General features: G+C 37.9%; 58 protein-coding genes and 1 riboswitch (1 of these 59 running past the window's edge). Of the genes, 47 read left to right on the top strand and 11 right to left on the bottom strand.

The genetic code is table 11. The features are described from left to right. Nucleotides 1-435, bottom strand: partial view of a GNAT family N-acetyltransferase gene (locus BALCAV_RS03465; RefSeq protein WP_003324659.1) — the 5' portion only. It extends 138 nt beyond the left edge of the window; 435 of the gene's 573 nt are visible here — the first part of the coding sequence; it begins with the start codon at nt 433-435; the stop codon falls past the left edge of the window. A gap of 37 nt (nt 436-472) precedes the next feature. Continuing rightward, a complete protein-coding gene (locus BALCAV_RS03460) occupies nt 473-844 on the bottom strand; it encodes an iron chaperone (protein WP_003324660.1) in 372 nt (123 codons plus the stop codon). A gap of 259 nt (nt 845-1,103) precedes the next feature. Between BALCAV_RS03460 and BALCAV_RS03455 the strand changes: the two genes are divergently transcribed. Then, entirely contained in the window at nt 1,104-1,553 is a 450-nt protein-coding gene (locus tag BALCAV_RS03455) for a DUF2512 family protein (RefSeq protein WP_003324661.1), read from the top strand. 62 nt (nt 1,554-1,615) lie between these two features. On the opposite strand, the gene BALCAV_RS03450 is transcribed toward BALCAV_RS03455, so the two are convergent. After that, the gene (locus BALCAV_RS03450) at nt 1,616-2,485 is read right to left on the bottom strand and encodes a LysR family transcriptional regulator (protein WP_003324662.1); all 870 of its coding nucleotides are present in this window, start codon (nt 2,483-2,485) and stop codon (nt 1,616-1,618) included. A 381-nt stretch (nt 2,486-2,866) separates the two neighbouring features. Here BALCAV_RS03450 and mmgD point away from each other — a divergent pair, with 381 nt between their 5' ends. From mmgD to prpB, 3 genes are read left to right on the top strand one after another with little or no spacing between them, the layout of a single operon-like run. Further along, a complete protein-coding gene (gene mmgD / locus BALCAV_RS22525) occupies nt 2,867-3,970 on the top strand; it encodes a citrate synthase (RefSeq protein WP_003324632.1) in 1,104 nt (367 codons plus the stop codon). Nucleotides 3,971-3,988: 18 nt separating this feature from the next. Further along, on the top strand, nt 3,989-5,425 hold the full coding sequence (locus BALCAV_RS22520; protein WP_003324630.1) for a bifunctional 2-methylcitrate dehydratase/aconitate hydratase: 1,437 nt from the start codon (nt 3,989-3,991) through the stop codon (nt 5,423-5,425). Nucleotides 5,426-5,436: 11 nt separating this feature from the next. After that, on the top strand, nt 5,437-6,351 hold the full coding sequence (gene prpB, locus BALCAV_RS03435) for a methylisocitrate lyase (RefSeq protein ID WP_003324629.1): 915 nt from the start codon (nt 5,437-5,439) through the stop codon (nt 6,349-6,351). A gap of 238 nt (nt 6,352-6,589) precedes the next feature. Here prpB and BALCAV_RS03430 read toward each other — a convergent pair whose 3' ends face one another. From BALCAV_RS03430 to BALCAV_RS03420, 3 genes are read right to left on the bottom strand one after another with little or no spacing between them, the layout of a single operon-like run. After that, nucleotides 6,590-7,279, bottom strand: coding sequence for an ABC transporter ATP-binding protein (locus tag BALCAV_RS03430; protein WP_003324628.1), 690 nt, complete (start codon nt 7,277-7,279; stop codon nt 6,590-6,592). Beyond that, a complete protein-coding gene (locus tag BALCAV_RS03425; protein ID WP_003324627.1) occupies nt 7,276-7,659 on the bottom strand; it encodes a GntR family transcriptional regulator in 384 nt (127 codons plus the stop codon). The genes BALCAV_RS03430 and BALCAV_RS03425 overlap by 4 nt, the downstream gene beginning before the upstream one ends. A 3-nt stretch (nt 7,660-7,662) precedes the next feature. Continuing rightward, the gene (locus BALCAV_RS03420; protein ID WP_040323499.1) at nt 7,663-8,457 is read right to left on the bottom strand and encodes a hypothetical protein; all 795 of its coding nucleotides are present in this window, start codon (nt 8,455-8,457) and stop codon (nt 7,663-7,665) included. 185 nt (nt 8,458-8,642) lie between these two features. Between BALCAV_RS03420 and BALCAV_RS03415 the strand changes: the two genes are divergently transcribed. The 8 genes from BALCAV_RS03415 to BALCAV_RS03380 all read left to right on the top strand — a co-directional run bounded on the left by BALCAV_RS03415 (nt 8,643) and on the right by BALCAV_RS03380 (nt 17,191). Beyond that, nucleotides 8,643-9,161 carry a small multi-drug export protein gene (locus BALCAV_RS03415; RefSeq protein ID WP_003324388.1) on the top strand — a complete coding sequence of 173 codons (519 nt, stop codon included), beginning with the start codon at nt 8,643-8,645 and terminating at the stop codon, nt 9,159-9,161. 252 nt (nt 9,162-9,413) lie between these two features. After that, complete coding sequence (locus tag BALCAV_RS03410; protein ID WP_003324389.1) at nt 9,414-11,123, top strand: ABC transporter ATP-binding protein; 1,710 nt, start codon at nt 9,414-9,416, stop codon at nt 11,121-11,123. A gap of 226 nt (nt 11,124-11,349) precedes the next feature. Continuing rightward, complete coding sequence (locus BALCAV_RS03405) at nt 11,350-11,994, top strand: SIMPL domain-containing protein (RefSeq protein ID WP_003323903.1); 645 nt, start codon at nt 11,350-11,352, stop codon at nt 11,992-11,994. A gap of 118 nt (nt 11,995-12,112) precedes the next feature. Further along, nucleotides 12,113-13,114: a permease gene (locus tag BALCAV_RS03400; protein ID WP_003323905.1), complete on the top strand. Its 1,002-nt coding sequence runs from the start codon at nt 12,113-12,115 to the stop codon at nt 13,112-13,114. Further along, nucleotides 13,114-13,932: a TIGR03943 family putative permease subunit gene (locus BALCAV_RS03395; RefSeq protein WP_003323906.1), complete on the top strand. Its 819-nt coding sequence runs from the start codon at nt 13,114-13,116 to the stop codon at nt 13,930-13,932. The genes BALCAV_RS03400 and BALCAV_RS03395 overlap by 1 nt, the downstream gene beginning before the upstream one ends. Before the next feature lie 86 nt (nt 13,933-14,018). Next, entirely contained in the window at nt 14,019-15,716 is a 1,698-nt protein-coding gene (locus tag BALCAV_RS03390; RefSeq protein WP_003323907.1) for a M3 family oligoendopeptidase, read from the top strand. 16 nt (nt 15,717-15,732) lie between these two features. Next, nucleotides 15,733-16,704 (top strand): AEC family transporter, encoded by a 972-nt coding sequence (locus tag BALCAV_RS03385; protein WP_003323908.1) that lies wholly within the window; start codon nt 15,733-15,735, stop codon nt 16,702-16,704. 19 nt (nt 16,705-16,723) lie between these two features. Further along, nucleotides 16,724-17,191 (top strand): SMI1/KNR4 family protein, encoded by a 468-nt coding sequence (locus BALCAV_RS03380; protein WP_003323909.1) that lies wholly within the window; start codon nt 16,724-16,726, stop codon nt 17,189-17,191. A gap of 66 nt (nt 17,192-17,257) precedes the next feature. Here BALCAV_RS03380 and BALCAV_RS21965 read toward each other — a convergent pair whose 3' ends face one another. Next, a complete protein-coding gene (locus tag BALCAV_RS21965; RefSeq protein ID WP_152563029.1) occupies nt 17,258-17,557 on the bottom strand; it encodes a hypothetical protein in 300 nt (99 codons plus the stop codon). A 298-nt stretch (nt 17,558-17,855) separates the two neighbouring features. On the opposite strand from BALCAV_RS21965, the gene BALCAV_RS03375 reads away from it, so the two are divergent. From BALCAV_RS03375 to ribH, 14 genes are all read left to right on the top strand, one after another. Next, nucleotides 17,856-18,995 carry an acyl-CoA dehydrogenase gene (locus BALCAV_RS03375; RefSeq protein WP_003323910.1) on the top strand — a complete coding sequence of 380 codons (1,140 nt, stop codon included), beginning with the start codon at nt 17,856-17,858 and terminating at the stop codon, nt 18,993-18,995. A gap of 43 nt (nt 18,996-19,038) precedes the next feature. Further along, complete coding sequence (locus BALCAV_RS03370; protein ID WP_003323911.1) at nt 19,039-20,382, top strand: acetyl-CoA carboxylase biotin carboxylase subunit; 1,344 nt, start codon at nt 19,039-19,041, stop codon at nt 20,380-20,382. 21 nt (nt 20,383-20,403) lie between these two features. Next, nucleotides 20,404-20,616, top strand: a complete 213-nt coding sequence (locus tag BALCAV_RS03365; RefSeq protein ID WP_003323912.1) for an acetyl-CoA carboxylase biotin carboxyl carrier protein subunit — start codon at nt 20,404-20,406, stop codon at nt 20,614-20,616. A 23-nt stretch (nt 20,617-20,639) separates the two neighbouring features. After that, entirely contained in the window at nt 20,640-21,533 is an 894-nt protein-coding gene (locus tag BALCAV_RS03360) for a hydroxymethylglutaryl-CoA lyase (RefSeq protein WP_003323913.1), read from the top strand. A gap of 43 nt (nt 21,534-21,576) precedes the next feature. Beyond that, nucleotides 21,577-23,121 (top strand): acyl-CoA carboxylase subunit beta, encoded by a 1,545-nt coding sequence (locus BALCAV_RS03355; protein ID WP_003323915.1) that lies wholly within the window; start codon nt 21,577-21,579, stop codon nt 23,119-23,121. A gap of 31 nt (nt 23,122-23,152) precedes the next feature. Beyond that, nucleotides 23,153-24,331, top strand: a complete 1,179-nt coding sequence (locus BALCAV_RS03350; protein ID WP_003323916.1) for an acetyl-CoA C-acetyltransferase — start codon at nt 23,153-23,155, stop codon at nt 24,329-24,331. 472 nt (nt 24,332-24,803) lie between these two features. Continuing rightward, nucleotides 24,804-26,087 carry an isocitrate lyase gene (gene aceA / locus BALCAV_RS03345; RefSeq protein ID WP_003323917.1) on the top strand — a complete coding sequence of 428 codons (1,284 nt, stop codon included), beginning with the start codon at nt 24,804-24,806 and terminating at the stop codon, nt 26,085-26,087. 159 nt (nt 26,088-26,246) lie between these two features. Continuing rightward, nucleotides 26,247-26,369 (top strand): hypothetical protein, encoded by a 123-nt coding sequence (locus BALCAV_RS23030; RefSeq protein ID WP_003323918.1) that lies wholly within the window; start codon nt 26,247-26,249, stop codon nt 26,367-26,369. Between the two features lie 150 nt (nt 26,370-26,519). After that, the gene (locus BALCAV_RS03340; protein WP_003323919.1) at nt 26,520-28,703 is read left to right on the top strand and encodes a malate synthase G; all 2,184 of its coding nucleotides are present in this window, start codon (nt 26,520-26,522) and stop codon (nt 28,701-28,703) included. Nucleotides 28,704-28,941: 238 nt separating this feature from the next. Beyond that, entirely contained in the window at nt 28,942-29,403 is a 462-nt protein-coding gene (gene tnpA / locus BALCAV_RS03335) for an IS200/IS605 family transposase (protein WP_040323512.1), read from the top strand. A 326-nt stretch (nt 29,404-29,729) separates the two neighbouring features. After that, a riboswitch (FMN riboswitch) is annotated at nt 29,730-29,882 on the top strand. Nucleotides 29,883-30,076: 194 nt separating this feature from the next. Then, nucleotides 30,077-31,156 carry a bifunctional diaminohydroxyphosphoribosylaminopyrimidine deaminase/5-amino-6-(5-phosphoribosylamino)uracil reductase RibD gene (ribD, locus tag BALCAV_RS03330; RefSeq protein WP_040323496.1) on the top strand — a complete coding sequence of 360 codons (1,080 nt, stop codon included), beginning with the start codon at nt 30,077-30,079 and terminating at the stop codon, nt 31,154-31,156. A 2-nt stretch (nt 31,157-31,158) separates the two neighbouring features. Then, nucleotides 31,159-31,812, top strand: coding sequence for a riboflavin synthase (gene ribE / locus BALCAV_RS03325; RefSeq protein WP_003324545.1), 654 nt, complete (start codon nt 31,159-31,161; stop codon nt 31,810-31,812). A gap of 28 nt (nt 31,813-31,840) precedes the next feature. Continuing rightward, nucleotides 31,841-33,052 carry a bifunctional 3,4-dihydroxy-2-butanone-4-phosphate synthase/GTP cyclohydrolase II gene (locus BALCAV_RS03320; protein WP_040323510.1) on the top strand — a complete coding sequence of 404 codons (1,212 nt, stop codon included), beginning with the start codon at nt 31,841-31,843 and terminating at the stop codon, nt 33,050-33,052. 16 nt (nt 33,053-33,068) lie between these two features. Further along, nucleotides 33,069-33,536, top strand: a complete 468-nt coding sequence (ribH, locus tag BALCAV_RS03315; protein WP_003324543.1) for a 6,7-dimethyl-8-ribityllumazine synthase — start codon at nt 33,069-33,071, stop codon at nt 33,534-33,536. Between the two features lie 140 nt (nt 33,537-33,676). Here the strand turns inward: ribH and BALCAV_RS03310 are convergent, their stop codons facing one another. Further along, nucleotides 33,677-34,207, bottom strand: a complete 531-nt coding sequence (locus BALCAV_RS03310) for a DUF309 domain-containing protein (protein WP_003324542.1) — start codon at nt 34,205-34,207, stop codon at nt 33,677-33,679. A 1,070-nt stretch (nt 34,208-35,277) separates the two neighbouring features. Between BALCAV_RS03310 and BALCAV_RS03300 the strand changes: the two genes are divergently transcribed. The 3 genes from BALCAV_RS03300 to BALCAV_RS03290 all read left to right on the top strand — a co-directional run bounded on the left by BALCAV_RS03300 (nt 35,278) and on the right by BALCAV_RS03290 (nt 37,590). Further along, the gene (locus BALCAV_RS03300; protein WP_004428358.1) at nt 35,278-36,045 is read left to right on the top strand and encodes a segregation/condensation protein A; all 768 of its coding nucleotides are present in this window, start codon (nt 35,278-35,280) and stop codon (nt 36,043-36,045) included. After that, nucleotides 36,038-36,625 (top strand): SMC-Scp complex subunit ScpB, encoded by a 588-nt coding sequence (gene scpB / locus BALCAV_RS03295; RefSeq protein WP_004428357.1) that lies wholly within the window; start codon nt 36,038-36,040, stop codon nt 36,623-36,625. The genes BALCAV_RS03300 and scpB overlap by 8 nt, the downstream gene beginning before the upstream one ends. A gap of 86 nt (nt 36,626-36,711) precedes the next feature. After that, nucleotides 36,712-37,590 (top strand): superoxide dismutase, encoded by an 879-nt coding sequence (locus tag BALCAV_RS03290; protein ID WP_004428356.1) that lies wholly within the window; start codon nt 36,712-36,714, stop codon nt 37,588-37,590. A gap of 82 nt (nt 37,591-37,672) precedes the next feature. Here BALCAV_RS03290 and cls read toward each other — a convergent pair whose 3' ends face one another. Further along, on the bottom strand, nt 37,673-39,127 hold the full coding sequence (cls, locus tag BALCAV_RS03285; protein ID WP_004428355.1) for a cardiolipin synthase: 1,455 nt from the start codon (nt 39,125-39,127) through the stop codon (nt 37,673-37,675). A gap of 134 nt (nt 39,128-39,261) precedes the next feature. Continuing rightward, complete coding sequence (locus BALCAV_RS03280) at nt 39,262-39,942, bottom strand: DUF421 domain-containing protein (protein ID WP_004428354.1); 681 nt, start codon at nt 39,940-39,942, stop codon at nt 39,262-39,264. Between the two features lie 206 nt (nt 39,943-40,148). Here BALCAV_RS03280 and BALCAV_RS03275 point away from each other — a divergent pair, with 206 nt between their 5' ends. From BALCAV_RS03275 to BALCAV_RS03245, 7 genes are all read left to right on the top strand, one after another. Continuing rightward, nucleotides 40,149-40,352: a DUF1657 domain-containing protein gene (locus tag BALCAV_RS03275; RefSeq protein ID WP_004428353.1), complete on the top strand. Its 204-nt coding sequence runs from the start codon at nt 40,149-40,151 to the stop codon at nt 40,350-40,352. A gap of 64 nt (nt 40,353-40,416) precedes the next feature. After that, on the top strand, nt 40,417-40,851 hold the full coding sequence (locus BALCAV_RS03270) for a hypothetical protein (RefSeq protein WP_040323509.1): 435 nt from the start codon (nt 40,417-40,419) through the stop codon (nt 40,849-40,851). Nucleotides 40,852-40,862: 11 nt separating this feature from the next. Further along, nucleotides 40,863-41,342, top strand: coding sequence for a stage V sporulation protein AC (spoVAC, locus tag BALCAV_RS03265; protein WP_004428351.1), 480 nt, complete (start codon nt 40,863-40,865; stop codon nt 41,340-41,342). Between the two features lies 1 nt (nt 41,343). Further along, complete coding sequence (gene spoVAD / locus BALCAV_RS03260; protein ID WP_004428349.1) at nt 41,344-42,360, top strand: stage V sporulation protein AD; 1,017 nt, start codon at nt 41,344-41,346, stop codon at nt 42,358-42,360. Then, nucleotides 42,357-42,707 carry a stage V sporulation protein AE gene (gene spoVAE / locus BALCAV_RS03255; protein ID WP_004428347.1) on the top strand — a complete coding sequence of 117 codons (351 nt, stop codon included), beginning with the start codon at nt 42,357-42,359 and terminating at the stop codon, nt 42,705-42,707. Before spoVAD ends, spoVAE begins: the two co-directional genes overlap by 4 nt. A gap of 8 nt (nt 42,708-42,715) precedes the next feature. Next, on the top strand, nt 42,716-42,922 hold the full coding sequence (locus tag BALCAV_RS03250; RefSeq protein WP_004428345.1) for a DUF1657 domain-containing protein: 207 nt from the start codon (nt 42,716-42,718) through the stop codon (nt 42,920-42,922). Nucleotides 42,923-42,939: 17 nt separating this feature from the next. Continuing rightward, complete coding sequence (locus tag BALCAV_RS03245) at nt 42,940-43,788, top strand: DUF421 domain-containing protein (RefSeq protein ID WP_004428343.1); 849 nt, start codon at nt 42,940-42,942, stop codon at nt 43,786-43,788. 10 nt (nt 43,789-43,798) lie between these two features. Here the strand turns inward: BALCAV_RS03245 and BALCAV_RS03240 are convergent, their stop codons facing one another. After that, entirely contained in the window at nt 43,799-44,515 is a 717-nt protein-coding gene (locus BALCAV_RS03240) for a DUF421 domain-containing protein (RefSeq protein WP_004428341.1), read from the bottom strand. A 206-nt stretch (nt 44,516-44,721) separates the two neighbouring features. Between BALCAV_RS03240 and BALCAV_RS03235 the strand changes: the two genes are divergently transcribed. The 11 genes from BALCAV_RS03235 (at nt 44,722) to BALCAV_RS03185 (ending at nt 57,272) form a co-directional block, all read left to right on the top strand. Then, nucleotides 44,722-45,870 carry a D-alanyl-D-alanine carboxypeptidase family protein gene (locus BALCAV_RS03235; protein WP_004428340.1) on the top strand — a complete coding sequence of 383 codons (1,149 nt, stop codon included), beginning with the start codon at nt 44,722-44,724 and terminating at the stop codon, nt 45,868-45,870. After that, nucleotides 45,863-46,456 carry a nucleoside recognition domain-containing protein gene (locus tag BALCAV_RS03230; protein ID WP_004428338.1) on the top strand — a complete coding sequence of 198 codons (594 nt, stop codon included), beginning with the start codon at nt 45,863-45,865 and terminating at the stop codon, nt 46,454-46,456. Before BALCAV_RS03235 ends, BALCAV_RS03230 begins: the two co-directional genes overlap by 8 nt. Further along, on the top strand, nt 46,457-46,987 hold the full coding sequence (locus BALCAV_RS03225; protein ID WP_004428336.1) for a spore maturation protein: 531 nt from the start codon (nt 46,457-46,459) through the stop codon (nt 46,985-46,987). A 557-nt stretch (nt 46,988-47,544) separates the two neighbouring features. Then, on the top strand, nt 47,545-48,273 hold the full coding sequence (locus BALCAV_RS03220) for a pseudouridine synthase (protein ID WP_003324496.1): 729 nt from the start codon (nt 47,545-47,547) through the stop codon (nt 48,271-48,273). Nucleotides 48,274-48,510: 237 nt separating this feature from the next. Next, on the top strand, nt 48,511-49,038 hold the full coding sequence (gene resA, locus BALCAV_RS03215; RefSeq protein ID WP_003324495.1) for a thiol-disulfide oxidoreductase ResA: 528 nt from the start codon (nt 48,511-48,513) through the stop codon (nt 49,036-49,038). Nucleotides 49,039-49,051: 13 nt separating this feature from the next. Continuing rightward, entirely contained in the window at nt 49,052-50,731 is a 1,680-nt protein-coding gene (resB, locus tag BALCAV_RS03210) for a cytochrome c biogenesis protein ResB (protein WP_003324494.1), read from the top strand. A 2-nt stretch (nt 50,732-50,733) separates the two neighbouring features. Further along, nucleotides 50,734-51,924 (top strand): c-type cytochrome biogenesis protein CcsB, encoded by a 1,191-nt coding sequence (ccsB, locus tag BALCAV_RS03205; protein ID WP_003324493.1) that lies wholly within the window; start codon nt 50,734-50,736, stop codon nt 51,922-51,924. Nucleotides 51,925-52,131: 207 nt separating this feature from the next. Then, entirely contained in the window at nt 52,132-52,848 is a 717-nt protein-coding gene (locus BALCAV_RS03200; RefSeq protein WP_003324492.1) for a response regulator, read from the top strand. After that, complete coding sequence (locus BALCAV_RS03195) at nt 52,848-54,614, top strand: ATP-binding protein (protein ID WP_003324490.1); 1,767 nt, start codon at nt 52,848-52,850, stop codon at nt 54,612-54,614. Before BALCAV_RS03200 ends, BALCAV_RS03195 begins: the two co-directional genes overlap by 1 nt. Before the next feature lie 248 nt (nt 54,615-54,862). Continuing rightward, on the top strand, nt 54,863-55,921 hold the full coding sequence (locus BALCAV_RS03190) for a FecCD family ABC transporter permease (protein ID WP_003324489.1): 1,059 nt from the start codon (nt 54,863-54,865) through the stop codon (nt 55,919-55,921). A gap of 13 nt (nt 55,922-55,934) precedes the next feature. Continuing rightward, a complete protein-coding gene (locus BALCAV_RS03185; protein WP_003324488.1) occupies nt 55,935-57,272 on the top strand; it encodes a heme ABC transporter ATP-binding protein in 1,338 nt (445 codons plus the stop codon). Nucleotides 57,273-57,671 lie beyond the last annotated feature (399 nt).

Below are 57,671 nucleotides of genomic sequence, written 5' to 3'. Positions count from 1 at the left end.
TTTATTTTCTACAAAACATCTTGCTTGAATACGAATCAATTCCATTTGATGAAAGCCAAATTTAATTAATTCATTTGCTGCTTCTGTCGTAATCCCTTGTCCCCAATAATCTGGAGAAATGACATAGCCTAATTCTGCTATACGATGTTTGACTTGCCACGAAACAAAATCAATCGTACCGATTAATTTTCCGTTTGCTTTAAACACAATTCCCCAAAGGCCGATTTTGTTCTTTTCATATTGGGTTAGGACAAATTCAACAAACTCTTTAGTATCAGCTAATGTCTTGTGTGTTTCCCAAGTAACGTATGTAGATACTTCACCCTTAGAACAATAATCATACATATCTTGTATATCATCTAAAGTTATTTTTCTTAAGATAAGACGTTCTGTTTCTAATATAGGTAAATGGCCGAATATATTCTCTATCTCCATAAAGTCACCTCTGAATTTCTAATGGTTATCCTATTTTTTATTTCCGCCAAAAAGTGGTGCAGTCTGCTTTATCGATTATATTAAATTCGATCATTTTCTTAAGTAAAGAGAAATCTATTGGACGATTCCACTTCATACGAACTAACTCTTTCGTATGATCAAAGCCAGCCTCGATAATTTCATCAGAAAAATGATCAATCCCTGCCTTTTCTGGGGCAACGGCTAAATGTTGTTTAGATACGCTAAAACCGATAATATATGTGTCATGATCGGTAAACATTGGCTGATTCCAGGCAATTTTAGGCACTAAGTTTGGAAATTCCTTCGTTACCCAAGTTAAAACTTCTTCCGTTCGCTCTCGATGATCTGGATTATCAATTTTTGTTAAATATTCTGTAAAAACATCCATGTTGTTTCCTCCTAAAATAAATATGGGAACTTTTAGAGTACTTACTTCGACGCATGAGTCGATTAATCCCCCTCATAGACTTGCTTAGACATGTTCTCAACTATAGATTTTATCATTTTCATGACCTTATGAGGACTTATGATATGAAAGTTTTTTTCAAAAGTGAATCTATTCTTTATTCGCTAGAGTCCGTTGAATCTGCGATCGGTGAATAGTTCATTTTGGTTGAAACATACTATGAGTGAAAGGAGTCAAAAAAATGCAGTATTTCAAAGCGTTATTACTTAAATGGGTGATCTCTTTTGCCTTTTTGTTTATCATTTTTGGTTTATTTTATCATGTATCAATCGGCAATGTGTTTGTTCTGTCTTTAGTAGTAAGTGTTGTTTCTTATTTAGGTGATTTATTTATTATGCCGCGAATCAGTAATACAGTCGCAACGATCACTGATTTTGGTTTAGCCCTTTTCCTTATTTGGTTCGTTAGTCAAAGTTTAACATATGGAGCGAATTTATTTTTCCCATCGTTACTAGCGGCAACAGGTTTAGCAATCTTTGAGTATTACTATCACCAATACTTACTGATGTATGTACTAAATAATGGTGAAAAGTTAGAAAAAAGAACAGCTCCTTATCGTTATCAAACAGAAGCCTCAGAAGAAATTGCTCCAAATAAAGAAGAAATAAAACGAGATGATGACCCTAAATAAGTGAAAGTACCTGAGTAAAGGAAATTGCTTAGGTACTTTTTATCGGTCAGTGTTGTTTCTGTTTAAAGGGCTTTGACGTCTATTTTTTTAATGAACTCGACAAAAGAACGAACTAGGTTTAGTTGTAAGGTGGATTCGTGATAATACATCCAAGTATGGCGTGTTAATTTTTCACCAGATGGAAGTACTAACGGTTTTGTAATTAGCTCTGGATAAGGCCTGACAACTAAATTTGCCAATATACCATAGCCTAATCCATTAATAATCATTTCCTTACAAGTTTCCACTTGATTCACTTGAATATTAATATTTGGTGGTTGCTGGTAGAGCGTATACCACCATCGTTCGGTAAGATTTCTCATATTTTCATCGGTATGATAATCAATTCTCGGTAAAGTAGGTAGCTCTTCCCAGTTGAATTCCCAAGGGGAGGCGACACAAATTTCTTCTTCGTAAAGTAAGTCCTTTTTCCCCTTCCAAGCAAAATCGCCTTTAATAAAACTAATATGGACGTCTTGATTTAAGATGAGGCGATACATATCACTACTCCAGCCTGTCACGACTTGAAATTCAACATTTGGGTAAACTTGTTTAAATAGTCTTAGGAGTTTGGGCATTTTATGGGTTGCAAAAAAGTTGGATACGCCGACTCGTAATGTTCCTGAAACTTGGTTTTTCATATTATCAATCGTTTCTTCGATTTTTCGTAGTTCACCTAACATTTTTTTTGCATGTAAGACTAATTTCTCTCCTTCTGGTGTAAACATCACTCCGCGTTGTTTTCGAATAATTAATGGAACACCGTAATATTCTTCTAACTTTTGTAACCTCGACGTAAGGGTTGGTTGTGATACAAATAGTTTTTCAGCAGCTAAAGTTATGTTTTCTGTATGAAATAAAGTAACGAGCATTTCCCAATCCTGTTTTTTCAAAAGTGAACACTCCGATCTCAGATATAGAAAAAATCTATCGTTATTAATAAAAATTATATATTTTTCTAATTGTTTGATCAATTTTATAATAAAGACAGATAACGAATTGTTGTTATTTTTTGATTTTATTTGAAGGTATGAAAGGGTTTACAAAGAAATGATTATGAAGGAAATAAAAATGAGGTAAAGGAGGTAGTATCGTTTATTGATTAAGGTGATCGAACTGTATAACAATCTAAAAATATCAATCTAGCTGCGTCCGTTAGAAGCTCGAGAAAAATCGCCCATCTGAATGAAGACAAAAAGCGTCTTCATCAGCTGTTCTAATTTTTTCTCGCTTCTGAGCAAATGGACTCCGCTTTATACTTAAGGAGGATGTTTATGAGCTTAAAAGAATATGGTCCTGGTTTAGAAGGAGTTATCGCTGCAGAAACAGAGCTTTCATTTTTAGATACAGAAAAAGAGAAGATTGTCATTCGAGGCTATGATTTAATCGAACTTTCCAAAACAAACGATTATCTCGATATTGTCCATTTATTATTGGAAGGCGAGCTACCTAAAGAGAAGGAGAAGGAAAAGACCGTTGAAAAATTAAAAGAGAATTATGATCTTCCAATGGAGATTTTTTCAATCATGAAGTTACTACCGAAAAATACGCATCCAATGGACGGGCTACGTACAGGTCTTTCTGCCTTAGCTGGTTATGATACAGATATTGAAAACCGTCATTTGGACATCAATAAGGAACGTGGCTACCGGCTACTTGGCCAATTGCCAACGGTTACGGTTAATGCTCATCGGATTCTGAACGGAAAAGAGGCGATTTTGCCAAATCCCCTATTAACTTATAGTGCGAACTTTTTATACATGATAACGGGAGAGGTTCCAGAGGACTGGCAAACGGAGATTTTTGATCGCTCTTTACTTTTATATAGTGAGCACGAGATGCCAAACTCAACGTTTGCGGCAAGGGTTATCGCCTCAACAAATTCGGATATGTATGGGGCCTTAACGGGAGCGGTCGCCTCTTTAAAAGGGCATTTGCACGGTGGAGCAAACGAAGCGGTAATGTATATGTTAAATGATGCATCCACGGTTGCTGATTTTGAAGAGCAATTATATCAAAAGCTTGTCAAAAAAGAAAAGGTAATGGGATTTGGACATCGTGTTTATATGAAAAAGATGGATCCAAGAGCATTAATTATGAAGGAATCGTTAAAACAATTAAGTGAAAAAGACGGTGATTTCTTATTATTAGAGATGTGTGAAGCGGGTGAAAAAGTGATGCGAGAAGAGAAGGGACTATATCCTAACCTCGATTATTACGCGGCACCAGTTTATTGGAAGCTCGGAATTCCAATTGAACTATATACACCGATCTTTTTTAGTGCGAGGACAGTTGGACTCGCCGCACATGTGGTAGAGCAGCATTCAAATAACCGCCTATTCCGCCCACGTGTTCGTTATATTGGCAAAGATTATTAATTGAAGGGAAGATAGTTGATGATTAAAACGAATGAAAACCAGAAAACCGATCTTTTATTAGAGCAAATAGCCGATTATGTGTTAAATGAAGAGATTACGAGTGAAGAGGCTTTTTCGACTGCACACTATGTGCTCATTGATACACTCGGCTGTGGCATTCTTGCCTTAAATTATCCAGAATGTACAAAGCTGCTCGGACCAGTAGTACCAGGAACGATCGTCCCAAGTGGTGTTCGAGTCCCAGGTACGTCACATGTGCTCGATCCAATTCAAGGAGCTTTTAATATTGGGACGATGATTCGTTGGTTGGATTATAATGACACTTGGTTAGCAGCGGAATGGGGTCACCCTTCTGATAATTTAGGCGGTATTTTGGCAGTCGCTGATTTTGTTAGTCAAGAAAGATTAAAAAAAGGTCAAGAGCCAATGAAAATGTTGGAAGTTTTAGAAATGATGATTAAAGCTCATGAAATCCAAGGGGTGCTTGCTTTAGAAAATAGTTTAAATCGAGTCGGACTAGATCATGTTCTTTATGTCAAGATTGCGACAACAGCGGTCGTAACAAAAATGCTTGGTGGTAGTCGTGAGGAAATCATTAATGCTCTTTCTAATGCTTGGATCGATAATTCAAGCTTAAGAACGTATCGTCATGCACCAAATACTGGCTCTCGTAAATCTTGGGCAGCAGGAGATGCGACGAGTCGAGCGGTTAGACTTGCTTTAATGGCGGTCAAAGGTGAAATGGGCTATCAAACGGCTTTAAGTGCACCGGGATGGGGCTTCCAAGATGTTCTTTTTAATAAAAAAGAATTGGTGTTAAGCCAACCACTTAAGAGTTATGTTATGGAAAACGTCTTATTTAAAGTCTCTTATCCAGCTGAATTTCATGCACAAACGGCAGCTGAAGCGGGAGTTGCTCTTCATCCGCAAGTGATCAACCGTTTAGATGAAATCGATAAAATTGTCATTACAACCCATGAATCGGCTATACGGATTATTGATAAAAGGGGTCCATTAAATAATCCAGCTGACCGTGATCATTGTTTACAATATATTACGGCAATCGCTTTATTAAAAGGCAATATTGTAGCAGAGGATTATGAGGATGATGTCGCTGTTGATCCTAGAATTGATCAATTGAGAGCAAAAATGGTCATTAATGAGAATCCGCGTTATACGGCTGACTATCTCGACCCAGAAAAACGCTCCATCGCTAATGCCGTTCAAGTTTATTTTAAGGATGGACATTACACAGAGGAAGTCGAATGTGAATATCCACTTGGTCACAGGTTCCGCCGTGATGAAGCGAAACCAAAAATCACGGAAAAATATCATCATAATTTGTTAACTCATTATTCCAAAAAGCAATTAAAAGAAATAGAAGCAATCAGTTATGATTATGCAAAACTTTCGACGATGAATGTCGATGACTTTGTAGAATTATTTGTGAAGTAAGGAGGGGAAGTATGGCTTGGATTATTGAACAACCAATATCGCAAGAAGAATTAGCGAGTCAGTTTAAGCAACTCATCGAAAAAAAAGAGATTTTACAAATGCCTGGAGCACATGATGCGATGGCTGGATTAGTTGCGAAAAAGGCAGGCTTTGCCTCATTATATTTATCGGGAGCCGCTTATACCGCTAGTAAAGGGTTACCTGACTTAGGGATTATTACGTCGACAGAAGTGGCCGAACGAGCTCGTGAAATTATTCGAGCAACCAACTTGCCACTACTTGTTGATATCGATACAGGTTTTGGTGGCGTGTTAAACGTGGCGAGGACGGCCCAAGAAATGTATGAAGCTCATGTCGCAGCTGTTCAAATTGAAGACCAACAATTGCCAAAAAAATGTGGGCATTTAAACGGAAAAGAGCTTGTGACAACAGAGGAAATGGTCCAAAAAATTCAAGCGATTAAAAAGACTGCACCATCTCTTATCATCGTGGCGAGAACCGATGCTCGGGCAAATGAAGGATTAGCGGCGGCGATTGAGCGTGCCAAAGCATATGTTGAAGCTGGAGCAGATGCGATCTTCCCAGAAGCCTTACAATCAGAGGAGGAATTTCAGCAATTTGTCGAACATATCAAAGTCCCTTTATTAGCGAATATGACCGAATTCGGGAAAACGCCTTATTTAACAGCGGAGGAATTTGAGAAATTAGGTTATCAAATCGTTATTTATCCTGTTACGTCCTTACGAGTAGCTGCGAAAGCTTATGAACGTGTGTTCCAACTGATTAAAAAGGAAGGTACACAGGTCGGGGCTCTTGAAGATATGCAAACAAGGAAGGAATTGTATGAAACGATTTCATATGATGACTTTGAAGAGCTTGATGAGAAGATCGCTAAAACGATTTTAAATGAGATTGAACATAAATGATGATGGAAGAGCTGTTTCAAAAGATCAATCGATCTTTTGAAGCAGCTTTTTAGTAAAATCAAACGTTTTGAGAGGAATATGGAAAAGGGGGGAATAAGTATTGGTAATGAAAAATCAAGAGATGTGAAATTACAGTGCGTAAAAGTCGGAATAGGTAATGAAAGGATGTGTTGTACCCAATTACGGTACGAATAAAAAATTCATAACGACACCTAGCCTCGTTCAATTTGAGTTTTCATTATGCATAGAGCGACTTCATCCATTCCAATACACCTTTATTCTCTCTCATTCTTAAATCATCCACATGATTATGACCGATGATTTGCCCGTCTTTTAGGACGATGACTTCATCTAAAATCATTTCAACTTCCATTACTTCATGGGTCGTAATTAAAATCAATTGTTTCTCTAAATCAATAAAGGAGATGAGGCTTTTAATAATCGAATCGCGTACAAGTGGGTCTAATCCGGATAGAGGTTCATCCAAAAGAACGATTGGAACATCTCGGGCTATGGCTAAGATGATTTTTAAACGACTCCGATTTCCTTTGGATAAATGTTTCACTTTGTCTGCAGCTTCTAAGTTCATAAAATTAATCATTTCTTTTGCTTTTTCCATATTAAAATCAGCAAATTGACTTTGATAAAAAGCGAGCGTATCCGAAACAGTCATATAAGAGTAAAAGTGATCATGATCAGATAAATAACTTACTTTTGCCGCGATTCGACGAGTCACTTTTTCTTCGGATATTGTGACTTCGCCATTTGAAGGGTGGATAAGTCCAGCGATTAATTTTAAGAGGGTTGATTTTCCGCTGCCATTTTCACCAATTAAACCAATGATGTTCCCGAGTGACAACTCAAGGTTTACCTCCTTTAAGGCTGTTTTCCTTTTATAATGTTTGGTCACATTTGAAAATTGAATCATCCTTTTTCACCTCGATTATATTCATTAAGAAATTCTTCTAAGCCTGTTAAAATCTCTTCCTTTTGATAACCCATTTCGTACATGCTACTAACAAATTGAGCAATTTCCTCATTTTTTAACTTCTGTCGCATTTCTTCGAGTACAACTTGATTCTCAGTTACAAATGTGCCTTGACCACGCTTTGATTCAGCGATTTCTTCTGACTCTAATTCACGATACGTCCGTTGCACTGTATTCGGATTGACTCCAGATTGCAGAGCCATCTCTCGAACAGAAGGAAGTTTATCGCCCGGTTTTAAATCATTGCGAACAATTTCTTTTTTAATTCGTTCCACTAGCTGGATGTAGATTGGTTTTGATGAATGAAAAGTATCGCTCATAGGTTACACCTCAATTTTTCGATCAAGGAGCCAACTTGTAACGAAAAATAACCCAATGAGAATAAGTCCTTCTATTACATACCTCCCCATATAAAAAGAAGGGCTGGTTTGCTCAAGTGTAATCGATATTTTGTCTATGGAATGGGTGAAGTTAAACCAGCTCGTTGTATTTTCAAGTGAGATTAATCCCCAATTAGTTAGTGAAGAAAAGAAACTTGTTTGTGTAAATTGACCATAGATAAACATCGATAAGAGAAAGAGAAACAGGGTTAGGATAAAACTGAATCCTGTGTTTAGATAATTTTGTGAACATAGATAAATGACCCAAAAGAAAAGAAAGACGACCGTCATTTGCAATGAAAAGTTAACAAACAAAGACAGAAAAAGGGTGATTGCTTCAGGTAAAACAGATACGCCACTCTGATCGAGTGAAAAGCTTAACCCCCCAAGCAGGATGGGGATGAAAAACAGAAAAGTCGTGAATATCATAGAAAGAACCATAGAGATAACCCCAGCCGCTATTTTCGCTAATAATAGGGCATATCCAGGCAAGGGGTTATGCAACCAGAACTGAAGCTTTTCTTTTTGTAAACTATTTAATAAATAAATAATAAGAAAAAATAAATGGAAAAATAGGAGCAGTAAAGCGAACATGGTTATCTGTTCAAAGGGCATTCCTCCAATAATAGAAGCGATAAAACTCACGGTTGTTATAACAAGTGTTCCGGCTAAAACGGCATAGAGCATCCCAATACCTAAACGAAATTCTTTTTTGACTAATTGAATCCAAGCACTCATTTTTATTCCTCCTATACATTTTGTTCTAGTGTATTAATTGAATAGTACACTAGAACAAGTCGAAGCGTCAATCAGTTTATCAAGATTATGGAAAATAGTCTTATTTAAGCTTTTTTTATTCAAAATGAAGGGTAGGAAGATAAATTCTTTACATTTTTAGTATAAGAGGTAAAATAAAAGAAATTGTGAGAAATTGGAGGAGATGGATTATCGCTTTTATTATTGCGTACATTATTGTTTTTTTAGCGGCGGCGACACCATTTATTGAAGTTGTATTTACGATTCCTGTCGGGGCGCTTGCTGGATTAAATGTTTTCCTTGTCACTTTAGTTGGGGTAGCTGGAAATGTCATTACGGTTATTTTAGTGATTGCTCTTGCTGATCGAATTAGAGAATGGCAGAGGAAAAGAAGAGAGAAAAAAGGGAAGGGTTCAAATAAAAAAAATGCAAGAGCGGAAAAAATCATGAATCGATATGGGCTCCCAGGCCTAGCTATTCTCGGGCCTGTTTTTGTTGGAAGTCATTTGGCTGTCCTGTTGGCGATTTCACTTGGAAGCAGTAAGAAGTTAGTGACGGCTTGGGTGTTAGGCAGTGTAATCGGCTGGGCTATCGTGACTGGAGTCGTTTCCTATTTTGCTTTGGATTTATTGGATCTTACTAATAATGGTGGTTTCTTATATGATTTATTAGAGCGTTATAGCTAATCTGAAAAGTGAAATGAATAACGTTTGTTCCATTTTGAATGAAGAGGTTTACGACTCTTCATTCTTTTTAATTTGCCAAAATTATCTTGATCAAGGATTGAAAATGTTTGGAAATCAGTTTATAATTGATTATCATTATCAATTAGTTCGTTTTCTTTTATTTATAGATATAAATAAAGCTTTTTTTTGCTAATTATTTCGTCTATCTAAGTATCAAAGAGAAAATGAACTTGTTAGGGAGAGTGAGATAGATTGTTAAGACGATTTTTTTCTTATTATAAGCCGTACAAATGGCTCTTTATTCTTGATTTTTCGTGTGCCATTTTAGTAGGTTTGCTTGAGTTGGCGTTTCCGATCGCGGTTAACCAAGTCATTGACCGTTTGTTGCCACAAGGGGAATGGCATATTATCATTTGGGCGTGTGTAGGTCTTCTGATTATTTATGGTCTAAATACATTTCTTCATTTTGTTGTCACTTATTGGGGACATAAGCTTGGGATTAATATAGAAACAGATATGAGACAAAAGCTGTTTGGTCATATGCAAAAGCTTTCCTTTGGTTATTATGACAATAATAAAACAGGTCATTCGATTTCAAGATTAACGAAGGACCTTGAGGAAATTGGCGAAGTTGCCCATCATGGGCCAGAGGATGTTTTTGTTGCAGTGATGACTTTGCTTGGAGCTTTCTTAATTATGCTAGGCATCAACTGGAAGCTCGCGATTATCTCATTTATCGTCATTCCATTACTAATGATCTTTGCCATTCACTTTAATAAAAAAATGACTAAGACGTTCCGAAAAATGTTTGGTGATGTCGCGGAAATTAATTCTCGTGTTGAGGATAGTATTGGCGGAATTCGTGTTGTTCAAGCCTTTGCCAATGAAAAATACGAGCAGAAACAATTTGCGAAAAACAATCAAATGTACCGCCAAACAAAACTTGAATCCTACAAAATTATGGCACAAAACGTCATGTCCAACTATATGTTTATGCGGGTCGTGACTTTATTTACGCTTCTTTTTGGGACCTTTTTTGTCATTAATAACGAATTAACGTATGGTGAATTTGTTGCCTTTATTTTATTATCGAATATTTTACTTGGACCGATTCAAAAAATTAATGCGGTGATTGAAAGTTATCCAAAAGGAATTGCTGGCTTTAAACGATATACAGAAATTATGGATACAGAACCGGATATTGCCGATCATCCAAACGCAAAGGATATTACTGTGGATGGGGCGATTTCCTATCAAAATGTCTCATTTGGATATGGTGGAAAAGAGAATATTTTAGATAATATCAGCTTATCGATTCAACCAGGGGAAACGGTTGCTTTTGTGGGGCCATCAGGTGCTGGTAAAACAACATTATGTAGCTTATTGCCTCGTTTTTATGAAATAGGTGAAGGGAATATCTATGTTGATGGTCATAACATCCAAGATATTACCTTACAATCGTTACGAACACAAATTGGAATCGTGCAGCAGGACGTCTTTTTATTCTCAGGGACGATTCGTGAAAATATTGCTTATGGAAAGCTGTATGCAACCGATGAGGAGATTTATGAAGCTGCTAAAAAAGCTCAGTTAGATGATTTCCTTCGTTCACAACCAGAAGGTTTACAAACGGTGATTGGCGAAAGAGGCGTGAAGTTGTCTGGTGGACAGAAGCAAAGATTGGCTATTGCTCGAATGTTTTTGAAAAACCCACCGATTTTAATTTTGGATGAGGCGACTTCTGCTCTTGATACGGAAACGGAGATGGCGATTCAGCAGTCATTAGCTGAACTTTCAAAAGGGAGAACAACGTTAGTGATTGCTCACCGTTTAGCGACGATTAAAAATGCCGATCGAATTATTGTCGTCACAAAAGAGGGTATAACGGAACAAGGAAATCATGAAGAATTAATCGAGCAAGATGGTGTGTATAGCCGCCTTCATTATGCTCAGTTTGGATAAAGAGAGCTAGCCGCAAATGATAACGATTTGCGGCCTTTTTATTTTTATGTTCTTGTGTTTTTATCGTTAGAATAAATATAAACGTACATTTAGTCTAGCTGCATCCGTTAGAAGCTCGAGAAAATCGGTCGTCTATATGAAGACAAAGAGCGTCTTCAATAGTCGCCCTATATTTTTTCTCGCTTCTGACCAAACGGACTTCGCTTTATATTTAAGGAGGTTAATCATGAATCTTGAACATGGAAAAGATCGATTGATTGTATTTGGTACGGGGGAGGTTAGTGCTACACCTGATCAGAGTGTAATCCAACTTGGGGTTGAAACAGAAGGAAGCCTTGTTGAAACGGTGCAAGTTGAAAATGGTGAGAAAATGAATCAAATTATTTCTGCTCTTCAGCAATTAGGTGTTCCAGCAAATGATATTCGTACAATCGAATATCAACTAATACCTATGTATGACTATCAGGATGGCCAGCAAGTATTTCGCTCTTACCGTCTTACTCATATTGTGCAAATAACTCTTGATCAGATCGATTTAACAGGAGAAGTTGTCGATGCGGCTGTATTAAATGGGGCTAATCGTGTGCAGTCAATTCAATTTACGTTACAGGATGAAAAAGCGGCCTATGATGAAGCGTTATTACTAGCGGTTGCTGATGTAACTAGAAAAGCAACGGTATTAACTGCGGAAATAGGTGTTCATTTAGATAAGGTTCCGATTGCAATTAAAGAATTAAGTGCACCTGTTCAACCTTTTACACCTCGCATACATTCATTCGAAGCCTCTTCGCAGACACCCGTCCAGCTTGGGCAATTACAAGTTCAAGCAAATGTGGAGGCCGTTTACGAATATCGACGCTCGTCAGAATAGGCAAGGAATTTTAATAGGTTAAATTAAAAACCAAACAAATCTAGTAAATTCGTTTTCATAAGTTCTATATCCTCTCTATTTTAATAGATATAGTAAAAGAGATGGAAGGGGCGATAGGATGAAAGCTTTTTTTACAGATGTGTTTGGTTTTATTCTTTTAATTGGGATCGTCATTTTACTTGCCGCCTTCCCAGCTTTTAAGCAGGCAGAGTGGTCTTTTGTTTTATCTGAGACGACGGTCTCTTTTTTGACGATTTTCCTTAGTATTTTAATAGAAGCCTTTCCATTTTTACTTGCGGGTGCTCTTATGTCAGCCTTTATTGGTCTTTATATTAAACCAAGCCATATTTCTAAGTGGATTCCAAAACATCCTTTTTTAAGTATAATTCCGGCTTTAATTCTTGCCTGTCTATTACCGATTTGTGAATGTGCGATCGTTCCGGTCATTCGTAATTTCATTCGAAAAGGAGTTCCGATTCATGTTGCAGTTGCTTTTATGACCGCTGCCCCGATTTTAAATCCGATAGTGGCAGCTTCAACGTATTATGCGTTTAATCTCGACTGGTCAATGGTTGGGTGGAGAATGGGGCTAGCGTTTATTTGTACATGCCTCATTGCGATTATCATGTATATTCTTTTTCGTCAGCGGGGGAAAACGGATGTCCTACAGTACGACGAAATGAGTGAACATGAAGAACATGTACATGAGAAAGGGATCAAAGGGATTTTTTATCATACAGCCGATGATTTTTTGTTTATGGCTCGTTATTTTGTAATAGGTGCTTTTTTAGCTAGTCTATTTCAAACCTTTTTTGCAAGGGACTGGCTGGCGTTAACGGGTGATACGACTGTTTTCGGCATTATGATGATGATGGGTTTAGGTTATTTACTCTCATTATGCTCGGAAGCAGATGCGTTTATTGCCGCTTCTTTTGGACGTACTTTTTCTTTTGAAGCGACACTTTCTTTTCTCATTTACGGACCAATGCTTGATTTAAAAAATACACTCATGATGCTTTCGACCTTCAAATGGCGATTTATTATCGCTTTTCATGTAGTTGTGACGATCGTCGTGTTTTTGACAATGCTCGTTATCGCCTTTATTGGGGGAGGATCTTAATGAATAAAATAAATGAAAGCTATTCCTATTTCTCTGGTATTTTATTATTAGGGTTTGGCTTATTATTACTAGCGATGATTTTATCAGGATCGCTTGATTATTATGTGGCTCCTTCTATGCATTTTATTGTGATTATCGGTATGGTCTTTTTCCTTCTATTAGGTCTAAGTCAAATTTGGAGGAGCACAGCCACAGCAAAAGAAACGCACTCATGTAATTGTGTGGCACATGAGGAAACTAAAAAAGGGAAAAATAGTACATTACTATTATTATTTATTATTCTTGTGATCGGATTTATTTTGCCAGATTATGCCCTTTCTACTAAAATGGCTGAACTAAAAGGAATTTCTTATACTTTTCCACTATCGGATGACCGGTTAGAGAAAAATAGCGATTTTATTGAGGAGCATTATACGAGGATTGCGAGGGAAGTTGAGCAAAATGAGAAACTTATTGTCCAGGATGAAATGTTTTTAGATGTACTTGCTCTATTACATTTACGACTAGACTCATATATTGGTAAGGAGATTGAATTTACCGGGTTTGTACATGATGATCCCCTTTTGGAAAAAGGAGAGCTTGCGATTGCACGGTTTGCCTTCACATGCTGTGTCGCAGATGCGATTGGATATGGATTTATCGTTCAATCATCTGAACATAGCGACCATTTAAAATCAGGATGGGTAACCGTTCGTGGAGTTATACAAACAAGAGAGTATGAGGGACAGCTCATTCCACAAATTGATGTGAGTGAGATGATTTCTGTTTATCAACCTGAATTGCCTTATGTTTATCCGACTTTATTAACAGGTAACTAATCGTTGCAAAAAAGAGTTAAAATGTAGGGCAAGCGGTCGTTTTCTAGGCGATTATTTGGTAGGATAAGAGAAAAGGAGCTGAAAAAATGACGAAATTTTATCAAGAAGTGATTGATTTCTCGAATACTCAACAATTATCGGACCAATTTGAACAGCTTTTGAAACTCCCTTTACATTCTACAGAAGAAATTCTTTTTTATTTACAAGAAGAAACCAAACTTCTTGATGCAATTGAGGAGGCATTAACAGGTCATTATATTGATTTTAATAGTTATAATGATAGTGAAGAAGCCAAAAAAGCTTTTGAACAAGATCAAGAAGTAATCGAACCGCTCGTGAAGCAATATGAAGCTAAACTTGATCAAAAACTGCTTGCATCTAAAGCATTAGAGCAGCTCCCAGAAGAAGAGTATGCGTTTATGCTTAAAAGAAAAAAGAATGCCGAAAGTTTGTTTCGAAAAGAAAATGTTAGGCTTGAAATTGAAGAAGATCGACTCGCTACCAACTATTTTGAAATTACAGGAGCCGCGGTTGTCGAGTGGGAAGGGGAGCAGTTAACACTTCCGCAATTGTCTCCTTTTCTACAAGATACAGATCGAAAGAAAAGAAAAAAAGCGATGACGGCCATTCGAGAAACATTTATCGAGTCGGAGGAGCCGCTCCAAAAAATCATGTCCGAACTAATAGAAATTAGGCAGAAAAAAGCAGAGTACGCCAATCTAGCCAATTATCGAGACTATATGTTTAAAAAATACGAACGGTTTGATTATTCACCAGAAGATTGCAAAACATTAGCGGCTAGTATTGCCAAACATGTAAAACCGTTAAAAGAAAAATTACAAAAAGAGCATGCCAAAAAACTTGGCGTTGATACCTATTTACCATGGGATGTATCAGCTGTGTTGGCAGGAGAAGAACGTTTAAAGCCATTTTCAAATACAGCTGAATTGATTGATGGAGTTCGAAACGTGCTTGGAGAATTAGATCCAAGATTTGCTGAATTAATTGAGCAGATGAATCAAAAAGGGATGCTTGATTTAGAAAGTAGAAAAGGAAAGTCTCCCGGTGGTTTTTGTGCTCCGTTACCGATTTCAGAACTTTCCTTTATTTTTATGAACCATGCCAAAACACATGATGATATGATCACTTTATTTCATGAGATGGGACATTGTATTCATAATGATTTTAAAAAAGAATTACCGCTCCAAATTTATCGCGAAACTCCGATGGAATCTAGTGAACTAGCAAGTATGACAATGGAGCTGTTAACAATGGATAAATGGGAACAATTTTATCCAACAAAAGCAGATTTCATGCGAGCGAAAAAAGAGCAAATGAAAGGCATTATTCAATTTTTACCGGTTGGTGTTGTGATTGATCAATTTCAGCATTGGCTGTATGAATATCCGAATCATTCGGTTGAAGAAAGAAATCAAAAATATGCGGAATTGTTAACAGAAATCGATAGTAATTTTGTTGATTGGTCCGGTTTTGAAAAATGGCGTGAAATAGCATGGCTTGGGGTTTTACATATTTTTGAAGTTCCATTTTATTATATTGAATATGTCATTGCCCAATTAGGTGCCGTGCAAATGTATCGTCAGTATAAAGAAAACAAAAATCAAACATTAACAAACTATAAAGAGGCAATGGCTCTAGGAAGTTCAAAATCATTAGCTGAAGTTTATGAAAAAGCGGGGATTCGCTTTGATTTTTCTGAAGAAATGATTAAAGAACTGGTGGAATTTCTTGAAACAGAGTTAACTTTGCTAGAACAAGAATAGTTAGGAAGAAGGAGATATGTTTATTACCTTTTTATTAGCGATTGGAATTATTGTTGGCGGCCTAATTGGAGGTCGCCTCCTTAGGTTTTTAATTGAAACACAGAAGCTCCCGGCACATATTCCTTTAGACAAACTGATCAAAAATATGATCCCCTTTGTTATTTTAGGGTTGAATCCTCTTATATTAATAGGGGCATTTTGGATCGTTGAGATTCAAGAAATGGAGTTTTTATTTTTACCAGTAATCGGTATATTCACGCTATTGTTAGGCGGGGTTTTCGCTCTAATCGCAGCGAGGATTTATCAGCATAATAACAAACAAGCTGGAGCCATGTTTGTTAGCGGTAGTTTTTCCAATCTAGGTTCATTCGGAATGTTATTTTGTTTTTTATTTTTAGGTGAAATGGGATTAGCGATTGCGGCTATGTTCCGATTGTTTGAGGAATTATTTTATTATACCGTTTGTTTTCCCGTTGCAAAGAGATACGGTGAAGCTGAAGAAAAGCAAGCCAAAAAATCAAAAATAAAACAATTAATAAAAGATCCTTTTATTATGGTCACACTTATAGCTGTTTGTCTCGGTGTAGGTTTAAACTTCTCAACCATCGAGCGGCCAGAATTTTTTGGCACCTTAAATGAATTTCTTGTTCCTTTGGCCACTTTTTTATTAGTCGTACCATTAGGGTTTTCAATGAGAGTCAAATCGGTTCGGACTTATCTAAAAGAAGGTTTTACATTAGCTTTTATAAAATCCGCTCTTGTACCAGTAGTGGTTGTAGGAGTAGCCTATCTTTTAGGGTTAGGTTCTTACCAAGATGGTCTCCTACTCAAAGTCATTTTAATCTTAGCGGCAATGCCTCCAGCTGTAATGGCTTTAGTTCCAGCTCAGTTATATAAATTAGAGATCGAGTTAGCGAATGCCAATTGGATTGTCAGCACGTCCATGTTAGTCGTTGTTTTGCCGATTCTTTATTTCTTGATACAATAACGAATATGGGAGTGAGAAGATGAAAAGTTGGACAAAGCAACAATTAAAAGAAGTATGGAAAGAACGTAGTGTATATAAACCAGGTGAAGTGTTAACGAATGAACTTTTGTTCGCGGTTGAAACTAGTCTCAATTTATCTTTGCCAACCCTTTATAAACAATTGATGAAAATCCAAAATGGCGGCGAATTGTCAGTACCAATTTATCCAAGTGAAGAGCTTCCGTATGTGATTCATTATTTGCAAGAAATTGAATTAGAAAAAGGAGTAGGTCTTTCAAAGGTTTTTATTGAAGAGTTTCATTTGCCGAATGAACTTATTTTAATAACAGGTGATCTGTTTAGCTGGTTGGCTTTTGATTATCGTCTGAATTTAGACGAGCCACGTGTTGTCTTTTTTTATGAAGAGGATGGAGTGTGGCAAGAGATTGAAGTGGCCGAGACGTTTGAGCAGTTTATTGGATTATTTATTCAGTATGAAGAGAGTTAAAAACCATTCAATTGAGTGGTTTTTTTATTTTGAATTAGCCTAAAATTTAGCTGATGCTTTTGTTTGTCATGTGAAGTTAAGTAATGAAATGGTTGAAATGCTTAAATTAGGGTGCGAAAAACGTGTGATAAGTAATGATAAGAACGAGTTGCCGAAATTAGGGTGCGAATAACGTGTGATAGGTAATGAAAAAGCTGGGTTGCCGAAATTAGGGTGCGAATAACGTGTGATAAGTAATGAAAAAGCCAGGTTGCCGAAATTACGGTACGAAAAACAGATGATAGGTAATGAAAAAGCCGATTGGCCAAAATTAAGGTACGAAAAACAGAATAAGTAATAAAAAAAAGCGAGCCTACCTAAAATCATTTTCCAAACCCCTAGCACCAAATGGCTTTTAAGGTTTTGCTTGAATTTTCAACTTTGTTTGATTAAGATTAAATTGTAACATTTTAACACACACCTATTTTTACTCATCAAGTCCCCTTTTAAGATGGCTAGCCGATTAATAGTCATGACAAACCGCACCAGTAATTTTCTAACAAAGAACCGAATCCGTAAAACCTACAGTTTGACACCGTTGTAAAAGGCAAAAAGAGAGTTTAATAAGAAAGCGATTGTTCAAAAGAAGTTTTTCTGAAATGCCAATAGAAAGGGTTGAAGCCGTGTGCATTTTGAACTAACGAAGGAACAAGCGATGATTAAGAAATTGATTCGAGATTTTGCTGAAAATGAAGTAGCTCCAGAGGCGGATGAAAGGGATCGAACAGGGGAATTCCCTCTCCCGATTTATAAAAAACTAGCCAAACTAGGGCTAATGGGCTTACCATTTCCAGAAAAGTATGGAGGTGCTGAAGCTGATACGATCAGTTTTGCGATTGTTGTTGAAGAGTTAAGTCGGGTATGTGGTTCAACTGGAATAACGTACTCAGCCCATATTTCACTTGGGGGAGCCCCGTTGCACTTATTTGGAACAGAGGCACAAAAACAAAAATATTTAACGCCGCTTTGTACAGGTGAATATTTAGGAGCGTTTGGTTTAACGGAGCCGAATGCTGGTTCTGATGCGGGTGGAACACAAACAAAGGCGGAACGAAAAGGGGATCATTGGGAAATTACAGGGACAAAATGTTTTATTACCAATGCAAGCTTTGCTAAAAACCTTGCTTTGACTGCGGTGACAGATAAATCTAAAGGGATAAACGGGATAAGTGCTTTTATCGTACCAACGGATGAGCCAGGCTTTAAAATTTATGATCAATATGAAAAATTAGGTCTTCATTCATCAAATACGACTGAACTAGTACTTGAAAATGTAAGCGTTACCAATGAAAGTTTACTAGGTGTGGAAGGTAACGGCTTTAAGCAGTTTCTTGCGACTTTAGATGGGGGAAGAATTGGGATAGGAGCTATGGCTGTTGGAATTGCTCAAGGTGCTTATGAAAAATCATTACAATATGCAAAGGAAAGAAAGCAGTTTGGTCAAAGCCTTTCTCAATTTCAAGCCATTCAATTCAAGTTGGCTGATATGGCAATGAATATTGAATTAGCACGAAATATGGTCTTTAAAGCGGCATGGTTAAAAGATCAAGGGAAAAAGTTTAAAAAAGAAGCCGCGATGGCAAAGTTATATGCTTCTGAGATATGTATGAAGGTTTGTGATCAAGCGATTCAAATTCATGGTGGTTATGGTTATATGAAAGAATACCAAGTTGAACGATTTTTCCGTGATGCCAAACTACTCGAAATAGGTGAAGGAACGTCTGAAGTTCAACGGATGGTCATTGCACGCGAAATTGGTTGTTAAAAGATGTGAAAAAATAACGGACTCTAATAAAAAGGAGACTTTTATGTTTCAAAAAATATTGATTGCGAACCGCGGTGAAATAGCCTCAAGAATTATGAGAACTTGTAAAAAGTTATCAATCAAAACCGTTGCTGTTTATTCAGAGGCAGATAGTGATTCTCCATTTGTAAAAGAAGCAGATGAAGCGTATTTACTCGGTGGGTCTCGTGTATCTGAAAGTTATTTAAACATCGATAAAATCATAGAAATAGCTAAGAAAACAAATGTAAGTGCGATTCATCCAGGCTATGGTCTTTTATCAGAAAATGCTGAATTTGTCCAAAGGTGTGAAGCGGAGGAACTTGTTTTTATTGGTCCTACAGCTGATGTGATTCAAAAAATGGGCAGCAAAATTGAAGCGCGAAAACAGATGAAAAAAGCAGGTGTTCCAATTGTTCCAGGTATTGAACATCCTTTAACAGATGTAAAAGAAGCTCTTTTAGTTGCAGAGGAAATAGGGTACCCCGTTATGTTAAAAGCTTCAGCAGGTGGTGGTGGTATTGGGATGCAACTGGCTTATGACCAAGCAGAGCTTGAAAAAGCATTTGTTGGCAATCAAAAAAGAGCACTCAGCTTTTTTGGAGAAGGTTCGATGTATATGGAAAAATACATTCATAATCCACGCCATATTGAAGTACAAATTTTGGCCGATAAAAGCGGAGAAACGATTTATTTATGGGAGCGTGAATGTTCGATTCAACGACGGCATCAGAAGGTGATTGAAGAAGCCCCATCGGTTTTCTTAACGGAAGAAACACGAAAAGAAATGGGCGAAGCTGCCGTCAAAGCAGCTAGAGCGATTGGTTATGAAAATGCCGGAACGATTGAGTTTATCGTTGATGAACAACAAAACTACTATTTTCTTGAAATGAATACGAGATTACAAGTTGAGCATCCAGTGACAGAGGAGATTACAAAGCTCGATTTAGTTGAAGCTCAAATTGATATTGCTCAAGGTGAACCGATTATTTTGAAACAAGAAGATATTTTAAATAAGGGTCATGCGATAGAAGCACGTATTTATGCAGAGGACCCAAAAACCTTTTACCCTTCGCCTGGTACAATTACAACTTTAAAACAGCCTGAGGGAGAAGGAATTCGACATGAGATGGCAGTGAAAGAAGGATCGGTTGTTACTCCTTTTTATGATCCGATGATTGCTAAATTAATCGTCCATGCTGACACACGAGAGCAAGCGATCGAAAAAATGGTCCACGCTTTAAACGATTACAAAATTGAAGGAATTAAAACCAATATTCCTTTGTTAATGGAGGTTTTTGGGCATCAGGCATTTCAAAAAGGAGATACAACAACAGATTTTCTGAACCGGTATATAACCGTTTCTTAACTTGATAGGAGGAAAAAACAAATGGCACAAGTTAAAGCAAGTATGGCAGGGAATGTTTGGAAGTTACTCGTAAAAAAAGGAGATACAGTTGAGGTTGGTCAAGAGGTCGCCATTTTAGAATCGATGAAAATGGAAATCCCGATTACCGCAGAAGTAGCAGCTGTTGTAAAAGAAGTAAAAACGAGTGAGGGCGAATTTATTAACGAAGGAGATGTCATTTTTGAATTGGAATAACCGAAGCTAGGGGATGTGATTTTGTGAAGTGGACGAAGGAAATCACGCTGAAGGAAGTGGGGCCACGTGATGGTTTACAAAATGAAAAAAAGTGGGTTGCAACAGAAGATAAGATCGCTTGGATTGATAGATTATCAGAAAGCGGCTTAAAGTCGATTGAAGTGACTTCTTTTGTCCCGCCTAAATGGATTCCAGCACTGAGTGATTCTTATGAAGTGGCGACACAAATAAAGCGTGTCAAAGGTGTAACCTATTCAGCTCTCGTTCCAAATCAAAGAGGTTTAGAAAAAGCGATAGAAGCCAAAATCGATGAAGTCGCCGTATTTATGTCAGCAAGTGAAACCCATAACCAAAAAAACATTGCCAAGTCGATCGATGAGACGTTTCCGATTTTAAATGAAGTCGTTCAAAATGCAATTGTGGCTGGAAAAAAAACAAGAGGCTATATCTCAACGGTTTTTGGCTGCCCTTATGAAGGGGAAATCGATTTGGAGCAAGTGATCAAAGTATCGGAAGCGTTATTAGAAAGTGGGGTCGATGAACTTTCACTCGGTGATACAATCGGTATTGCGAATCCTAAGCAGGTCGAGGATGTTTTGAATGTTTTATTAAAAAGGTTTCCAGCAGAAAAAGTAGCCTTACATTTTCATAATACGCGTGGTTTAGGATTAGCTAATGTTGTTGTTGCGATTGAATGTGGCATAACCACTTTTGATTGTTCGACCGCTGGAATAGGCGGCTGTCCGTATGCACCTGGCGCTTCGGGTAATGTCGCAACAGACGATTTATTGTATATGCTCGAACGGATCGGAATTGAGACAGGGGTCAATTTAGAAAAAATTATTGCAGCGGCTCAATTTATTGAAAGCAAGTTAGGGCGTCCTCTCCCTAGTTATAGTTTACAGATGAATAGATAAATAGAATTTTTAGCTAAAGTTTGCTTGATAAGGAGGAAGGCTTATGTCATTAAACACTGAAAAACTCCAACAAGAATTACAAACTAGAATTGAATCCATTCAAAAAGGTGGAGCAGTTAAGTATCACGAAAGCAATGCAAATAAAGGGAAATTATTTGTCAGAGAACGACTGAATCTTTTATTTGATCAAGATTCGTTTGTAGAAGACGGTTTATTTGCTAATTGTGAGTCAGAAGGGTTAGCTGCGGACGGAGTTGTAACAGGCACAGGGAAAATTGACGATCAAACGGTATGTGTGATGGCAAATGATTCGACCATTAAAGCAGGTTCGTGGGGGGCAAGAACGGTCGAAAAAATGATTCGAATTCAAGAAACAGCTGAAAAGTTAAATGTCCCGATCTTTTATTTAGTCGATTCGGCTGGGGCACGTATTACTGATCAAGTTGAAATGTTTCCAGGGAGACGAGGAGCAGGTCGAATTTTCTATAATCAAATAAAATTATCAGGGCGAGTTCCGCAAGTTTGTTTGTTATTCGGACCTTCAGCAGCTGGTGGAGCTTATATTCCCGCCTTTTGTGATATCGTCATAATGGTTGATCAAAATGCTTCAATGTATTTAGGTTCACCGAGAATGGCGGAGATGGTTATTGGCGAGAAAGTCACATTAGAAGAAATGGGTGGGGCGAGAATGCATTGCTCGGTTTCCGGCTGTGGTGATATATTGGCAGCAAATGAACAAGAAGCGATTGCTCTTGGGCGTCAATACCTCTCCTATTTTCCAGCCAATTATTCCAAGCGGCCAGCGATAAGTGAGACGGTGGAGCCAAAGAGTTTTGAGAAGACAATTGAAGATATGATCCCGTCAAATCAGAACATGCCTTTTGATATGTATGAGTTAATTGAGCGCGTTGTTGATGAGGATTCCTTTTTTGAGATTAAGAAATTATTTGCAGCGGAGATTATTACTGGTGTGGCGAGACTGAATGGACGTTCAGTCGGGATCGTTGCAAATCAACCACGTGTTAAAGGTGGGGTTCTTTTCCCAGATTCAGCTGATAAAGTAACAAAGTTTGTGAATTTATGTGACGCTTATCATATTCCTTTGCTTTTCTTAACGGATGTTCCAGGGTTTATGATTGGAACTAAGGTAGAGAAAGCCGGAATTATTCGTCACGGAGCCAAAATGGTTGCCGCGATTTCAGAAGCAACCGTTCCGAAAATTTCGATCATTATTCGTAAAGCTTATGGGGCGGGTCTGTATGCGATGTGCGGCCCTGCCTTTGAACCAGATTGCTGCCTTGCCCTACCTAGTGCACAAATTGCGGTAATGGGGCCAGAAGCTGCGGTCAATGCTGTTTATGCCAAAAAAATAAGTGAGCTTCCAGAGGAACAAAGGGCGGCTTTTATTGAAGAAAAACGAGCTGAATATAAAGCTGACATTGATGTGTATCGATTAGCATCCGAAATGGTGATTGACGGAATTATTCATGGGAACGAATTAAGAGAGGAACTTGTCAAAAGATACGATCTCTATCAGTCTAAGCACATTGATTTTACGAATCGTAAGCACCCTGTTTATCCTGTTTAATTTCAGGATAAAGGAAAGGAGGTTTTAGTCGATGAAATCGGTCATTGTCAGTGGGGCAAGGACGCCGTTTGGGAAATTTGGCGGTCATTTAAGCTCCTTATCGGCCGTTGAATTAGGTGGAATCGCCATTAAAGAGGCGGTTAGTCGAGCCAGTCTTAAAAACGATCAGGTTGATGAAGTGATTTTTGGCCATGTTCTTCAAGCAGGGCAAGGTCAAATCACTTCAAGGCAAGCCGCCAGAGCAGCTGGGTTGCCTTGGCACGTAAAAACAGAGACGATTAATAAAGTATGTGCTTCAGGTTTAAGGGCGGTTTCATTAGCCGATCAGATCATCCGTGCAGGTGATGAAAAAATCATCGTTGCCGGAGGGATGGAATCGATGTCAAACACTCCCTATGTGTTACCAAAGGCGAGGTGGGGAGCACGAATGGGGGATACTCCTCTCGTTGATCTGATGGTTCATGATGGCCTATCTTGTAGTTTTACAGGGGTTCATATGGGGCAATATGGGAATGAGACAGCAGCTCTATTAGAAATATCTCGTGACGAACAGGATGAGTGGGCTTATAGAAGCCACCAGCGAGCTGTTCGTGCGATCGAATCAGGACGACTAGCAGAAGAAATTGTTCCGGTACAAATCCACCCTCGTAAAGGTGAGCCGATTCTAATCGAGAAGGATGAAGCACCACGAGCAAAGGCGAGTTTAGAAGCTTTAGCCGCTTTAAAGCCTATTTTTGGTAAGGAAGGGACGATTACGGCTGGAAATGCACCAGGTGTCAACGATGGGGCAGCAGCCCTTGTTTTAATGAATGAAGAAGAGGCTCATAATCAAGGGATAGAACCGTTAGCAACAATTCTTGGTCATGCTGAGGTTGCTACACAAGCCAAAGATTTCCCGCAAACACCAGGTTTAGTAATTGAGAAGCTTCTTAAGAAAACTGGCAAAAAGGAAAGCGATATTTCATTGTTTGAAATTAATGAAGCCTTTGCCGCTGTTGCCTTGGCTAGTAATAAAATAGCAGGTTTAACCCCTGATAAGGTCAATGTAAATGGTGGGGCGATTGCCCTTGGTCATCCAATTGGAGCTAGTGGTGCGAGGATTTTATTAACACTCGTTTACGAACTGAAACGAAGAGGAGGAGGAATAGGGGTTGCCGCCATTTGTAGTGGTGGTGGCCAAGGAGACGCTGTGATGATCGAAGTTAAGTGAACATGACAAGACAGACTCAAACAGCGAAAGCGAAGCGTTGAGCACATATTCCCTTTCTAATCATCATAAACGATAGATAAAAGACCTGTGAGGAAAAATTCCTCACAGGTCTTTAATAATGTTATTCGTTCATTTTTAAAGTTTATAATCTTGAAATAAATCGGAGGAATAAAAATATTTTTTAATGGAGAAAAAAACCAGAAATATTGATGCATCAACGTTTTTAAGTTCTTCTGTTGCACAACAACTAAATGCTTTAATAGCAATATTCAAACTATTTTAAAAAAACTGTTCACAAAAAACATTAACTGTTATATAATAGATTTAACAAGTTAGGAAGGGGTGTCACATTTCTTTAGATAGATGTAAATAATGGTAAATGTTTGACGCTTATTTTGATGAAATTCTGTTTTAAAAATACTTAAGAAACAAAAAAATGAAATCAAAAACGAGGAGAAAGGCGTGGGGAAACATGGATCATAACCAACAATTACAAGCATTGCAGGAGATGTGGCAAAATGAGAGCCGCTGGAATGGAATTACAAGACCTTATTCAGCTGAAGAGGTATTGAAATTAAGAGGTTCTCTACAAATTGAATATACATTGGCCGAAAGAGGGGCTAAAAGGCTTTGGGAATCGTTGAATGAAGAGGACTATATTCATGCACTTGGGGCACTAACTGGAAACCAAGCCGTTCAACAAGTAAAAGCGGGCTTAAAGGCAATTTATTTAAGTGGTTGGCAAGTAGCAGCAGATGCTAATTTATCTGGACAGATGTATCCGGATCAAAGCTTATATCCAGCAAATAGTGTGCCAGCTGTTGTGAAAAGAATTAATCAAGCCTTGCAACGAGCTGACCAAATTGAACATATGGAAGGTAAAAATGATACAGACTGGTTTGCACCAATTGTCGCAGATGCGGAAGCTGGATTCGGTGGGCAACTAAATGTCTTTGAATTAATGAAAGGAATGATTGAAGCAGGAGCAGCAGGCGTTCACTTTGAGGACCAACTTGCTTCAGAAAAAAAATGTGGCCACCTAGGCGGGAAAGTGTTATTGCCAACACAACAAGCGATTAAAAACTTAATCTCAGCACGATTAGCAGCTGACGTATTAGGTGTTCCAACCGTATTGATTGCTCGTACAGATGCTAATGCAGCTGACTTAATTACTAGTAATATTGATCCTTATGATGCGCCATTTATTACAGAAGAACGAACTCCTGAAGGCTTTTATCGAACAAAACCAGGGATTGATCAAGCGATTGCAAGAGGGCTTGCTTATGCTCCATATGCCGATTTAATTTGGTGTGAAACAGCAGAACCAAATCTAGAGGAAGCTCAAGTGTTCGCTGATGCTATTCATGCTGAGTATCCAGATAAATTGCTTGCCTACAATTGTTCACCATCGTTTAATTGGAAAGCAAAACTTGATGATGAGACGATTGAAAAATATCAAAGAGAACTTGGAACTATGGGATATAAATTCCAATTTGTAACACTTGCAGGCTTCCATGCATTAAATCATAGCATGTTTGAACTTGCTCGAGGTTATAAAGAACATGGGATGGCTGCTTATTCCAAATTACAACAAGAAGAATTTGCGAGTGAAAAATATGGTTATACGGCTACAAGGCACCAACGAGAAGTTGGAACTGGTTATTTTGATGAAGTGTCTCAAATCATAACGGGAGGAACTTCTTCCACAACCGCAATGAAAAACTCAACGGAAACAGAACAGTTTATTTCAAGCTAAAAGAAGTGATGCCTTCAAATCTCCGAGAAGTGGAGGAGGGCAAGCGTGATAGACGCTTAGCCTTTATTTAGAAGGAATACTTCATCTAGTTAGATTGGTTAAAAGCCAATGTGATGGAAGGTTCATTTTATTTATTATCAAAAATAGGGAGGGTTTATTATGAAAACGAAAACAACTAAAACAAGTATGATCATTTGTGCGGATTGTGGTCATCCAGTCAAGACACCAACAGATACGTATATGACAAAATGCGACCATTGTTTAAGAAAAGAAACAGAATAAATTCTACCCTATTTTATATCGTTCACTTCTCGGTCAAAGAACGTTTTCTCGGAATTAAAGACGGAATATTGCGAATTATATTTATGTAAGAAGGGTTGAAGGTATTGAACAACCCTTCTTTTTTTAAAAGTGGTTGGGAGGTATGAATAATTGAAACCGTATAAAAAGATCGGACAAATTCAAGTGGCAGAAGAGCTCGTTCACTTTGTTGAAAACGAAGCGTTAATAGGATTAGATTTAGATAAAGAACAGTTTTGGGCAAACTTTGAAAACCTAATTGAAGATTTAAGCCCAATTAATCATCAATTGTTATCAAAACGAGTGCATTTGCAAGAACAAATAAATCAATGGTATCAAAATAATCGAGAGTTTGAAGCAAAGGCATATCAAGAGTTCTTAACGGAAATTGGTTATTTAGAAAAACGTGTGGCTGATTTTCAAATTACAACAGAAAATGTTGATGAGGAAATTGCTAGGCAAGCTGGTCCGCAACTCGTTGTTCCTTTAGACAATGCAAGATATGCGATTAATGCAGCAAACGCGAGATGGGGGAGTCTTTATGATGCCCTTTATGGAACAAATGTGCTTGATGAAAGTGAAGATACAAAAATAACAGCTCAATACAATCCACTACGAGGGCAAAAAGTAGTCGAGTATACAAAGCAATTTCTCGACCAAGTCATTCCTTTAGAGCAAGGGAGTCATAGTGAAGCTAAACAGTATCAAATCACAGCAGGGACGCTTTCTATTACGTTAGAAAATGGTCAGGTGACTAAATTAAAAGATCCGGAGAAGTTTGTAGGTTATGCCGGTGAAGTGGATGATCCTAAAACAATCCTAGTTCAAAATCATCAACTTCATTTCGAGATTAAAATCGATCGACATGATGAGATTGGTCAGCTTGATCAGGCGGGAATTAAAGATATTATTTTAGAATCGGCTCTAACGACAATCATGGATTGTGAAGATTCAGTTGCGGCTGTTGATACTACTGATAAAGTGCATATTTATCGGAACTGGCTTGGTTTAATGAACGGAAGTCTAACATCAACTTTTACTAAAAATGGAGTGCAACTGCTTCGGCAATTAAATCAAGACCGTCATTATAAAAGAGGGAATGGGGAGGAATTTTCCCTATCAGGTCGCTCCCTCATGTTCATTCGTAATGTCGGCCATCTTATGACTTCCAATCTTATTTTAGATAAGGTTGGTCAAGAAGTGCCAGAGGGTATTATTGATGCGGTCATAACAAGTTTGATTGCGAAACATTCCATTATCGGCTTAAGTGAGCTTAAAAATTCAAAGGAACGTTCGATTTATATCGTAAAACCAAAAATGCATGGTTCCGAAGAAGTCGAGTTCGCTAACCGCATGTTTAATATGGTGGAAGATATGCTAGAAATGGAGCGTTATACATTAAAGATAGGGGTAATGGATGAAGAACGTCGTACATCCGTAAATTTAATTAATTGTATTGAAAAAGTAAAAGAGCGGATTGCCTTTATTAATACAGGGTTTTTAGACCGCACTGGTGATGAAATCTTTACTTCAATGGAGCTAGGACCAGTCGTTCCAAAAGCAGAAATGAAGCAGGAGAAATGGTTACAGGCCTATGAACGGTCAAATGTAAAAAGTGGCTTAAAAACCGGATTCCAACAGCGTGCTCAGATCGGTAAAGGAATGTGGGCGATGCCAGATGAGATGAAAGCAATGTTAGAGCTAAAAATCGATCATCCGAAGTCAGGAGCGAACACAGCCTGGGTTCCATCTCCAACAGCGGCTACTTTACATGCAATTCACTATCACCAAATTAATGTAGTTGATGTTCAAACGAACAAACGTGAAGATAATCATTCGTACTTAGAAGAGATTTTAACACCACCGATTTCAGAAGATCGTGCTTGGGATAAGCAAACGATTCAAAATGAATTAGATAACAATGTACAAGGAATATTAGGGTATGTTGTGCGATGGGTTCATCATGGGGTTGGTTGCTCTAAAGTACCAGATATTCATAATGTTGGGCTAATGGAAGATCGGGCGACATTAAGGATTTCAAGTCAGCATATCGCTAATTGGTTGCACCATCAGATTTGTACGGAAGAACAAGTCATTGACACCTTTTATCGAATGGCTAAAGTCGTGGATGAACAAAACTGTAATGATAAGACATACCGAGTATTAGTTCATAATGGGGAACGTTCTAATGCTTTTGAAGCGGCACTAGAGTTAGTACTTAAAGGTAGAGAACAACCAAATGGTTATACGGAGCCGATTTTACATCGCTATCGACTTAAAGAAAAAGAAGAACATTTACAAAAACAAAGTATATAAATAGAGCAGAACAACAAAGTGCCAAACGTATTCAAATGTTTAGTTGAGCTTGTCGACAAAATCTCGGAAACGAGACAGTTGGCAAGCCTTTTTTTGGTTTTCGAAAACCCCTGGCTATGCCGGGGGTTCAAAAGAGCTTCAAGCGTGGTATTAAAAAAACCTCACTTCCATGGTAGGATAAAGTTGGTTTCCCGACCGCTTCATCTCACCAAAGAAGGAGGTATGCCCTGTGAAGGACATGAATAGTTTAGCACACACAACATGGAATTGTAAGTATCACATTGTGTTTGCACCAAAATATAGAAGACAAATCATCTATGGAAAATATAAAAAAAGTATCGGACAAATCATAAGAGATTTATGTGAAAGAAAAGGTGTAGTAATCCATGAAGCAAATGCTTGTCCGGATCACATCCATATGTTAGTAAGTATTCCTCCAAAGTTAAGTGTGTCACAATTCATGGGATACTTAAAAGGAAAAAGTAGGCTGATGATATTTGATCGGCATGCCAATTTGAAGTATCGCTATGGGAACAGGAAGTTTTGGTGTAGAGGTTTCTATGTTGATACAGTAGGAAGAAACAAAAAACAAATACAAGAATACATTAGGAATCAGCTAAAAGAAGACTATATGGGTGACCAGTTATCATTGTTCGAAGACTATGACCCATTTACTGGTGAGAAAAATAAGAAGAAATAAAGAAATTCTTTAGAATTAGTGAGTGAATGTGGTGCAAGAGGGAAACCGTATCAGTGGGCCTTTAAGGCCAAGGCCGGTAAGAAAGGCTTTCAGCCGCAGAGTAAACCACCAGTTCACACTGGTGGTTTTGATTATGAAAAAACGATTGTGCTTAAATTAGGTTAAAGTATAATTGCTAATTTAGATTTGATTAACAATTGGCCATTGATGAACTAAAATATTGGTTAGGGAGATGATATCAAATTTAATTTCTTGCAATTTCAAAGTGCTGGTGATAAAATTCAAATCAATCCAATGTTTGAACTATAAGTGGAGAAAAATTTCATATAATCCTTCGGGGCGGGGTGCAATTCCCCACCGGCGGTGATGAGGGTTTACCCTCTTAGTCCGTGACCCGCGTATTCGTTTTTTATTAATAAGCGGCTGACCTAGTGTAAGTCTAGGACCGACAGTAATAGTCTGGATGGGAGAAGGAGAGCATGTCTATTTGTTTACACAATCAATCTGTCTTTTTTTGATAGTTTGTTTGCGTCTATTTGCTCTATTTAAAAAAGCGGATCTACCGTTTTATTTAAATATGGCTACATTTAGGCTTATTAAGTGCTATTTTTTACATACCCCCGGGAGATCATATCTTTCGGGGTTTTTTCGTTTTTATTAGGAGGTGATGGAAGTGACGGATCAGGAATATATGGAGTTGGCGATTCGATTAGCTGAAAAAACAGAAGGACAAACGTCTCCAAACCCTGTGGTAGGTGCAGTTGTTGTGAAGGATGGCCAGGTCGTTGGTTTTGGTGCTCATCTCAAACGTGGCGAAGGTCATGCAGAAGTACTTGCCTTGCAAATGGCAGGTGAAAAGGCGGATGGGGCAACCGTTTATGTGACGTTGGAACCTTGTAGTCATTATGGTAAAACCCCACCATGTGCCAATTTGTTAGTCGAAAAGAAAGTAAAAAGAGTCGTGGTCGCGACTGTTGATCCGAATCCACAAGTGTCAGGTACAGGTATTGCTCGTCTAAAAGAAGCAGGCATCGAAGTGACAGTAGGTATATGTGAACAAGAAGCGATTCAATTAAACGAAGTCTTCTTTTATTATATATTAACTAAACAGCCGTATGTCACGTTAAAAGCAGCGATGACTTTAGATGGAAAAATAGCTACGGTTACCGGTGAAAGTAAATGGATTACGAGTGAGGAAGCTCGGGCGGATGTACACCAATACAGACATAAACATGATGCGATTTTGGTAGGGATTGGAACAGTCCTTGCTGATAATCCGACGTTAACAACACGACTTGAATCTGGCGGTAAAAATCCAATTCGAATTGTTTTGGACCGTAAGCTCCGAATCCCACTGGATTCAAAGCTTGTAACAGATGGACTTGCTCCTACTTGGGTGTTTACAAATTCAGAAGCACCTTTAGAAAAAGTGAAAAAGCTGGAAAGTGTAGGAGTGGAAGTTTATCAGATTGGAACCGATTTAAATCATGTGCTCCGTACCCTTGGTCAGCAGGAAATCACCTCCTTATTTGTTGAAGGTGGCTCACAAATTCACGGACAATTTATTGAAAAGAAACTTGTCCAACAAGTTATTACTTATTTTGCCCCGAAGATGCTTGCTGGTGAAATGGCTCCGACTTTTTCAGGCGGAAATGGAATTAAGTCTTTAGCTAATCATTTACGATTAGAATTTGTTACGGTGAAACAGCTTGGACCAGATATAAAAATCATTTCAAAAGTGCTGGAGGGTTGAGAATGTTTACTGGAATTGTCGAGGAAATTGGTGAAGTTGCTGCGGTGAAACAAAACGGTGAAGCGATTGTTATGAAAATAAATGCGAGTAAGGTTTTAGCAGATGTACATTTAGGTGATAGTATTTCGGTAAATGGTGTTTGTTTAACAGTGACAGAATTTGATCAGCAGAGCTTTAGTGTTGATATGATGCCTGAAACGATTAGAGCAACAAGTTTAAATGGGCTAAATCGAGGTAGTAAAGTTAATTTAGAACGAGCGATGAAAGCGGATGGAAGGTTTGGAGGACATATCGTTTCTGGCCATGTCGATGGAATTGGTAAAATTATTTCAAAACAACGAGAGCATAATGCCATTTATTATCAAGTGCAAGTCGAGGAATCATTAACTGATTATATGGTTTATAAAGGCTCCATTACTGTTGATGGAATTAGTTTAACTTTATTTCATGTCGATACCGACCGATTTACGATTTCGATCATTCCGCATACGTTAGAAGAAACGATTTTAGGAACAAAAGAGGTTGGCGATATCGTCAACATTGAATGCGATATTTTAGGGAAATATATTGAGAAAATGCTCACCAAACAAAAAGGTCCTAAGTCCAAACAAGAAACAATGACTTCACAATTTTTAGAAGAGAATGGATTTAAATAAAGGAGGGATTATTGTGGCAGATGAACAGATATTTGATTCGATTTGGGAAGCAATTGAAGCCTTAAAAAGAGGCGAGGTTATTATCGTATGTGACGATGAAGATCGGGAAAATGAAGGCGACTTCCTTTCGTTAGCTGATAAAACAACCCCTGATGTCATAAACTTTATGGTCACTCATGGGCGTGGTCTCGTTTGTGTTCCGATTACAGAAGAACGAGCTCATAGTCTTGAATTAGTCCCAATGGTTGATGTGAATACGGACCCTCATGGAACGGCCTTTACGGTTAGTGTGGACCATCATACAACAACAACGGGTATTTCGGCATTTGAACGAGCTACAACGGTTCAAGAGTTAATGGCAGAGACGGCAACAAAAGCGGATTTTAAAAAACCTGGTCATATTTTTCCACTCGTTGCTAAAGACGGTGGTGTGTTAAGAAGAGCGGGGCATACGGAAGCGGCGGTCGATTTAGCAAGGCTAGCCGGATCAAAAAATCCAGGTGGTGTCATTTGTGAAATCATGAATGAAGATGGTTCAATGGCACGTGTTCCTGAATTGAAAAAATTAGCCAATGAGCATGATTTAAAAATGATTACGATTCAGGATTTAATTCATTACAGACGGCAAATGGAAACCCTGATTCAAAAAGAAGTTGAAATTGAATTGCCAACCGATTTTGGTCATTTTAAAGCGATTGGGTACAGTAATGTTCTTGATCAAGTGGAAAGTATCGCTTTAGTTAAAGGCGAGATATCAAGTGATGAACCAACATTAGTTCGAGTTCATTCTGAGTGTTTAACAGGAGATGTGTTTGGTTCACATCGCTGTGATTGTGGTCCACAGTTGCATGCGGCGTTAGCTCAAATTGAAAAAGCAGGTAAGGGTGTTTTGCTTTATATGAGACAAGAGGGCCGTGGTATTGGCTTGTTAAACAAATTAAAGGCATATAAGCTACAAGAAGAAGGCTATGATACCGTTGAAGCAAATGAGAAACTAGGATTTCCAGCTGACTTACGGGATTATGGGATTGGCGCACAAATTTTACGTGATTTAGGAGTTAGAGAAATGCAACTTTTAACAAATAATCCACGGAAAATTACTGGTCTTACCGGTTATGGTTTAGTTGTAAAAGAACGAGTGCCATTACAACTTCCACATAATCGTGATAATGAAAAGTATTTACGAACAAAGACAGAAAAGCTTGGACATTTATTGAATTTTCATTCAACAACAAATTAGAGGAGGAATTATTATCATGGGGAAAACATATGAAGGTAATTTAGTCGCAACAGGGTTAAAAGTGGGAATTGTCGTGGGTCGATTTAATGAGTTTATTACGAGTAAACTTTTAAGTGGTGCCGAGGATGGCTTAGTTCGTCACGGGGTTTCTGAAGCTGATATTGATGTAGCCTGGGTACCAGGAGCTTTTGAAATTCCATTTGCAGCGAAAAAAATGCTGGATACAGGGAAATATGATGCGGTGATTACATTAGGAACGGTTATTCGCGGGGCAACGCCTCACTTTGATTATGTGTGTAATGAAGTAGCAAAAGGAGTTTCTTCCTTAGCTTTATCATCAGGAAAACCAGTTATTTTTGGAGTATTAACGACAGATACGATTGAGCAAGCAGTTGAACGTGCTGGAACGAAGGCTGGAAATAAAGGTTGGGATGCAGCAACAGCAGCGATTGAAATGGCGAATTTAGGGAGAGCATTTGAGTAATGGTTTGAAAGATAGAGTCGAGAGTGCTTTAAAAGATTTAGTGTGAAATTAAAGCATTTTCATTTAAAAAGTCCGGTTCAGTCCATCAATAAAAGATGGCGAACAGGACTTTTTTTGAGGTCACTGAAAACAGCTTTTAATTAAGAAGAACTTCTTTGTCGCTTTAATCGTTCGAGTTCGCGTTCTTCAATCACTTCACTTCTATCACGTAAACGATGTTTATTGATAATAAATGGATCGGGTACTGTGCCATCCTTTTGCCACTCAAGCTTTAATTCTCCTCTTCTTTTTTCCATTTTAGATAACAAGGAATGATCAAGTAGGGGAAGTTGAATAGGTTCAAATGGATGATTTTTATGATTGGGTAGTTGCGAGATTCGTTCTTCTACCGTTTTTATTAGTAATTCTGGGTTAATCGATAATCTTTCTAATGCAGGTTGATTATTCGTAAAAATGGTGGCAGCTCTTGAAAGCATTTTATCGGCACCAAGAATATTCCCTCGTCGTTCATGATATAAACCAACCGAAAGCTGGATAAGTCCAACCCAAATAATCTCACGGTGTTTGGCCGTTTTTTCCTTCCAGTATTCCTCTAATACTTCATGGCATTCAAAATAGTCATGATTAACATGAAAATAAGTTAAATAATCAATATAGGCTTTCGGATACATCGTAAACCATCCTTTAATCACTTGTTGTTATTTATTCAACTTTCTCATCGAGAAAATCCGTTCAACTAGTTGGCAGAGCGAATAGAAGTTCTTAAACAAATGCCCTTGATACGTTTGAAAAGCGAGAACGTACTATCACACCAAACGGATAAACTGTGCATCAAGAAAAAAATAATAGGCCCTCCGGAGGTCGCTCCCAAACAGACACTCCGCTCCTTGCCGAGAACCTCATGAGCCTCCTTAGCGTTTCACGCTTGCGGGGTCTCATTGGACGGTTTATTCCTGCGGGAGTCTCGGTGTCTGTTTGTCCGCTAGGTAATGGAATCGAATCTAGGTTCGGTTTTCTCCTTGAATAAAAAAACAGTCATTACTTCAACGTACATTAGCTTGAGAATGATTTTTCTCCTTCCATGACTCAATCCGTTACAATTGTAAACAAATCCGTGTTGATGCTCTGTACGTTAGCTAGATGATCGAGCTGGTTTCGATTTGAATCCTGTCTTTTCATTCCTGCAGACTTAGGAAAAAAATAGGTGGCAACTACTTATTTAGTTCCATAACCAACAAAGTGAAGAAGAAGGTCCTTCTGCGTGAGAAATAGCTGATTGAGAATGGCCATATCATCAAGCATCTCCCCTACACTTAGCGGACAAAACCATACGGAGACTCCCGCGGGAATAAACCGTGGAGCGAGACCCCGCAAGGCTTGCCGAGGAGGCTCGCCAGGTTCCCGCAGGACGCGGAGTATGGTTTTGGGAGCGACAGCCGAAGTGCTTATTTTAGTGAACAGAACAGTTTCCTTCAACAGCCTACGAAGAGATGGGTTCAGACTGTCAACGATTGAACCGTTCATGTAAAGTCAAATTGAGTGTTGTATCTCCCTAAAGTCAATCTCTATCAACGGATAAGGGTCAATTATACGCTGCGAAAGTTGAGTTATTTATTATTGTATCATCAAACAATTTGTCTTGTGAAGCAACTGACAAGGAAAAGACCATTACGGTGTATGAGGAAATATGATATAATTCAATGAAAATAATAAGCTAATAGGAAGTGCTAGTGATGGCTGAATGAGTTCATACCAAGTGAAATTGGACAGTTTTGAAGGTCCTCTTGATTTATTGCTTCATTTAATTAATCAGGCAGAGGTCGATATATACGATATCCCTGTGGCCAAAATAACCGATCAGTATTTGTCTTATATACATACCATGCAGGAAATTCAATTAGATATTGCCAGTGAGTATTTAGTGATGGCCGCAACACTTCTTGCCATTAAGTCCAAGATGCTTCTCCCTAATCAAGAGCTTGATTATGAGCATGAGGTCTATGATTTAGATGAAGAAGATGACCCGCGCGAAGAATTAATTAGTCGCTTAGTTGAATATCGAAAGTATAAAGAAGCAGCTTCTGATTTAAAAGAGAAAGAAGAAGAGAGAAGTTTTGTTTTAACGAGAGCACCAGAGGATTTAGAACCTTATGTATCGGAGCAAGAAAAACGTGACATCACGATCCAAGGAGTTTCTTTATTTGATATGTTATCAGCTTACCAGAAACTTTTAAAAAGGCAGAAGCTAAAAGCACCGCAAACAAGAACGGTAAGAAACCAAGAATATTCGATTGAAGATAGAATGAATGAGGTAGTTGATTATTTGCTGACCCATCAAGGGAAATGTGCATTTGAACAATTATTTGAGCCGAGTGATCGTTCCCAAATGGTCGTAACATTTCTTGCTATATTAGAATTAATGAAAACAAAAGCAATCTCATGTCAACAGTCTGAGAACTTTTCGAGTATTATGATTTACCAAATGGAAGAGGAGACGTTTCGTGCATAAAAAAGAGTTAGTAGCAGTAATAGAAAGTTTACTTTTTGTTTCAGGTGATGAAGGATTATCTGAAGCCCAGTTATTTGAGATTATTAATGTCGAGAAAATGGAAATACAGCTTGCATTAGAGCAGTTAAAAGAGGAATATAAAAAAAAATCAAGAGGATTACAAGTCATTGAAATAGCGAATACGTATCGTTTAGCAACAAAACCAGAGCATTTAAGTTATATTAAAGCGTTGGCTATTTCACCTATTCATTCAGGGTTATCACAAGCGGCCCTTGAAACATTAGCGATCATTGCCTATAAACAGCCAATTACCCGAATTGAAATTGAAGAAATTCGAGGTGTCAAATCGGAAAAAGCGCTACAGTCATTAAGCTCTAAACTGTTGATTAAAGAAGCTGGACGAGCAAAAGGAACAGGACGACCCATTTTATATGGAACGACCCCACAATTTTTAGATCATTTTGGTTTAAAAACGATAGAAGAGCTACCTCCATTACCTGAGCATACCGATGCAGAGGATATCGATGAAGATGCCGATTTATTTATGCGTGATTTAGAAATGGAACAAACAGAGGATTAACCTCTGTTTTTTTCTTTGCTTAAAAATGAGAACATCTAGGCGAGACACTCATAAGATAGGAACATCATGATATTTAGGAGGGAACCATGAGTTCTTATTTAGAAGAGGTTCAAAAGTGGTATGAGGAAAATAAGGAACAAATTGAACAGGAATTGCAGCTTTTAGAAGGAAGAGAAAAAGAAGAGTTTGTTCAATTATTAGCTCAAATTGAAACGGCCTTAGCGGTGGAACGAGAAAAGCAGTCTGTTGATGAGCAATACGTTTCAGAACTGGTGGCAAAAGCGTATACTTTGTCACAACAACATAAACGGATCGTTCAAGCGGAAGAAAGAGAGCCGGTCGTCCCGATTGGTGGACATCAACTCCCACCACTTTCATATAGTTATGATGCATTAGAACCATACATCGCAAAGGAAATTATGTATTTACATCATGATAAACACCATCAAAGCTATGTAGATGGACTGAACAAAGCGGAAAATAAGATGAAAGAAGCACGGCAAACAGGCGATTTTGATTTAATTAAACATTGGGAACGAGAAGCAGCCTTTCATGGTGCAGGACATTATTTACATTCGATTTTTTGGGAAGTTATGGCACCTGATGGAGGAGGCAAACCTGAAGGAGCTTTACTTCAAGCCATTGAACGTGATTTTGGTAGCTTTGAACAAATGAAGACTCATTTTACAGAAGCAGCCGATCAAGTGGAAGGCGGTGGGTGGGTGATGCTCGTCTTTGCACCACGTGCCGGTAGATTAGAAATATTACAAGCAGAAAAACATCAAAACCTCTCTCAGCAAGATATGATTCCGTTATTAGTCCTTGATGTCTGGGAGCATGCTTATTATTTACAGTATCTAAATGAGAAAAAGGATTATGTTGAACAATGGTGGAATATCGTCAATTGGCCAGCTGTTACGAATCGTTTTCAACAAGCAAAAACGATCCGCTGGACACTAGCTTAACACATCAAAAGCCCCGGCTTACTTTATGGAATAAGTAAGCCGGGGGCTCTTGAAAGCATCAATGATTAACTATTTAAAACATTTATAAAATAGGTGAAAGCAGCCTTGATATCGATTCTTTAAATCGAATCCATGTCGAGCGATTATCATATAATTCCTGTGTTAATTCAAAGGATAATTTCATGTCTTCCTCAAACATTTGAGCTAAATTTTCAGATGTATTTTGGTCATAAATAAAAGCGGTCACTTCAAAATTTAATTTAAAACTGCGCATATCTATATTAGCCGTACCAACTGCATTTATACTCCGATCGATAATGAGCGTTTTTGCATGGATGAAACCATTATCATATATATAGATACGTGCTCCTGCTTTTAATAATTCCCCTACATATGAATAAGTCGCCCAATAAACAAAGGGATGGTCGGGCTTATTTGGAATCATCACTTTAACATCGACCCCTGATAAGGCAGCGATTTTTAAAATATCAAATAACGTTTGATCCGGGATAAAATAAGGAGTTTGAATCAAAATCGAATCCTTAGCTTGAGCGATCATTTTCACATAGCCATTTTTAATTTGTTCCCACTCAGAGTCGGGACCACTTGAAACGATTTGCATCGGCGTATTTTCATTTTCTAATTCGTCAATAGTTGGAAAATAACGATCCTCGTATTGAATGGCTTTTTTCTTCACGGCCTGATTCCAATCTAGAATAAAACGCGTCTGGATTGCATGGACGGATTGCCCAAGTATCCGTAAATGTGTGTCACGCCAATAGCCGAATTTTTCCTTTTTTCCTAAATACTCATTGCCAACATTAAAACCACCCAAATAGCCAATGTTCCCGTCAATATTAACTAATTTACGATGATTACGATAGTTCAATCGCAAATTAATAATCGTAAAGCTAGATGGGAAAAAGACCCCGACTTCGCCACCTGCGTTCTCGAGTCCAGCGAGATGTTTTTTACGAAGCTTTCTAGAACCTAAATCATCATATAATAAACGAACGGTAACTCCTTGGGAGGCTTTTTTAGTCAATAATTTAATGAGCTTTTTACCGAGCTCATCATTTTTGAAAATATAATATTGGATATGAATAAATGAGGTCGCCCTTTCTATGTCCTCAAATAAAGTATTAAATTTTTCCTTTCCATCATAATAAATGTCGATATGATTTCTTTTTGTTAACAAGGCATCGTTATTCATTAAATGCATAAAAATTAAATCACGATTTTGTTCGACCATTTCATTTCGAAAAGTAAAAGTTGAATCCTGTAACTGTTCTTTTTGCTCCATAATGGAGCTTTCTAAACCGATTTTTTTGATTCCTTCCCAATAAAATAGTTTACTTCTTGTTAAGTTTTGACCTAACAATAAATAAATGACAAACCCTAAAAAGGGAATAAAATAAAGAACAAGCAACCAGGCCCATGTAGCAGCTGGATCCTTTCTCTCAATAAAAATGAGTATAGTCGCAAAGATGAAGTTTGTTATAAAAAGTATAATGACAAAAGTTGAAATGATATCCATTTTCTACCTACCTGCATTTTCTGACATAAAAGCTTAGACAACCTATATACCAATGGAAGTTTTGCTTCCATTCTATAATAACCGATCCATAGGAAGGATGAAATTAATATTACTTATTTCAAATGAATCATCTGTTAAAAGGTCTGAATTTCAAACCCCTCATTTTGAATCCAATCAGCATACAAAACCGCTTTTGGACCAGAAATGCCTTGATTCGTCAGTTCATCTAATAGCCAAGATTCCTTTTTTTGTAAAAAATCTAAACTCTCATAAATAATTTCTCCATCCATAATTAAAACAATAGGTAAATTGACACTCTTTGCAGGGATTTTTAAATCTTCATTGGTAGGTGTATCAAACCGATATTTCTTCATTACACTAACTGTCCCATTTGTTTCCAAAATTCCATTTTGTACTTCGCGTATCGAGAAGACATCCTTTTCTCTTAATAAATGCTGTAATTGATTAAGGTCTAGTTTGTTCTTTTTTAACTCCTCATATTGAATTTGTCCATTCGTAATAATTAAGGAAGGTTTTCCTTCTAAAATGGACCTCGATTCTCTAATCTTTTGGGTAATCATTTCAATAAAATAGATTAAAGTGCCCCAAAATAAAATGGCATAAAGCACATAATGAAGACCGATTGATGGATCATAAATCGCATTCCCAACCAATTCCCCTAAAACAAGAGCAGAGATAAAATCAAAAGGAGTCAATTGAGTAATCTGATTTTTGCCTAAAAACTTTGTTAATACTAATAAGGCGAAGAAGCCAAAAAATAATTCGATCGTTAATGATGCAAAGTTCATACTCATATGAAAACACCTGTCCTTAATTGGGATGAGATAATTCGTTCAATATTTGTAGTGTCTATCAAAATAGGCCCAATTATATTGGAAAGTTATTCTTATACATTATTAATGAAATGAGCTTGTTTACAAAAATTGTTACTTATAGTTTGGCGAAAAACTCAAATCATAACAATGAAAGGCATACTGATTTTGAAGGAGGAGTTTAATTCATGACTGTAATCGCAAAAATGCAACAAACGGTGGCTGGTTTAAAAAGTGCTCAAGCAAGCTTAGAAACTTTTTCATTAGAAACCGACAATCAACAAGCAAAACAGCTTTATAAACAAATGGCTCAGCAAACCCAAACGATTGTTGAGAATTTAGAGCCACGAGTTGAGCAAGTGATGCAAGAAGAACCACAATATCGTTCGTAAAAAAAGGCCTCCAATCTTAATTGGAGGCAAATTCTACATAATAAAAATGGAGAGTATGGACAAAATGAAAAAAATAATCATGCCACTATTTGTGCTTATCATTTTGATGAGTGGATGTCAAAACACTTCAACAAATGAACCAATGCCGCAATCATTAATGGTTAATAATGTTACTTTTGATCAAATGAAAGCGAATGAAAGTAAAAAGGAATTAATGAAGATGAATGAAATCATCGATGTTCATGCGGTTTCTTTTGAAGACAAAATTTATGTGGCCCCAAAAGTGAAACAATTTTCTCGTTTTCGATTAAAAGAAATTAGAAAGGAAGGTTTTGATAAAATAAAGGCCCAATATTCAGAAGATGAAATCCATGTTTCAACAGATAAAAAAGTATATATGGAGCTTGAGAAGCTTGAAAAAGAAATGAAAGACAAGAGTCTAAAGGAAAAAGATTTAAAAGAGAGATTAAAGAAAATTGAAGAATATATGAAAGGATAGAAGGTGATTTCATGTCTAATAGTAAACAAAAACAAGCAACACCAACCCAACAAGCTTATCAAGCAGTCGCCAAAAGATATGAGATCAAAAAACCAGTCGTAAAAAACTGCATCCGAGCTTTTTTTGTTGGTGGATTTATTTGTATTATCGGACAAGCACTAAATATTATGTTCTATACTTTTTTTGACTTTACAGAACGAACTGCTGGGAATCCGACAGTCGCTGTTTTAATTTTTCTTGCGGCCTTATTAACTGGTTTAGGTGTTTATGATCGATTTGCTCAATTTTCTGGTGCAGGTACGGCTGTTCCGGTTACTGGCTTTGCGAATTCGATTGCCTCAGCCGCGATCGAACATCGAACAGAAGGATATGTGCTTGGGGTTGGTGGAAATATGTTTAAATTAGCCGGATCGGTTATCGTCTTTGGTACTTTTGCGGCCTTTGTCATAGCCCTTATAAAAACGATTTTAATCAATTGGGGAGGGTTATGAAATGCTAAAAGGTCATCAATCTTGGCTATTTGATAAGAAACCGGTCATTATCTCTACAGGAACGGTCGCTGGACCATTTGAAGCAAACGGGGCGATTGCTCGTGATTTTGATAAACTTCATGATGATTTGTGGTTAGGAGAAGAATCTTACGAAAAAGCTCAAAAGGTCTTAATAGAAGAAGCGGTCACCATTGCGATTGAAAAAGAGAAGTTAACAAAGGAACAAATTACTTTTATGATGGCAGGTGATTTAGTCAATCAGCTCACACCATCTTCGTTTGCAGGACGAACACTTTCCATTCCTTACCTCGGTTTATTTGGTGCTTGTTCGACTTCGATGGAAGGGTTAGCCTTAGCCTCATTTATTATTAATAATGATGGTGCAAAATATATTGCTACTGTTGCTTCTAGTCATAATGCTGCAACAGAGAAGCAATTCCGATACCCAACCGAATATGGTGGACAAAAGCCACCCACTTCGCAGTGGACGGCAACTGCTGCAGGGGCAGCGATAATCGCCCAACAAGGAAACGGGCCAGTCGTTACATCAGCGACAATTGGCAAAGTCATTGATATGGGGATTTCTGATCCGTTTAATATGGGAGCAGCGATGGCACCTGCTGCCGTTGATACAATCGAAGCCCATTTTCGCGATCTCGAACTTCCATTTGATCATTATGATTTAATCGTCAGTGGTGATTTGGGTAAAATTGGACTCGGTATTACAAGAGAATTATTAAAAGAGAAAAATATGGACTATTCAAAGGAACAATTTCAAGATTGCGGGCTTTTAATCTACCGTGAGGGTCAACCGGTATTAGCAGGTGGAAGCGGTCCAGGCTGTTCCGCTTCAGTCGTATATGGACACTTATTAAATCGAATGAAACGAGGCGAGTTTAAACGTATTTTAGTTGTGGCGACTGGTGCTTTACTATCTCCACTTTCTTTTCAGCAAAAGGAGTCCATTCCAACTATTGCACATGCAGTATCCATCGAAGCGGGAGGTGTGATGTTTTGATCTTTTTATGGGCATTTCTTGTAGGAGGACTCATATGTGTCATTGGTCAATTATTAATGGACTTTGCGAAATTGACGCCAGCTCATACGATGACTGCTTTAGTCGTAACAGGTGCGGTACTCGATGGATTAGGGCTGTATGAACCTTTAATCGATTTTGCTGGTGCAGGAGCGACCGTACCGATTACGAGTTTTGGTAATTCTCTAGTTCATGGTGCGATGGCTGAAGCTGAAACAAATGGTTTGATTGGCGTCATTACAGGGATTTTTGAAGTGACGAGTGCGGGTATTTCAGCGGCGATTATTTTTGGATTTATAGCAGCCTTAATTTTTAAACCAAAAGGATAGGTGAGAACATGACAGTTGCAAGTCAAATCAAAGGAACATTAGCCTCATTAAAAGGGGTTGAAGCAACTCTGATGACCATTTCATTACAAGCTGAGGGTCATGATAAAAGGAATCGATTTCATCAAGCAAGTTTAAAAACAAAAACAGTGATTCATGAATTAGAAAAAAGGGTATCAGAGCTAGAAAGACAAGAGCCTCAATATAAAGGGAATTAAGGGAAGGAGGATTTATCATGCCGGGATGGGTTGAGATAATCGTACGGTCAATAGTTGCAATTATTTTATTATACATTGTGTCCAAAATGATTGTGAAAAAGCCGATCGGTGAAAGCTCGTTTTTTGAATTTGCTTTATTAACTAGTATTGTTATAATTGCTGCCATTAGTGCAACGATGCTTACCATACCATCTGCCCTAGCTTTTACGGCTTTATTTGTATGGTCGGCGGTAACAGCTTTAATCTACTATTTATCTGTAAAAAGTGCAAAATTTCGAGTCTTTTTATTTGGGCGAGGGACACCTGTTATTCAAGGGGGGAAAATCTTGGAAGATGCATTAAATAAACAGCATCTTACAGGGGACGAGCTCATGCGGAAACTTCGCAAAAAAGATGTTTTTCAATTTGCTGATGTCGAATTTGCTTTACTTGAAACAAATGGTGAATTAAATGTCTTGTTAAAGGAAGATAAAAAGCAAGCAGTGGCTAGAAGTAGTGCGAAAAAAAATAAACAACCTGAAACCGTCGTCGCTGATGGTCGAATTCTTGATCAAAATCTCGGGAATCGTGGGTTAAATCGCGATTGGCTTCAGACGCAGTTAGCTAAACAAGATGTCTCATTAGAAAGTGTTTTCCTAGCCCAGATTGATGCGAATGGAGACCTCTATGTTGATTTATTTGATGATAGTTTGCAACAGCAGGATCCTGTAACGATTCCATTGTTAAAAGCGACATTGCAAAAAGTCCAAGCAGATTTACAGCTTTATTCATTAGATACCGATAATCCAACCGCAAAAGCGATGTTTAAAAAGTGTGCAGAGGAAATGAATGAAGCTTATTTAGAGATTGAACGTGATTTGCGTTAATCGAATTCAATTAATGCTGAATTAATTGAATTTGATTATCCTCGCGTGTATAGGAGAGATGGAGTTCTCCTTTTCCATTTAACGTGCAAAGAAAAACATCTTCAAGACGGACGATACCTTTCTCTTCTACATAATTTCTAATTCTCTCTTCGGTGATTCCCAGCTTTTCCATGATTTCTAATTGAAACTGCCCATCAAGAATAACAGGGTATGAAATGCCACTCGATTTCTGTTGTAAATCCATATCTTCTAAAGCCGGAGTTGCTTTCTCAGGCTTTTTTTGCACGCTTATATCCCCATTTGCTTCAATGATCCCTAATTGAACGTCTTCAATATCGAAAATTCCTTTTTGTCTTAATAATTGTAAAATATTATCGATTGAATAACGAATTGATTCAATATTACCGGCTAATAATTTTCCTTTTTGAATCACGACTGTCGGCTCAAAAGTAATCCATTTCCCGAATTTTCGATTTTTAATTAGAAGTCTCGCTGTGAACTTTTGGAAGAGAGCGATGACGATGATCGCAAAAGCGGTATGAATGTGGGGGACGCTAGGATCGGCGATGTCAGCACCTGTTACAGACGCTAAACTCATCACAATAAGAAAGTCAAAAATAGGTAATTCACCAATGGAACGTTTGCCCATCACTAATGTGACAACTAGAAGAAGCGGGAAGATCGAAAAAATACGAATTAAGACAATCGCTAGTTCTTGAATTAACATAATGGCATCCCTCATATTTCCTTTCCATAATATAACTTTTAGTATGTTCGATTCGATAATTTCTTAAACGAGATTTGAAAAAATGGTATAACAACCGTTGTCCTGCATACATTTTGTTAAGAGGAGACATGCTCTCTTTATGGAAGCGTCCTTAATGAAAATAAAACTATTACTTGAAAGGGATTGTGGGTGATTGGATGAAATTCATGAAAAAAAGTGTACTAACTGTGCTTGTCTTCATGCTACTTCTGCCTTTTTCTGATTTTACACAAGCGGCCAATCAACGTCATTTTTCGGTATCAGCCCAAGCGGCGATTTTAATGGAGCAATCATCAGGAAGAGTCTTATATGCTAAGCAAGAGCATGAACCATTACGGATAGCAAGTATTACAAAAATAATGACGGCGATATTGGCGATTGAATCTGGGCAACTTGATGAGATCGTGACTGTATCGGAGCGGGCGTTCGGCACCGAGGGTTCATCGATTTTTCTTCGACTAAATGAGAAAATTAAATTAGAAGACCTTGTTTATGGTTTGATGCTTAGAAGTGGAAATGATGCAGCAGTGGCGATTGCTGAGCATGTTGGTGGAAGTTTGGAAGGGTTCGTTCTTCTAATGAATCAAAAGGCAGAAGAGCTCGGAATGTCCAATACAATGTTTCAAAACCCACATGGTTTAGATGATCATGAGGATCATTATTCAAGTGTTTATGATATGGCTTTATTAACCCAGTACGCAATGCAAAATGAAGATTTCCAGACGATATCGAAAACGAAATCACATCGTGTTGATGAAGGGGGCGATATCCGCGTTTGGAAAAATAAAAATCGGATGTTAACAGAGTTTTATCCCCATTCAACCGGTGGAAAAACAGGCTACACAAAAAGAGCTAAAAGAACACTCGTTTCAACAGCGACTAAGGAAGAAATGGATTTGATTGTTGTAACAATTAATGCCCCAAGTGACTGGCATGATCATATGAATTTATTTGAATGGGGTTTTTCTGAGTACGATATCGAAACAATTTTACCAGCTGGGCAAGTAGAAGGCATTACAGACGGTTTTTATGAAAACCATATTATTTCTAAGACGGAGATTACGTATCCATTAACAGTGAATGAAAAAGAAAACCTAAAAAGAGAGTTGACGTTAATTAAGCCGCCTGAAAAGAAGGAACATGAAAACTTTGAAGCTCCTTCTCCGATTGGTAAGGTGGAATTTTATTTGCAGGAAGAGCTCATCCAAAAAACTCCCTTATATTATGATGGCCCCGAAAAGTCGGAGAAAAAAGGATTTTGGTCAAAGTGGTTTCATTTTTTCATTCATACTCTTGGAGTAAAAAACGTTGATTAATATTATCTGGGTATCATTGCTTCTTTTTGGACTAATATTTGCTGCATTTAACGGAACGATTGCTGAAGTGAATGCAGCGGTATTTTCGGGGGCAAAGGAAGCGGTGACGATCTGTATTGGCTTAATCAGTATATTAGTTTTTTGGTTAGGGTTAATGAAAATTGCTGAGGTGGCTGGCTTACTTAAAAGATTTGCTATCCTAATGAGGCCGATTTTTAAACGACTTTTTCCAGAGGTGCCCACTGATCATCCAGCAATGGGTTATATTTTATCGAATATGACAGCGAACATGTTTGGTTTAGGTAATGCGGCGACCCCAATGGGAATCAAAGCGATGGAAGAATTAAAGGCATTAAATGGTGGGAAAGATTCAGCGAGTCGTTCCATGATTACCTTGCTTGCCATTAATACAGCAGGTCTTTCTTTAATTCCGACAACGGTCATTTCGATTCGAATGACGTATGGATCGGCGAATCCGACTGAAATCGTCGGGACGACATTGATTGCCTCACTTATTTCTATGCTAGGAGCGATTTTGATCGACCGTTACTTTTATTATCGTCGCAAAAGAAAGGGGAGAGCCTAATTGGCGATCATTACACTTATTTCCATCTGGATCATCCCCGCTTTAATTGGATTTATTTTATTATATGGAACATTTAAGAAAGTTCCGACTTACGAGACTTTTGTGGAAGGAGCGAAGGACGGGTTCGGTTTAGCGATTTCCATTATTCCTTTTTTGGTTGGGATGCTAGTGGCGATCTCTGTTTTTAGAGCTTCGGGAGCAATGGACTTTATCGTCGATTTGTTAAAGCCACTTCTATCTTTTATTGGTGTACCAGCCGAGGTTGTGCCACTTGCGATGATTCGACCGATTTCTGGGACCGGTGCATTAGGGATGACAACGGATTTAATTGCCACATACGGACCTGATTCTTTTATAGGTCGACTTGCGGCCACAATGCAAGGGAGTACAGATACAACCCTTTATATATTAACCGTTTATTTTGGAGCTGTCGGCATTAAGAAAATGGGCGATGCTTTAAAGGTTGGCCTTTTAGCTGATATCGTTGGTTTAATCGCTGCAATTGTAGTCGTAACTCTTGTATTTGGATAAATAAGATGAAATATAAAAAAAGAGGATTTCCGTTAAGTGTTGCACTTAATTTGGACATCCTCTTTTTGTTCGTTGCATTAGTAATGAAACTGTGAGATGCGTGGGATTACGGTGCGAAAAGCATGTGATTAGTAATGAAAATGTGAGATGCGTGGGATTACGGTGCGAATCATGGTTGATAGGTAATGAAAACCTGTGCTGTGAGCGATTACGGTGCGAATAACAGTTAATAGGTAATGAAAACCCGTGCTGTGAGCGATTACGGTGCGAATAACAGTTAATAGGTAATGAAAACCCGTGCTGTGAAAAATTACGGTGCGAATCATGGTTAATAGGTAATGAAAACCCGTGCTGTAAGAAATTACGGTGCGAATCCCCGTGTATTAGTAATGAAAACCCGAGATACGTTTGATTATGGTAAAGACAATAGTGAGTTCACCAGATAAGTTACTTACAACCCCAAAATGAAGGTTTTAGAACAACCCATTACCGGCTAAAAGTTTCCCTGCTTGTATATTCGCAAGCGTAGAGTTATCATGTTAGGTGAGGTGAATGGAATGGAACGGTTACAAAAAGTGATTGCCCAAGCTGGGATTGCGTCAAGACGTAAAGCCGAACAGCTTATTTTGGATGGAAGAGTTACAGTGAATGGTAAAAGAGTGACAGAGCTAGGAGTGAAGGTAACACCTAATAAAGATAAGATAGAAGTGAACGGCGTGCCAATCGATCGCGAAGAGCCTGCCTATTATGTTCTTTATAAACCTACTTCTGTTATATCGAGTGTTAAGGATGAGAAAGGTCGAAAAGTTGTCACAGATTATATTGAAACAACAGCCCGCCTTTTCCCAATTGGTCGTTTGGATTACGATACATCTGGTTTATTATTAATGACAAATGATGGCGAATTAGCGAATCAATTAATGCACCCTAAATTTAACATAGAAAAAGTTTATGTTGCCAAAGTAAAAGGAATTCCTACTAGGGAAGAAATAAAAAAACTAGTAACGGGTATTCGATTAGAAGACGGAATGACGGCACCAGCTAAAGCGAAAATGCTTTCGTTTGATAAGAAAAAGCAAACCGCGATTATTCAATTAACAATTCATGAGGGCAGAAATCGACAAGTTCGACGAATGTTTGAAGCACTTGGTTATCCGGTTATGAAGTTAAAAAGAGAGCAGTATAGCTTTTTAAATTTACATGGATTAAATCCTGGAGATGCAAGGGCCTTAAAGCCTATTGAAGTGAAACATTTAAAAGAGTTAGCTGTCACTAAACCGTCATAAAGCAAAGTGATAGATTTTAATATTTAAGGTTATAATGAGACTGGGCTATTTTATGAACTTATTGTCTAAAAATAGCCTTACATAATTTATTTGAAAAGTCATTATGGAACAACCTTTAAATGAAGGTGATGACTTACTTATTCATGTCAAGATTTCTTTGTGGGGCACTTAAAGGTTCTAAAAAGACGGTAGAATAGAAGTACCGGGACCGGGACCTGGGGAAGGGAGGACGTAAAGGTGAAGACAAAACGTTTAATAATGCGAACATCGATTTTACTTGTTATGGCCGTTGCGATTGGCTATACATTTTATTACAATTTCTTTGCAGATAAAAGTGTTGCAAGAGCTGGTAATGAAGCGGTTAATTTTGCCCTCGAGGATTTAGATGGTGAGATGATTGTATTAGATGAACTAAAAGGGAAAGGCGTTTTTATTAATTTTTGGGGAACATTTTGTCCTCCATGTGTAAGAGAAATGCCCATCATGGAGGAACTCTATCAAGAGTATCAAGATCAAGGGATTGAAATCGTTGCGGTTAATGCAAGTGAACCACCATTAACAGTTGAACGTTTTGCATCTCGTTTAGATTTAACTTTTCCTATTGTCATTGATAATGGACGAAATGTAATTGATGCTTACGGTATCCGGCCACTCCCAACAACCGTATTGGTCGATGAGGAAGGGACGATCGTTCGCGTTTTTTCAGGTTTATTAACCGAAGAGATTATTAGAGAGTTTATGGAAGAAATCAAACCTTCTTCATAATTGAGGTGTAACAATGGATAAGATCAAATGTGAATGTGGACATTTAAATCCACATGGCACAATTATCTGTGAGTCATGTGGGAAGCCTTTAGGCAACGAAAATGACGATAAAACGTTGTTAAATATGCGCTATGAAGGTGTAGCTAGACGCTCCCAAACGTATAAATCGAATATAATTGATAAGATTTGGATGTTCTTTTCATCTGTTAAAGTCGGCATTTGGATTATCGTTATTTTACTTGTTGCTTCGATATTTGGGACGATTTTCCCGCAGCAATTTTATATTGGTGGCGAAAATCCCGCTGTGTTTTATCAAGAAGAGTATGGAACATTAGGGGAACTTTACTATCAGTTAGGTTTTCATAATTTATATAGCTCGTGGTGGTATATGGCTTTAATTGCCGCTCTTGGGGTTTCTTTAATTATTGCGAGTCTTGATCGAGCTGTCCCACTTTATCGTGCTTTAAAGAAACAACGGATTACCCGCCATCAAAATTTTATGAAAAGACAACGAGTTTTTGGTTTTTCAAAAATAACTAACATTGATGAGCAATTTGATGTTTTAAAAGCTAGATTAAAGGCTAAGAAATACAATGTTCGTGAAGAAAATGGCAATCTTGTTGCTGAAAAAGGACGCTTTTCCCGTTGGGGTCCATATGTGAACCATCTTGGAATTATTTTATTTTTAGTGGGTTGTATGTTGCGGTATTTTCCTGGTTTTTATGTGGACGAGCATGTTTGGGTTCGTGAAGGGGAATATACAGTTGTCCCGGGAACCAATCAAGAATTATATATTGGAAATGAACAATTTATCATTGAGTTTTATGATCCTGATGATGAAATCTTTAGAGATTCGATCGAACGAGCAGAAGGGACAGTCGTCAAAACCTATCAGACCAACGCCGTTTTATATGAAGCGGATCCCGATGCACCAGTTGGCGTTGTCGGTGATTTAGAAGAGGTAGCCCGCTCGGAAATACGTGTAAATGAACCATTAAAATATAAAGGGTTTAATTTTTATCAGCTTGATTATAAGATGAATGAATTACAAAACATGAGTTTTACAGTTGAAAATAAAGAAACAGGCGAACGCTTTGGACGTTTAGATATTGATTTAAATGATCCAGAAAAAGTATATGATCTTGGTGATGGGTATACAGTTACCATTATTGAATACTTTCCAAACTATTATTTGAACAGCAACAATGAACCAGCTACTCGTTCTAGCATCCCAGATAATCCTGCCTTTATTTTTAACACGGTTACGCCTCTGACACCAGAGGGTGAGCGCAGTTTTGTCGGCATTATGCAAAACTATGAATTGCCAGGTACTGGTCAAGCAGTAGCGGATGTAGACCATGAGTTTAAACTATCCTTTATTGATGTTGACATGAGCAATGTTACAGGTCTAGGAGTAAGAAAAGATTTAACACTCCCATTATTAATTGCTGGTGGAACTATTTTTATGATCGGGTTGATTCAAGGCTCTTATTGGGCTCACCGTCGTATTTGGTTCCAGCGTATGAACGGGGAAGTTTGGATTGCTGGGCATACAAATAAAAACTGGTTAACTTTAAGAACCGATATTAAAGAAGTCATTAAAGATACGGGCCTTTTAGAGCCTGTCGATCAAGCAGAAGAAAAAGAGAAACAAGATGAAATAGAAAATCAAAAAAGGAATCAGGAGGGTTAAAAATGGCAGCTTTAAGTTCGAATCTTTTACTCGTTGCCTTTTTCCTCTATCTTGCTGCGACGATTTTGTTCGCCGTGTCTTTACCGGGAAAAAACTTTCGCAACAAGCAAGGAGAAATTAAAAATAATAAATGGGGTACATATGGTTTTGTAGCCTCAATTATAGCAAGTTTATTTTCGTTAGGTTATTTTGTAACAAGATGGATAGCAGCTGGTCATGCACCAGTTTCTAATATGTTTGAATATATGACATTTCTCGGGATTGCAATAGGAATTGCTTTTGTAATTTTATATATGATTTACCGGACGAATGTTTTAGGCTTATTTACGATGCCAGTCGTCATGTTAATGATTGCTTATGCATCTGTTTTTCCGAGGGAAATTGCTCCCCTTATTCCTGCCTTACAAAGTAATTGGTTGAAAATCCACGTCATTACAGTGGCATTAGGTCAAGGGATATTAGCGATTGGATTTGCTGCTGGTTTAATTTATTTAATTCGGACGATTGATTTTACGAAACGGAATAAGAAAACCGTTTCATTAGAATTAATTATGTATGGGTTAATAAGCACGATTGGTTTTATTCTCATAACAAATGTTTTTAACATGATTGGCTATGAAGCAGAGTTTTCTTATATAAATGAAAATGGTGTTGAAGCCTCTATTGTTTACGAATTACCAGCTATTATTGGTCCTAATGAAGGAACACTGTTAACAAATGATCGCCTTGAACCGATAATTAATGCACCTGCGATTATTCGCTCTGATGATTTGAATACAGTTCTTTGGTCGTTTTTTGCCGGAGCTATTTTATATGTTTTAATCCGTTCAATAGCAAGAAAACGTGTGGCGGCGATTTTTCAGCCATTAGTCAAAAGCATTAGTCCTCAAACAATTGATGAAGTTAGTTACCGTGCGATTGCGATCGGTTTCCCTGTATTCGCATTAGGTGGCCTCATTTTTGCAATGATCTGGGCTCAAATTGCTTGGTCAAGATTTTGGGGATGGGATCCTAAAGAGGTTTGGGCTCTAATTACATTTCTTTTTTATGCGGCCTATTTACATTTGCGTTTATCAAAAGGGTGGCATGGCGAACGCTCTGCATGGCTCGGTGTTATCGGTTTTGCGATTATTATGTTTAACCTAGTATTTGTTAATTTAGTTATTGCTGGACTACATTCCTATGCGGGATGACCTTAGAGACCCTGCGAATGCACGGGTCTCTTTATTTAAATCTTCTTTTTACAGGGCCATTTTTCTTTATTAATAATGATTAGGATTGATGATACAATAAAGACAAGAAGAAATGATGGCTCGTATTTTAAATTAGATTAATCAACTTAGCTATGTTCGTAGGGATGAGTAAACGGACTCTGCTTTTTATTTTAGGAGGCGTATTCAATGGAAAAAGAAGCACGTATTTTAGTTGTAGATGATGAAGATCGTATTCGTAGATTGTTAAAAATGAATTTAGAGCGTGAAAATTACCTAGTAGAAGAAGCGGAAAATGGCGAGGTAGCTCTAAAAAAGGCATTAGATCAAGATTATGATTTAATTTTACTTGATTTAATGATGCCTGGTATGGATGGGCTTGAAGTTTGTTTAGAATTAAGAAAAACGAAAGCGACCCCTGTCATGATGTTAACGGCAAAAGGAGAAGAAGCGAATCGTGTTCAAGGATTTGAAGCAGGGACAGATGATTACATCGTCAAACCGTTTAGTCCAAGAGAGGTTGTTCTACGGGTTAAAGCGTTATTAAGACGCTCTTCGACGACGAAGTTTTTGCAAACGGAAACGCAAGCGAAAGATATGCTTGTTTTTCAAAACCTTGTTATTGATAATGATGCCCATCGCGTAACTGTATCAGGGCAGGAAATTAATTTAACTCCAAAAGAGTATGAATTATTGCATTATTTAGCTCAAGCCCCTGATAAAGTATTTTCACGTGAGCAACTTTTAAAAGACGTTTGGAATTATGATTTCTTTGGTGATCTTCGTACGGTAGATACTCATATTAAACGGTTAAGAGAAAAGCTCAACCGGATTTCACAAGAAGCTGCTGCGATGATTTCAACAGTGTGGGGTGTCGGTTATAAGTTTGAAGGTCAAAAAGAGTAATGCTTTGGCGGAGTGTTGTAGGGAAATTATGGTTTACATTTCTTTTGCTTGTGACGGTCGTGTTAACGATTTTAATGGTGATGTTATTACGTTCATTTGAAAAATTTCATATTCAAGAGGCGGAATCACAACTTGTTCATCATGCGAATATGATTGCAAACATTTATGACGGATATACCGATCAGGATGAAGCCTTAATGAGGATTGGCCAATATACAGAGCTTTTAGAAATCAATATTATCCTTGTCAATCAAGGGAAAAAAGTGATGGATAAAGTTGAGCCTGGAAGTTGGAATTTACCATTAGAAGTGTTTTATCAGAATGAAAGATTATCACAAGTGTTTGAAGGGCAATCTGTTGTTATAGAAGAAGGCAAATTTATGTTGGATGATTCCAACTATACCGCCCCTGAACTAATGGTTGCAGGTGTTCCGTTAAGAACAAATGAAGTGGATAATAGTGCTGTTTTTTTATATCAATCTTTAGATGTTATTGAGGAAACTTCTCGAGAAACAAAAGGTATTATTTATTTATCTGCTGGAATCGCGATTGTTTTGACAACGATTTTTGCCTTTTTTCTGTCAACGAGAATTACCGCCCCATTAAGAAGAATGCGTGAAGCAGCACTTGAACTGGCTAGGGGGAAATTTGAATCGAAAATTCCGATTGTCAGTCATGATGAAATTGGCTTATTAGGTATGGCCTTTAACCGAATGGCACGAGATTTAAACGTCTCTATGACTGAATTAAATCAAGAGAAGGAACAGCTTTCTCGAATTTTAATTAGTATGGCTGATGGGGTTATTACGTTTAATCGGCAAGGGGAGGTCATGATTACAAATCCTCCTGCTGAGCGTTTTTTAGAGTCATGGTTATACGAAGATGGTGTGATTAATCAGGAAATGACTCCAGTCGAATTGAATAATCTCTTCCAAAAGGTTGTGGCTGGTGAGAAAGAGCAACAGTTGGAGATGAATATTCAAGGTCGGAGCTGGGCCATTTTAATGACTCCCCTATATGATGCAGATCAAATCCGTGGGGCCGTGGCTGTTATTCGTGATATGACGGAAGAGAGACAGCATGATAAATTGCGTAAAGATTTTATTGCGAATGTGTCTCATGAACTCCGTACTCCCATTTCTATGTTACAAGGGTATAGTGAAGCAATTATTGATGATATAGCTGAAAGCCATGAAGAGAAAAAGGAATTGGCTCGGATTATTTATGATGAATCGTTAAGAATGGGACGCCTTGTTAATGAACTTCTTGATATCGCTCGAATGGAAGCAGGCTATGTTGATTTACAAAAGGATGAAATGGATATTCACACTTTTATTCAAAAGGTTGTCCGAAAGTTTAATGGTTTAGCAAAAGATGAAGAGATTTCTCTTAACCTAGAAACAATTGCAGATTTACCGACTGGTTATTTTGATCCTGATCGAATTGAACAAGTTTTAACGAATTTAATTCATAATGCCCTTCGTCATACGCCAAAAGGTGGGCGAGTGACCGTAAAAGTAAATCGTGACGAAAATTACTTTTTATTTGATGTCGATGATAATGGTTCGGGAATTGCTGAACAAGATTTGCCCTATGTTTTTGAACGTTTTTATAAGGCTGATAAAGCAAGAACTCGAGCTAAAGGTGGAACAGGGCTTGGACTGGCAATTGCTAAAAACATTATTGATTCACATAAAGGGGAAATTACAGTTCGTAGCAAATTAAACGAAGGAACTTGTTTCTCATTTAAGTTACCGATCATCTAGCATTAAAGGGTAGCAGAAAACGCATGAATTTGGTAGTATATGAATTGAATAGGGTGAATTGTTGATTCGATTATCATCGTAAACGAAATGAATTGATGGCTAAAACTATCAGGCATTCCTCTCATTAGGGGAGTGCCTTTTTGACTAAATAAAAAATTGATGTAGAAGGGAATAAAGCATGAAAGAGAGAACACGGTTTTTATTGGCACTAATCTTCTCTATTGGCTGTCATGAAGGGAGTGGGAAACTTGCTGCCTCCATTTATCCAAAGGTTTTTTATCAATAATCGAGTTATACAATACATAATTGTTATTGCTTTTTGTTTATTTGCTTTAATTTTATCGGTTAGTAAAGGTAGTGTGGAAATTCCTTTTAAGATGGTTATTCAAATCATTTTAGCGCACGGTTTTTATTTTCCCATTAATGAACAATTTGAAGCGAGTATTGTTAATATTGTGATGCAAATTCGTTTGCCACGTGTGTTGCTCGCGATGATTGTTGGAGCTAGTTTGGCGTTAGCAGGGGCAGCTTTTCAAGGCTTTTTGAAAAATCCGCTTGCAGACCCATATACACTTGGTGTTTCATCTGGCGGAGCAGTGGGAGCTGTTTTTGTTCTTTTTTTGGGAATAACGATCCCAGGTTTAGGTTTTTTCACATTACCTATTGTGAGCATCCTTTCCGCTTTTATTACTTTAATCCTCGTTATTAGCTTCTCGAGAATGGTGCAACGTTCCATGTCGAGTGAAACGATTATATTAGCTGGGATCGTCTTTAGTTCTTTTTTAGGGGCGTTTATCTCTTTAATGATCGCTTTAACAGGGGAAGAACTGAGACAAATTATTGGCTGGTTAATGGGGAGTGTTGCGATGCGGGGCTGGAATTATGTGTGGATGGCTCTAGTCTTATTAGTTATCGGTTTTCTTTTGTTATTTTTTAATCGACAAGAGTTAAATGCATTAGCTTTTGGAGAAGAAACGGCTCGTCAGTTAGGGGTCAATGTTCGTGTTCGTAAATATGTGATTTTAATAGGGGCGACTATTATAACAGGCGGTGCGGTGGCAGTCGCTGGAACTATCGGTTTTGTTGGACTAGTCGTTCCACATATTACGAGGTTATTATGGGGAGCAAATCATCGTCATCTATTACCTTTATCAATGTTTGTTGGGGCTGGTTTTCTTGCCTTAACGGATTTAGTTGCTCGTACGATTATCGCTCCAACTGAATTACCGATCGGTGTTATTACCGCGATGATTGGGGCTCCGATCTTTGCGATTATCTTAATTCGTCAACGAAGAGAACAAGTGTGAAAGAGGTGATTTGATGTTGAAAGTTGAACATGTATCCATACAATATCACGAAAGAAAAGTCGTTAACGATATTTCATTTGAAGTCCCAAAAGGAGAATTTTTTGGGATTGTGGGGCCAAATGGAAGTGGCAAATCGACGTTGATGAATGCGATTAATGGTAGCCTAAAGCTTGCACAAGGTTCAATCACTCTTCATGGGAAAAATATAAGTTCCTATCCTTCAAAGGAGCTCGCAAAACGTATGGCTGTTTTGCCACAAATGTCGGAGTTATCTTTTCATTACGATGTAAGAGAGATTGTTTCTTTAGGCAGATACCCGTACCAAAAAGGTTGGCTTCAACAATTAACCAAAAAAGATGAAGAGGTTATCGAGCAAGCACTTATAGATACCAACATACAATCCTTTCAACATAAGTTGCTTCATACATTAAGTGGAGGGGAGCGTCAGAGAGTATTACTTGCCCGTGCCCTTGCTCAGCAACCAGAAGTATTATTATTGGATGAACCGACAAATCATCTTGATTTATCGCATCAGATGAGTTTGTTGAACGCCTTAAAAAATTTGACAGAAGAAACTGGGTTAACCGTTATAGCCGTTTTACATGATTTAAATTTGGCTAGTTTGTATTGTGATCGTCTTCTTTTAATGGATGACGGGCGTGAAGTAGATTTAGCTGATACGAACCTGGTAATGAATGAGGTTCAATTAAAAAAAGTATATAATGCCTCAATTCAACGCTATGAACATCCGAGTATAGCCAAGCCGCTCATTACATTAGAACCGTTTGAAAAAGAAGGTGGAAACAAATTAATAAACTCACTCTATATTTCAGAAAAAGAGGGTTATTTTGAGATTGAGAGTGAGCATATGTGGAAGTTTTATTCTAACTTTTCGAATAGTGGCTGGAGTCAGTCGTTTGGTCTTAATGAGGCAAATGCAAAAGGAGAACAACTAGGTGTTTTTTCTATTGAAGGAACCATTGTCAAGTCGATACAGTTGAAAGCTTCTATTGGAACAACGGAGATTTTAGTAGTAGGAAGTCTTGAACAAAGCAAACAACAAAATTCAAAGCTCCATCTTTTTGTTTTTATCGAAGGGGTCTTATCAGAACGGGCTTTTTCACAAGCGTTAATCCTTGTAACAGAAGCAAAAACATCGGCTTTTTTATCGGTTGGAAATCAAAAGAGTTTAGTACAGGGAAATCCAGAGAGTTTAGTGATTGCAGCTAGTCAAACAGGGGAAACAATGAATGATTTTTATCAAAAAAAAATGGTTCATCTTGAGTTGGCAGAGGCGATTACACAAACAATGAATAGTCTCTTTGCTAAGGAAGAATTTTTGGAGTGTTAATCCAGCTTCTGAGCGAATAGGCTTCGCTTTATATTTAATCTAGCTGCGTCCGTTAGAAGCTCGAGAAAAATCGGTCCACCTTATAAAGTCAAAGAGCGACTTTAACGTTGGCCCTGTATTTTTTCTCGCTTCTGAGCGAACGGACTACGCTTTATACTCAATCCAGCTGCGCCTGTTAGAAGCTCGAGAAAAATCGGTCCACCTTATAAAGTCAAAGAGCGACTTTAACGTTGGCCCTGTATTTTTTCTCGCTTCTGACCGAACGGACTACGCTTTATACTCAATCCAGCTGCGCCTGTTAGAAGCTCGAGAAAAATCGGTTCGTCTGAGTGAAGACAAAGAGCGTCTTCATCAGCCGCCCCTAATTTTTCTCGCTTCTGAGCGAACAGGCTTCGCTTT

This window comes from Alkalihalobacillus alcalophilus ATCC 27647 = CGMCC 1.3604, from assembly GCF_000292245.2.
In the GTDB taxonomy this organism is placed as follows: Bacteria; Bacillota; Bacilli; order Bacillales; family Bacillaceae_D; genus Alkalihalobacillus; species Alkalihalobacillus alcalophilus.
Note: the sequence above shows the minus strand (reverse complement) of the source record. Positions and strands in the feature narration are given on the sequence as shown.

Bases quoted from the DNA above. Each gene is read 5' to 3' on its own strand.
- ribH (WP_003324543.1), top strand. From the start codon at position 33,069: ATGGGGAAAACATATGAAGGTAATTTAGTCGCAACAGGGTTAAAAGTG.
- cls (WP_004428355.1), bottom strand. From the start codon at position 39,127: ATGGATATCATTTCAACTTTTGTCATTATACTTTTTATAACAAACTTC.
- BALCAV_RS03240 (WP_004428341.1), bottom strand. From the start codon at position 44,515: ATGTTAATTCAAGAACTAGCGATTGTCTTAATTCGTATTTTTTCGATC.
- mmgD (WP_003324632.1), top strand. From the start codon at position 2,867: ATGAGCTTAAAAGAATATGGTCCTGGTTTAGAAGGAGTTATCGCTGCA.
- BALCAV_RS03380 (WP_003323909.1), top strand. From the start codon at position 16,724: ATGAAAAGTTGGACAAAGCAACAATTAAAAGAAGTATGGAAAGAACGT.
- BALCAV_RS21965 (WP_152563029.1), bottom strand. From the start codon at position 17,557: ATGATTTTAGGTAGGCTCGCTTTTTTTTATTACTTATTCTGTTTTTCG.
- BALCAV_RS03300 (WP_004428358.1), top strand. From the start codon at position 35,278: ATGAGTTCATACCAAGTGAAATTGGACAGTTTTGAAGGTCCTCTTGAT.
- spoVAC (WP_004428351.1), top strand. From the start codon at position 40,863: ATGTCTAATAGTAAACAAAAACAAGCAACACCAACCCAACAAGCTTAT.
- BALCAV_RS03460 (WP_003324660.1), bottom strand. From the start codon at position 844: ATGGATGTTTTTACAGAATATTTAACAAAAATTGATAATCCAGATCAT.
- BALCAV_RS03310 (WP_003324542.1), bottom strand. From the start codon at position 34,207: ATGTATCCGAAAGCCTATATTGATTATTTAACTTATTTTCATGTTAAT.
- ccsB (WP_003324493.1), top strand. From the start codon at position 50,734: ATGGCAGCTTTAAGTTCGAATCTTTTACTCGTTGCCTTTTTCCTCTAT.
- spoVAD (WP_004428349.1), top strand. From the start codon at position 41,344: ATGCTAAAAGGTCATCAATCTTGGCTATTTGATAAGAAACCGGTCATT.
- BALCAV_RS03395 (WP_003323906.1), top strand. From the start codon at position 13,114: ATGAATAAAATAAATGAAAGCTATTCCTATTTCTCTGGTATTTTATTA.
- BALCAV_RS03280 (WP_004428354.1), bottom strand. From the start codon at position 39,942: ATGAGTATGAACTTTGCATCATTAACGATCGAATTATTTTTTGGCTTC.
- BALCAV_RS03385 (WP_003323908.1), top strand. From the start codon at position 15,733: ATGTTTATTACCTTTTTATTAGCGATTGGAATTATTGTTGGCGGCCTA.
- BALCAV_RS22520 (WP_003324630.1), top strand. From the start codon at position 3,989: ATGATTAAAACGAATGAAAACCAGAAAACCGATCTTTTATTAGAGCAA.
- BALCAV_RS03250 (WP_004428345.1), top strand. From the start codon at position 42,716: ATGACAGTTGCAAGTCAAATCAAAGGAACATTAGCCTCATTAAAAGGG.
- ribE (WP_003324545.1), top strand. From the start codon at position 31,159: ATGTTTACTGGAATTGTCGAGGAAATTGGTGAAGTTGCTGCGGTGAAA.
- prpB (WP_003324629.1), top strand. From the start codon at position 5,437: ATGGCTTGGATTATTGAACAACCAATATCGCAAGAAGAATTAGCGAGT.
- BALCAV_RS03350 (WP_003323916.1), top strand. From the start codon at position 23,153: ATGAAATCGGTCATTGTCAGTGGGGCAAGGACGCCGTTTGGGAAATTT.
- BALCAV_RS03185 (WP_003324488.1), top strand. From the start codon at position 55,935: ATGTTGAAAGTTGAACATGTATCCATACAATATCACGAAAGAAAAGTC.
- aceA (WP_003323917.1), top strand. From the start codon at position 24,804: ATGGATCATAACCAACAATTACAAGCATTGCAGGAGATGTGGCAAAAT.
- BALCAV_RS23030 (WP_003323918.1), top strand. From the start codon at position 26,247: ATGAAAACGAAAACAACTAAAACAAGTATGATCATTTGTGCGGATTGT.
- BALCAV_RS03390 (WP_003323907.1), top strand. From the start codon at position 14,019: ATGACGAAATTTTATCAAGAAGTGATTGATTTCTCGAATACTCAACAA.
- BALCAV_RS03235 (WP_004428340.1), top strand. From the start codon at position 44,722: ATGAAAAAAAGTGTACTAACTGTGCTTGTCTTCATGCTACTTCTGCCT.
- BALCAV_RS03365 (WP_003323912.1), top strand. From the start codon at position 20,404: ATGGCACAAGTTAAAGCAAGTATGGCAGGGAATGTTTGGAAGTTACTC.
- BALCAV_RS03370 (WP_003323911.1), top strand. From the start codon at position 19,039: ATGTTTCAAAAAATATTGATTGCGAACCGCGGTGAAATAGCCTCAAGA.
- BALCAV_RS03275 (WP_004428353.1), top strand. From the start codon at position 40,149: ATGACTGTAATCGCAAAAATGCAACAAACGGTGGCTGGTTTAAAAAGT.
- BALCAV_RS03220 (WP_003324496.1), top strand. From the start codon at position 47,545: ATGGAACGGTTACAAAAAGTGATTGCCCAAGCTGGGATTGCGTCAAGA.
- BALCAV_RS03455 (WP_003324661.1), top strand. From the start codon at position 1,104: ATGCAGTATTTCAAAGCGTTATTACTTAAATGGGTGATCTCTTTTGCC.
- BALCAV_RS03290 (WP_004428356.1), top strand. From the start codon at position 36,712: ATGAGTTCTTATTTAGAAGAGGTTCAAAAGTGGTATGAGGAAAATAAG.
- BALCAV_RS03425 (WP_003324627.1), bottom strand. From the start codon at position 7,659: ATGAGCGATACTTTTCATTCATCAAAACCAATCTACATCCAGCTAGTG.
- resB (WP_003324494.1), top strand. From the start codon at position 49,052: ATGGATAAGATCAAATGTGAATGTGGACATTTAAATCCACATGGCACA.
- BALCAV_RS03200 (WP_003324492.1), top strand. From the start codon at position 52,132: ATGGAAAAAGAAGCACGTATTTTAGTTGTAGATGATGAAGATCGTATT.
- BALCAV_RS03195 (WP_003324490.1), top strand. From the start codon at position 52,848: ATGCTTTGGCGGAGTGTTGTAGGGAAATTATGGTTTACATTTCTTTTG.
- tnpA (WP_040323512.1), top strand. From the start codon at position 28,942: ATGAATAGTTTAGCACACACAACATGGAATTGTAAGTATCACATTGTG.
- BALCAV_RS03405 (WP_003323903.1), top strand. From the start codon at position 11,350: ATGAATCTTGAACATGGAAAAGATCGATTGATTGTATTTGGTACGGGG.
- BALCAV_RS03430 (WP_003324628.1), bottom strand. From the start codon at position 7,279: ATGATTCAATTTTCAAATGTGACCAAACATTATAAAAGGAAAACAGCC.
- BALCAV_RS03245 (WP_004428343.1), top strand. From the start codon at position 42,940: ATGCCGGGATGGGTTGAGATAATCGTACGGTCAATAGTTGCAATTATT.
- BALCAV_RS03420 (WP_040323499.1), bottom strand. From the start codon at position 8,457: ATGAGTGCTTGGATTCAATTAGTCAAAAAAGAATTTCGTTTAGGTATT.
- BALCAV_RS03355 (WP_003323915.1), top strand. From the start codon at position 21,577: ATGTCATTAAACACTGAAAAACTCCAACAAGAATTACAAACTAGAATT.
- BALCAV_RS03270 (WP_040323509.1), top strand. From the start codon at position 40,417: ATGAAAAAAATAATCATGCCACTATTTGTGCTTATCATTTTGATGAGT.
- BALCAV_RS03400 (WP_003323905.1), top strand. From the start codon at position 12,113: ATGAAAGCTTTTTTTACAGATGTGTTTGGTTTTATTCTTTTAATTGGG.